This is a genomic window from Oceanimonas smirnovii ATCC BAA-899 (genome assembly GCF_000381965.1).
Lineage (GTDB): Bacteria > Pseudomonadota > Gammaproteobacteria > Enterobacterales > Aeromonadaceae > Oceanimonas > Oceanimonas smirnovii.
Genome location: NZ_KB908454.1, coordinates 517010 through 573356, shown reverse-complemented (window position 1 = coordinate 573356; position 56347 = coordinate 517010). Strand labels below are relative to the sequence as shown.

61 protein-coding genes (2 of these 61 cut by a window edge) are annotated in these 56347 nt (G+C 56.4%); 13 read left to right on the top strand and 48 right to left on the bottom strand.

Annotation, left to right across the window (positions count from 1 at the left end; translation table 11 throughout):
* The 4 genes from G364_RS0102700 to G364_RS0102685 form a co-directional block, all read left to right on the top strand.
* A protein-coding gene (locus tag G364_RS0102700) for a DUF3301 domain-containing protein (protein ID WP_019933613.1) crosses the window boundary here: on the top strand, positions 1-213 show its 3' portion. Its footprint begins 78 nt before the window's first position; 213 of the gene's 291 nt are visible here — the last part of the coding sequence; the start codon falls outside the window, past its left edge; the stop codon is at positions 211-213.
* A gap of 79 nt (positions 214-292) precedes the next feature.
* Entirely contained in the window at positions 293-520 is a 228-nt protein-coding gene (locus G364_RS0102695) for a DUF2789 domain-containing protein (RefSeq protein ID WP_019933612.1), read from the top strand.
* A 14-nt stretch (positions 521-534) separates the two neighbouring features.
* Positions 535-798, top strand: coding sequence for a hypothetical protein (locus tag G364_RS0102690; protein ID WP_019933611.1), 264 nt, complete (start codon positions 535-537; stop codon positions 796-798).
* Complete coding sequence (locus tag G364_RS0102685) at positions 798-1571, top strand: Zn-ribbon-containing protein (protein WP_019933610.1); 774 nt, start codon at positions 798-800, stop codon at positions 1569-1571. Before G364_RS0102690 ends, G364_RS0102685 begins: the two co-directional genes overlap by 1 nt.
* Here the strand turns inward: G364_RS0102685 and syd are convergent.
* Positions 1561-2103 carry a SecY-interacting protein gene (syd, locus tag G364_RS0102680; protein ID WP_019933609.1) on the bottom strand — a complete coding sequence of 181 codons (543 nt, stop codon included), beginning with the start codon at positions 2101-2103 and terminating at the stop codon, positions 1561-1563. The two genes, G364_RS0102685 and syd, sit on opposite strands and share 11 nt — an antisense overlap.
* A gap of 70 nt (positions 2104-2173) precedes the next feature.
* Between syd and queF the strand changes: the two genes are divergently transcribed.
* The 6 genes from queF to G364_RS0102650 all read left to right on the top strand — a co-directional run bounded on the left by queF (position 2174) and on the right by G364_RS0102650 (position 10113).
* Entirely contained in the window at positions 2174-3025 is an 852-nt protein-coding gene (gene queF / locus G364_RS0102675) for an NADPH-dependent 7-cyano-7-deazaguanine reductase QueF (RefSeq protein ID WP_026344638.1), read from the top strand.
* A gap of 82 nt (positions 3026-3107) precedes the next feature.
* The gene (locus tag G364_RS0102670; RefSeq protein ID WP_019933607.1) at positions 3108-5372 is read left to right on the top strand and encodes a tetratricopeptide repeat protein; all 2265 of its coding nucleotides are present in this window, start codon (positions 3108-3110) and stop codon (positions 5370-5372) included.
* 4 nt (positions 5373-5376) lie between these two features.
* Complete coding sequence (locus tag G364_RS0102665) at positions 5377-6864, top strand: GGDEF domain-containing protein (protein WP_019933606.1); 1488 nt, start codon at positions 5377-5379, stop codon at positions 6862-6864.
* A 29-nt stretch (positions 6865-6893) separates the two neighbouring features.
* Positions 6894-8249, top strand: coding sequence for a nucleotide 5'-monophosphate nucleosidase PpnN (ppnN, locus tag G364_RS0102660; RefSeq protein WP_019933605.1), 1356 nt, complete (start codon positions 6894-6896; stop codon positions 8247-8249).
* 1 nt (position 8250) lies between these two features.
* A complete protein-coding gene (gene xni / locus G364_RS0102655) occupies positions 8251-9030 on the top strand; it encodes a flap endonuclease Xni (RefSeq protein WP_019933604.1) in 780 nt (259 codons plus the stop codon).
* Between the two features lie 75 nt (positions 9031-9105).
* A complete protein-coding gene (locus G364_RS0102650; RefSeq protein WP_019933603.1) occupies positions 9106-10113 on the top strand; it encodes an isocitrate dehydrogenase in 1008 nt (335 codons plus the stop codon).
* A gap of 187 nt (positions 10114-10300) precedes the next feature.
* On the opposite strand, the gene rlmM is transcribed toward G364_RS0102650, so the two are convergent.
* The 4 genes from rlmM to G364_RS0102630 are packed head-to-tail and all read right to left on the bottom strand — an operon-like array spanning position 10301 to position 13275.
* Positions 10301-11392, bottom strand: coding sequence for a 23S rRNA (cytidine(2498)-2'-O)-methyltransferase RlmM (gene rlmM, locus G364_RS0102645; protein WP_019933602.1), 1092 nt, complete (start codon positions 11390-11392; stop codon positions 10301-10303).
* A complete protein-coding gene (locus G364_RS0102640) occupies positions 11389-11766 on the bottom strand; it encodes a DUF423 domain-containing protein (RefSeq protein WP_019933601.1) in 378 nt (125 codons plus the stop codon). Before G364_RS0102640 ends, rlmM begins: the two co-directional genes overlap by 4 nt.
* The gene (locus G364_RS0102635) at positions 11756-12367 is read right to left on the bottom strand and encodes an alpha/beta fold hydrolase (RefSeq protein WP_019933600.1); all 612 of its coding nucleotides are present in this window, start codon (positions 12365-12367) and stop codon (positions 11756-11758) included. The genes G364_RS0102640 and G364_RS0102635 overlap by 11 nt, the downstream gene beginning before the upstream one ends.
* Positions 12364-13275: a transcriptional regulator GcvA gene (locus G364_RS0102630; protein WP_026344635.1), complete on the bottom strand. Its 912-nt coding sequence runs from the start codon at positions 13273-13275 to the stop codon at positions 12364-12366. Before G364_RS0102630 ends, G364_RS0102635 begins: the two co-directional genes overlap by 4 nt.
* A gap of 134 nt (positions 13276-13409) precedes the next feature.
* Here G364_RS0102630 and G364_RS0102625 point away from each other — a divergent pair, with 134 nt between their 5' ends.
* Positions 13410-14015, top strand: a complete 606-nt coding sequence (locus G364_RS0102625; protein ID WP_019933598.1) for a DUF2726 domain-containing protein — start codon at positions 13410-13412, stop codon at positions 14013-14015.
* Between the two features lie 178 nt (positions 14016-14193).
* Here G364_RS0102625 and G364_RS0102620 read toward each other — a convergent pair whose 3' ends face one another.
* The 3 genes from G364_RS0102620 to G364_RS0102610 all read right to left on the bottom strand — a co-directional run bounded on the left by G364_RS0102620 (position 14194) and on the right by G364_RS0102610 (position 18508).
* Positions 14194-14925, bottom strand: a complete 732-nt coding sequence (locus G364_RS0102620) for a 3'-5' exonuclease (RefSeq protein ID WP_026344634.1) — start codon at positions 14923-14925, stop codon at positions 14194-14196.
* A 7-nt stretch (positions 14926-14932) separates the two neighbouring features.
* On the bottom strand, positions 14933-16801 hold the full coding sequence (locus G364_RS0102615; protein ID WP_019933596.1) for a DUF294 nucleotidyltransferase-like domain-containing protein: 1869 nt from the start codon (positions 16799-16801) through the stop codon (positions 14933-14935).
* 72 nt (positions 16802-16873) lie between these two features.
* Positions 16874-18508 (bottom strand): BCCT family transporter, encoded by a 1635-nt coding sequence (locus tag G364_RS0102610; protein WP_019933595.1) that lies wholly within the window; start codon positions 18506-18508, stop codon positions 16874-16876.
* A 187-nt stretch (positions 18509-18695) separates the two neighbouring features.
* Between G364_RS0102610 and G364_RS0102605 the strand changes: the two genes are divergently transcribed.
* Positions 18696-20411 carry a proline--tRNA ligase gene (locus G364_RS0102605; protein ID WP_019933594.1) on the top strand — a complete coding sequence of 572 codons (1716 nt, stop codon included), beginning with the start codon at positions 18696-18698 and terminating at the stop codon, positions 20409-20411.
* Between the two features lie 256 nt (positions 20412-20667).
* Here the strand turns inward: G364_RS0102605 and tyrA are convergent, their stop codons facing one another.
* Both tyrA and G364_RS0102595 read right to left on the bottom strand, forming a co-directional pair.
* The gene (tyrA, locus tag G364_RS0102600) at positions 20668-21798 is read right to left on the bottom strand and encodes a bifunctional chorismate mutase/prephenate dehydrogenase (protein WP_026344633.1); all 1131 of its coding nucleotides are present in this window, start codon (positions 21796-21798) and stop codon (positions 20668-20670) included.
* A 78-nt stretch (positions 21799-21876) separates the two neighbouring features.
* A complete protein-coding gene (locus G364_RS0102595) occupies positions 21877-22947 on the bottom strand; it encodes a 3-deoxy-7-phosphoheptulonate synthase (RefSeq protein WP_019933592.1) in 1071 nt (356 codons plus the stop codon).
* 190 nt (positions 22948-23137) lie between these two features.
* Here G364_RS0102595 and G364_RS0102590 point away from each other — a divergent pair, with 190 nt between their 5' ends.
* Entirely contained in the window at positions 23138-23422 is a 285-nt protein-coding gene (locus G364_RS0102590; protein ID WP_019933591.1) for a hypothetical protein, read from the top strand.
* 102 nt (positions 23423-23524) lie between these two features.
* On the opposite strand, the gene G364_RS0102585 is transcribed toward G364_RS0102590, so the two are convergent.
* The 38 genes from G364_RS0102585 to fliF form a co-directional block, all read right to left on the bottom strand.
* Positions 23525-24316: an MlaA family lipoprotein gene (locus tag G364_RS0102585; RefSeq protein WP_026344632.1), complete on the bottom strand. Its 792-nt coding sequence runs from the start codon at positions 24314-24316 to the stop codon at positions 23525-23527.
* A 91-nt stretch (positions 24317-24407) separates the two neighbouring features.
* Positions 24408-25622 carry a c-type cytochrome biogenesis protein CcmI gene (gene ccmI, locus G364_RS0102580; protein WP_019933589.1) on the bottom strand — a complete coding sequence of 405 codons (1215 nt, stop codon included), beginning with the start codon at positions 25620-25622 and terminating at the stop codon, positions 24408-24410.
* Position 25623: 1 nt separating this feature from the next.
* On the bottom strand, positions 25624-26094 hold the full coding sequence (locus G364_RS0102575; protein ID WP_395535553.1) for a cytochrome c-type biogenesis protein: 471 nt from the start codon (positions 26092-26094) through the stop codon (positions 25624-25626).
* Positions 26094-26627, bottom strand: coding sequence for a DsbE family thiol:disulfide interchange protein (locus tag G364_RS0102570; protein WP_019933587.1), 534 nt, complete (start codon positions 26625-26627; stop codon positions 26094-26096). The genes G364_RS0102575 and G364_RS0102570 overlap by 1 nt, the downstream gene beginning before the upstream one ends.
* A complete protein-coding gene (locus G364_RS0102565) occupies positions 26627-28582 on the bottom strand; it encodes a heme lyase CcmF/NrfE family subunit (protein ID WP_019933586.1) in 1956 nt (651 codons plus the stop codon). The genes G364_RS0102570 and G364_RS0102565 overlap by 1 nt, the downstream gene beginning before the upstream one ends.
* On the bottom strand, positions 28579-29073 hold the full coding sequence (ccmE, locus tag G364_RS0102560) for a cytochrome c maturation protein CcmE (RefSeq protein ID WP_026344630.1): 495 nt from the start codon (positions 29071-29073) through the stop codon (positions 28579-28581). The genes G364_RS0102565 and ccmE overlap by 4 nt, the downstream gene beginning before the upstream one ends.
* Positions 29070-29276 carry a heme exporter protein CcmD gene (gene ccmD, locus G364_RS0102555; RefSeq protein ID WP_019933584.1) on the bottom strand — a complete coding sequence of 69 codons (207 nt, stop codon included), beginning with the start codon at positions 29274-29276 and terminating at the stop codon, positions 29070-29072. Before ccmD ends, ccmE begins: the two co-directional genes overlap by 4 nt.
* Positions 29266-30012 (bottom strand): heme ABC transporter permease, encoded by a 747-nt coding sequence (locus G364_RS0102550; RefSeq protein ID WP_026344629.1) that lies wholly within the window; start codon positions 30010-30012, stop codon positions 29266-29268. Before G364_RS0102550 ends, ccmD begins: the two co-directional genes overlap by 11 nt.
* 108 nt (positions 30013-30120) lie before the next feature.
* Positions 30121-30789: a heme exporter protein CcmB gene (gene ccmB / locus G364_RS0102545; protein ID WP_019933582.1), complete on the bottom strand. Its 669-nt coding sequence runs from the start codon at positions 30787-30789 to the stop codon at positions 30121-30123.
* On the bottom strand, positions 30786-31418 hold the full coding sequence (gene ccmA / locus G364_RS0102540; protein WP_019933581.1) for a cytochrome c biogenesis heme-transporting ATPase CcmA: 633 nt from the start codon (positions 31416-31418) through the stop codon (positions 30786-30788). The genes ccmB and ccmA overlap by 4 nt, the downstream gene beginning before the upstream one ends.
* A gap of 100 nt (positions 31419-31518) precedes the next feature.
* Entirely contained in the window at positions 31519-31923 is a 405-nt protein-coding gene (locus tag G364_RS0102535; RefSeq protein ID WP_019933580.1) for a DUF2802 domain-containing protein, read from the bottom strand.
* Complete coding sequence (locus G364_RS0102530; RefSeq protein WP_019933579.1) at positions 31923-32411, bottom strand: chemotaxis protein CheW; 489 nt, start codon at positions 32409-32411, stop codon at positions 31923-31925. Before G364_RS0102530 ends, G364_RS0102535 begins: the two co-directional genes overlap by 1 nt.
* Positions 32412-32430: 19 nt before the next feature.
* On the bottom strand, positions 32431-33192 hold the full coding sequence (locus G364_RS0102525) for a chemotaxis protein CheW (RefSeq protein WP_019933578.1): 762 nt from the start codon (positions 33190-33192) through the stop codon (positions 32431-32433).
* Entirely contained in the window at positions 33189-33971 is a 783-nt protein-coding gene (locus tag G364_RS0102520) for a ParA family protein (protein WP_019933577.1), read from the bottom strand. The genes G364_RS0102525 and G364_RS0102520 overlap by 4 nt, the downstream gene beginning before the upstream one ends.
* Positions 33968-34810 carry an OmpA family protein gene (locus G364_RS0102515; RefSeq protein ID WP_019933576.1) on the bottom strand — a complete coding sequence of 281 codons (843 nt, stop codon included), beginning with the start codon at positions 34808-34810 and terminating at the stop codon, positions 33968-33970. Before G364_RS0102515 ends, G364_RS0102520 begins: the two co-directional genes overlap by 4 nt.
* Entirely contained in the window at positions 34810-35553 is a 744-nt protein-coding gene (locus G364_RS0102510; protein WP_019933575.1) for a flagellar motor protein, read from the bottom strand. The genes G364_RS0102515 and G364_RS0102510 overlap by 1 nt, the downstream gene beginning before the upstream one ends.
* A gap of 1 nt (position 35554) precedes the next feature.
* Positions 35555-36676, bottom strand: coding sequence for a protein-glutamate methylesterase/protein-glutamine glutaminase (locus G364_RS0102505; protein WP_019933574.1), 1122 nt, complete (start codon positions 36674-36676; stop codon positions 35555-35557).
* Positions 36677-36704: 28 nt separating this feature from the next.
* Positions 36705-38714 carry a chemotaxis protein CheA gene (locus G364_RS0102500; protein WP_019933573.1) on the bottom strand — a complete coding sequence of 670 codons (2010 nt, stop codon included), beginning with the start codon at positions 38712-38714 and terminating at the stop codon, positions 36705-36707.
* A gap of 9 nt (positions 38715-38723) precedes the next feature.
* Complete coding sequence (locus tag G364_RS0102495; protein WP_026344628.1) at positions 38724-39482, bottom strand: protein phosphatase CheZ; 759 nt, start codon at positions 39480-39482, stop codon at positions 38724-38726.
* Positions 39483-39492: 10 nt separating this feature from the next.
* Positions 39493-39864 carry a chemotaxis response regulator CheY gene (gene cheY / locus G364_RS0102490; protein WP_425411216.1) on the bottom strand — a complete coding sequence of 124 codons (372 nt, stop codon included), beginning with the start codon at positions 39862-39864 and terminating at the stop codon, positions 39493-39495.
* A gap of 145 nt (positions 39865-40009) precedes the next feature.
* Entirely contained in the window at positions 40010-40723 is a 714-nt protein-coding gene (locus G364_RS0102485; RefSeq protein ID WP_019933571.1) for an RNA polymerase sigma factor FliA, read from the bottom strand.
* Complete coding sequence (locus G364_RS0102480) at positions 40716-41603, bottom strand: MinD/ParA family ATP-binding protein (RefSeq protein WP_019933570.1); 888 nt, start codon at positions 41601-41603, stop codon at positions 40716-40718. Before G364_RS0102480 ends, G364_RS0102485 begins: the two co-directional genes overlap by 8 nt.
* Complete coding sequence (gene flhF, locus G364_RS0102475) at positions 41596-42948, bottom strand: flagellar biosynthesis GTPase FlhF (protein WP_019933569.1); 1353 nt, start codon at positions 42946-42948, stop codon at positions 41596-41598. The genes G364_RS0102480 and flhF overlap by 8 nt, the downstream gene beginning before the upstream one ends.
* Positions 42949-42962: 14 nt before the next feature.
* Positions 42963-45062 carry a flagellar biosynthesis protein FlhA gene (gene flhA, locus G364_RS0102470; RefSeq protein ID WP_026344627.1) on the bottom strand — a complete coding sequence of 700 codons (2100 nt, stop codon included), beginning with the start codon at positions 45060-45062 and terminating at the stop codon, positions 42963-42965.
* Positions 45063-45173: 111 nt separating this feature from the next.
* Positions 45174-46307 carry a flagellar biosynthesis protein FlhB gene (flhB, locus tag G364_RS0102465; RefSeq protein ID WP_019933567.1) on the bottom strand — a complete coding sequence of 378 codons (1134 nt, stop codon included), beginning with the start codon at positions 46305-46307 and terminating at the stop codon, positions 45174-45176.
* 1 nt (position 46308) lies between these two features.
* Positions 46309-47097, bottom strand: a complete 789-nt coding sequence (fliR, locus tag G364_RS0102460) for a flagellar biosynthetic protein FliR (protein ID WP_019933566.1) — start codon at positions 47095-47097, stop codon at positions 46309-46311.
* A gap of 167 nt (positions 47098-47264) precedes the next feature.
* A complete protein-coding gene (gene fliQ, locus G364_RS0102455; protein WP_019933565.1) occupies positions 47265-47534 on the bottom strand; it encodes a flagellar biosynthesis protein FliQ in 270 nt (89 codons plus the stop codon).
* Positions 47534-48211, bottom strand: a complete 678-nt coding sequence (fliP, locus tag G364_RS0102450; RefSeq protein WP_245541363.1) for a flagellar type III secretion system pore protein FliP — start codon at positions 48209-48211, stop codon at positions 47534-47536. The genes fliQ and fliP overlap by 1 nt, the downstream gene beginning before the upstream one ends.
* A gap of 134 nt (positions 48212-48345) precedes the next feature.
* Complete coding sequence (gene fliO, locus G364_RS0102445) at positions 48346-48687, bottom strand: flagellar biosynthetic protein FliO (RefSeq protein WP_019933563.1); 342 nt, start codon at positions 48685-48687, stop codon at positions 48346-48348.
* Positions 48684-49100: a flagellar motor switch protein FliN gene (fliN, locus tag G364_RS0102440; RefSeq protein ID WP_019933562.1), complete on the bottom strand. Its 417-nt coding sequence runs from the start codon at positions 49098-49100 to the stop codon at positions 48684-48686. The genes fliO and fliN overlap by 4 nt, the downstream gene beginning before the upstream one ends.
* A complete protein-coding gene (fliM, locus tag G364_RS0102435) occupies positions 49100-50155 on the bottom strand; it encodes a flagellar motor switch protein FliM (RefSeq protein ID WP_019933561.1) in 1056 nt (351 codons plus the stop codon). The genes fliN and fliM overlap by 1 nt, the downstream gene beginning before the upstream one ends.
* A gap of 7 nt (positions 50156-50162) precedes the next feature.
* Positions 50163-50642: a flagellar basal body-associated FliL family protein gene (locus tag G364_RS0102430; protein WP_019933560.1), complete on the bottom strand. Its 480-nt coding sequence runs from the start codon at positions 50640-50642 to the stop codon at positions 50163-50165.
* A 9-nt stretch (positions 50643-50651) separates the two neighbouring features.
* Positions 50652-52526 (bottom strand): flagellar hook-length control protein FliK, encoded by a 1875-nt coding sequence (locus G364_RS0102425; protein ID WP_019933559.1) that lies wholly within the window; start codon positions 52524-52526, stop codon positions 50652-50654.
* An 81-nt stretch (positions 52527-52607) separates the two neighbouring features.
* The gene (gene fliJ, locus G364_RS0102420; RefSeq protein WP_019933558.1) at positions 52608-53045 is read right to left on the bottom strand and encodes a flagellar export protein FliJ; all 438 of its coding nucleotides are present in this window, start codon (positions 53043-53045) and stop codon (positions 52608-52610) included.
* Positions 53045-54322 carry a flagellar protein export ATPase FliI gene (gene fliI / locus G364_RS0102415; RefSeq protein WP_051089251.1) on the bottom strand — a complete coding sequence of 426 codons (1278 nt, stop codon included), beginning with the start codon at positions 54320-54322 and terminating at the stop codon, positions 53045-53047. Before fliI ends, fliJ begins: the two co-directional genes overlap by 1 nt.
* A 40-nt stretch (positions 54323-54362) precedes the next feature.
* Positions 54363-55169 (bottom strand): flagellar assembly protein FliH, encoded by an 807-nt coding sequence (fliH, locus tag G364_RS0102410; RefSeq protein WP_019933556.1) that lies wholly within the window; start codon positions 55167-55169, stop codon positions 54363-54365.
* A complete protein-coding gene (gene fliG / locus G364_RS0102405) occupies positions 55166-56212 on the bottom strand; it encodes a flagellar motor switch protein FliG (protein ID WP_019933555.1) in 1047 nt (348 codons plus the stop codon). Before fliG ends, fliH begins: the two co-directional genes overlap by 4 nt.
* Positions 56205-56347 carry the final stretch of a flagellar basal-body MS-ring/collar protein FliF gene (gene fliF, locus G364_RS0102400; protein ID WP_019933554.1) on the bottom strand. The gene runs 1564 nt beyond the window's last position, so only the last 143 of its 1707 coding nucleotides appear in the window; its start codon lies off the right edge, out of view; its stop codon occupies positions 56205-56207. The genes fliG and fliF overlap by 8 nt, the downstream gene beginning before the upstream one ends.

The window sequence follows — 56347 nt, the reverse complement described above, 5'->3', positions numbered from 1 at the left end:
GCCAACCGCTGGCTGGTGCATTACTGCAAGCGCCAGCAGTTTCAGCTGCTGAGCGTGTATCGCTATCGGTTTTGTATGCGCAAGGGCCGGTTGCTGGCTCATTTTCGTTTTGAATTCAGCCACGATGGTGTGCAGCATAATGAAGGTGATGTGTGGCTTGCCGGCGTGCAGGTGGTTGACGTCTCGGTGCCGGTGCTAAGAGAGAATTTGTAGATACCCGGTTTTAATCGGGCAAGTGTGTCCGCATGTACAATGGCTTGCCCCAATAAATTGGGGCCTACAGGAGGTAGATATGGAACATATGATTCATCCGTTCAGTGAGTTGTTTGAACAGCTGGGGCTGGATGCCTCTCATCAGGGCATTGAGCATTTTTTGCAGCAACATAAGTTACCGGACGAGATTGAGCTGGTGAATGCGCCTTTCTGGAGTCCGGCTCAGGCGGCATTTTTAAAAGAAGGCCTGCAGCAAGACTCCGACTGGGCTGAAGTGATTGATCAGCTGAATGTAAGTCTGAGGTAATAAGCGGAGTTGTCATGTCGCAAGACATCATAGAAGTTATTCACCGCCTGGCCACTGAAGGCAAGGCGGTTACCACTGCCACAGTGCGGGCCCGCTTGTCGGGCCCGGTTAATATGGCGGAACTCATTAGCCTAGTAAACCGCTATCGCACGGCACCGGAGTCGTTGCCGGAAACCGCACCGGAGCCCATTACCAGTGAGCCCGACAGGCTGACAGCCCTGGAAGAAAAAGTGCGCCAGCTTGAAGCCCGGCTGGCCAGGCTTGAGGGTAATACCTGATGTGGGTATGTGAGCTGCAGTTTGACTGCTACCAGGACACCCAACTGGCCGACGCCGAGCAGGCCATTCGCCAGCTGCTGGACGCCCTGCGTTACAACGGCCAGATCATTGGCCGGGAATTTCCCACTGTTATTCATCAGGGCTGGCTGACCAGCCGGGTAGTATGCCCGGAGCAAAACAGCCTGCACCCGGATAATTACAGCCGCCAGGTGGAGCTTGCCATTGAGCAGCTGCACCGGGCCGGTCTTACCAGCCCCAAGGTCACGTCACGGGGGCCGGATTTAAACTCGGACACCACCGATGAGATCCACTCCCCCGAGTGGCAAGTGCTGTATACCAGTTATTTACATACCTGCTCACCGCTGCGCTGTGGTGAGCATTTTGCGCCCATTCCGCTTTATCGTATTCCGCCGGTGGCCAATGGCGATTTCAAGCAGGTGCTGAAATGGCAGGAAGACTGGGAAGCCTGTGATCAGCTGCAGATGAACGGCTCCATTCTGGAGCACGGTGCGGTGGAAGAAATTTCATCCCCCGCCAGCCTGCTCAGCCGCCGTGGCCGGGATCTGGCCAAGCGCATTGAGTTTTTAACCAGGGTGCCCACGTTTTATTATTTGTATCGCGTGGGCGGCGACAGCCTGGCCAGCGAGCAAACCCGCCCTTGCCCCGGCTGCGGCGGTGACTGGCACCTTGACACCCCGCTGCACGATATTTTTGATTTCTTCTGCGAGCCCTGCCGGCTGGTATCGAATTTATCGTGGGATTTTAAATCATAGGACCCACCGGCTCAGCCCGTTGCAAGAAAGTGGCGAGATTCGGGGCCAGGGTGCCGATGGTGCCCTTGCCAAGGCGTTCCAGCAACACAGCTCCGGTGGTGTTGTCGAGGGTAACCAGCCGGTGTTCGTCGCGGCAGGTGGCAATAAACCAGGTGGCGGGCAGCGTTAATTTTTGCTGCATAAGCTGATGGCCAATCTGGTTTTGCTGCAGGCGCTCAAAATCAGCTTCATTCCAGGGCTGCAGCAGGGTGATAAACAGCCCCTTGTAACACAAGGGTAAATGTCCGGCGTAATAATGGCCGAACAAGGCGGATAATGACGGATGCACGGTAAGGTTAAGTGCATGGCCAACATTATTAAAATGACCGGGTTCGGGCCGGACATAAGGGTGCCAGGCTACCTTACCCTGATGCGCGGGCAACTGCTCGGCCGGAGAGGGTTCGCTGGCATCATGCTCAGCCAGCGGCTGACCATAACAACGCTGATAATGTTCAAACAGGGCGGCCAGCGCCGGCACTACTTGATTCTGCATGGCAAACCCTCACAATGCGGTGAACAATGTATACAAATTTAAAGCCCCATATTACCAACCGGAAATTGAAATGACACCTGAGCAAAAATATCAACAGAGTGAATCTTTGGCGGATCTGGCCCTGGGCAAGCAGAGCAGCTATGTAAGCGAGTATGACCCTGCTCAGCTGCAGGCGGTGCCGCGCAGCCTGAACCGGGATGACTTGCAGCTGCAGGCTGGTGCTCTGCCTTTTTCCGGTGAAGATTTATGGAATTTGTATGAGCTGTCGTGGCTGAATGCCAGAGGCAAGCCGGTAGTCGCCATGGGAGAGGTACGGGTGCCGGCCACCAGTACCAACCTGATTGAGTCCAAGTCGTTCAAGCTGTATCTGAACAGCTTTAATCAGAGCCGCTTTGAAAGCATGACGGCAGTGGAAGAGACGCTGGCCCGTGATCTGTCGGCCTGTGCTGATGGCAAGGTCACGGTCAAACTCTACGAGCTTCATGTCGCTCCGGCCCAGTTTGGCCGCCTGCCCGGCCATTGTATTGATCAGCTCGATATTGATATACAACACTATCAACCGGTACCCGAGCTGCTGGCTAATGCCACCGAAGCAGAGCAAACCTGTGAGATGCTGCACTCTCACTTACTTAAGTCCAACTGCCTGGTCACCGGCCAGCCGGACTGGGGCAGCGTGATGATCCGCTATCAGGGCCCGCGCATTCGCGAAGATGCCCTGCTGCGCTATCTGGTGGGTTTTCGCCAGCATAATGAATTTCACGAGCAGTGTGTGGAACGTATTTTTATGGACATTATGACGCACTGCAAACCCTCCGAGCTGACGGTATATGCGCGTTATACCCGCCGGGGTGGTCTGGATATTAACCCCTATCGCAGTAATGTGGCCGGCAAGGCAGCCAATGTGCGCCTGCTGCGCCAGTAAGCATTGAGTCCGGCAATGCTGGACGCGGGCCGGCGGGCTTCGTAAACTGCGCCACTGGCCCGGTTTTTTCGGTACGATTATTGTGATTCTGTCTGTCGCCGTTCTGGTGTCACATCTGGCGGGTGCACCGCCACTGTCTTCTTACCAGCCCGAGCCCGCTGAACTGCAGCGGGCCCGGCGACTGATGCTGAGCCGCCCCGGCGAATGTGTGGCACTCACCCATTTCTTTTTGCAGCGAAAAGAAGCCAGGCCCGCATCCATGTTCAACTCACGCCAGGAGCTGGACAAGCTGGAGCAGGCCAAGCGCTACCGTACCCGCGGCCAAACCTTTACTGCCTGGCAGCTGCAGGCCTTGTGTCAGGCCAATGATGGTCAACTGCTGACCGCCGATGCCAGCATCAACAAGGCCATTGCGCTGGCCCGGCAGCAGCGTCAGCCCGATGCGCTGGTAACGGCGCTGCTGATCAAAACCAAGCTGGCGCTGGCCACGGATCATACTGCGCAGGCTCAGTCACTGCTGGATGAAGCGAAAAGTGTCAGCCTGCCGGCCGGTGACGGCCTTATTGGCGATCTGCAATTACTGCAGGCCACTGTACTGATGCACCGGCACCGCTACGATGAAGCCCGCCAGCTGTATGAGCAGGTGCGACTGCAGGCCCTGCAGCAGGACGATATGCTGCGCCAGTCCTGGGCCAACTTTTTGCTCGGTGATTATTATCTGCAGCTGCAACAGGATGAGCTGGCCCTGTCTCACTTTCTGGAAACACTGGATGTGCTGGGCGATCGTCGCCAGTTTTACGTTAAGGCGCTGGCCGCCAAAAAAACGGCCGCCATTTATGCTGCTCTTGGCCAGAATGACAAGGCGCTGCAGTTTGCCAACCAGTCTACCACCGAGTTTGAACAGCTGGGCAACAGCCCGCTGCTGATAAGCTCACTCATTAATCTGGGCCGCGTAACCCGGGCCGGAGATGATGCCAACCTGGCACTGGTGTATTTTTTTAATGCACTGGATTTGGTGAAAATTCAGGGTGACGCCAAGCTGATGGCGCAGCTTTATCTGGAACTGGGCCAGTCTTATTCCGACCTGGGCAATAATAAGGAAGCACGGCATTACCTTAATCTGGCCCGCAGTGGTTTTGAGCATACCGACGATTTGCCCCGCCAGACAGATACACTGATACAACTGGGCAAAATGTATCTGGCACAACATGAATATGGCGTTGCCTTGCTGCACCTGGAACGGGCCAAAGCGACAGCCGAACAGCTGGATGATGTGCTGCGGCTGATGGAAAGCCACCGCTGGCTGTCCAGGTTGTTTGAGCAAAGCGGCAATATGGCTGCCGCCCTTACCCATCAAAAAGCCCTGCATGCCTATTTTAAACGGGCCACCACGGTTAACCGGCTGCTGACCCAGAGCCTGGTGCAGGATAACGAACAACAGCTGCAACAAGAACGTGAGCTGAGTGAGCTGGGCCGCAGGAGTGAAAAACTGCAGCAGGACAGAGAGCGCTTTGCGCTGCTGGCCGCCGGGCTGAGTTTGCTGTCACCACTGCTGCTTTATGGTTTGCTGAGAAACCATATTCGCAGCCGCCGGCTATGGCAGCAAAACCAGGATTTGCAACAGTTACTGCTGGTTGAGCCCGCGACCGGCCTGCCTAACTGGCGACAACTGATGCAGCGCCTGCCTCAGGAAATGGCACGCCAGCAGCAACGTTCGGAGCAGTGGTATCTGAGTGAAGAGCAGGCTCGCCCCTTTGATGACAAAATTTACTACATGCTGCTGCAGGTGCCCTTTATGAGCAATCTGCGGGAACGGGTGGGACTGGCTACCGCCAGTCAGATCCAGCTGCAGCTGGGAGAATATCTGCGAGGCCGGCTGCACCCCAGAGCCCGGCTGTATGACTTGCGTGACGGCCAGTTTATTTATGCCATTCCGCAAAAAGAAGTCGCCGAGCTGGCTCCTATTCTGACGGCCCTGGAACGCATGTTTGCCGAGTTTCCCTGTGAGTTTGAACTGGACAGACAGATTTATACCGGCATTATCGGCCATCCGTTTTTACCCAAGGCCCCCAATGCACTGGACGACTTACGCCTGGGTGATGTGCTTTATCTGGCCCTGGCCGCCGCCCGTGAACTGGCTCACAGCACCGGTGAGCCGGCCTGGGTGGAGCTGGTAGCGGTAGACTGTCAGCAGGCGGCTTTTTTCACCGGAGACATACGCAGCTGCTGCATTCAGGGTATTATGAAAGGGCTGGTAAAAGTGAACAGCTCACATAAAAAGCAACAAATTAACTGGCAAGCACTGCAACCCGCGTTACCATCAGAAGATTCAAGGGGCGCTGTATAGGCTTATGATGAGAAATAATGACCACAGCATATTGCAGGATCTGACCTCTGCCATTACCGCGCTGGAAACCCTGTGCAACAGTCTGCAGCAAGAAGCCCCGGATGCTGAAGCACTGGCCGCCCAGGATTCCGGTCTCGGCTTGCTGCTGCAGTGGCAAAAGCTGTTTGGCAATCATGCCGATATCAATAAGCCTGCGGCCGAGCCTTCAGACGATCTGGCAGATATGCTGCGCCAGCAGCTGGCCCGGCTGAAACGGCATGCTCAACAACAGCGCCAACAACAGCAAACAACCCGGGAGCAGTTGTTGCAGGCGGCATGTTATCTGCAGGACAGCCCGTTTATCAGTGAACAACTGACCGGCATTATTCATCAGCTGGAAAATAAAGGCAGTCCGCTATATTACCTTCAGCCTTTGCTGGAGTGTTATCAGCAGGCCCTGACCCTTTCCCGGGAGCAGCAAAGTACGCAGCATGAGCTGTGCCAGCGTCTGCTGCAACTGATTGATGAGCTGGATTACCACGGTGAGATAGGCAACGAGATTCACGCCATTCAGCAGCAGCTGCTGACACAGCATGATCACAAAGCCCTGCCAGCCCAGTGCCTGCGCCTGATTGAACTGATTATTGAGGGCAACCGTAACGAACGCCGGCACTCCGCCCGGTTTTTGGCACTGCTGAATGACGATCTGCAAAATATACATAATCAGTGCAGTGACTCGGTGACCGAAGGCAAGGCACTGATTCAGGATCGTCAGTCTCAGGACGCAGCGCTTGCTCATGAACTCAATGCCATCAATATTGATTTAACCAGTGATCCCGAAGTACAACTGGCGCTGTCTGTTGCCAGCCGTATACAAAGCCTGAAAAATATCGTTAACCAGCACCAGCGGCTGCAGCAACGGGAGTCTGCTTTGCTGAACCGGCTGACAACGCTTGAAGATCAGGTGAGTGCACTGCAGGAACAAGCCAGCGATTATCAACGAAAGTTACTCAGCCAGAATGAAAAGCTGATGATCGACAGTTTAACCCAGATCTATAACCGGGCCGCGCTTGATGAACGACTGAAAATTGAGTTTGAGCGCTGGAAAACAGCAAAAAACCCGCTGGCGGTTGTTTTACTGGACATAGATTACTTTAAACATGTTAACGACAAATACGGCCACCTGGCCGGAGACAAAGCCTTGCGGCTGATCGCCCGGACACTGAGGGAGAGCACCAAGGAAAGTGACTTTGTTGCCCGTTTTGGCGGCGAGGAATTTGTCATTTTAATGCTGAATGTGGATCCTGCATTACTGCACCGGCCACTCCAGCAACTGCTCAAGAAGATTGAGTCTATACCATTTCGTTTTAAAAAAGAGCGCGTGACCATTACCGCATCTATTGGTGCCACCCTGCTGAAATCCGGTGATACCATTACCTCTGCCCTGGAACGCGCTGACCAGGCTCTTTATCGGGCGAAAAATGCAGGCCGCAATCAACTGGTTATTGCGTAAGCCGTTTACACCAATTCAGGGATAAATTAATGATTACTCACATTAATCCGGTCGGCAGCATGAATATGCTGTCGCAAATGGAAGTTGATCGCCTTAAGCAGTCTGCCTCCGGCAGCCTTTATCACTTGTTCAGAAACTGTGCGCTGGCAGTACTGAATTCCGGCAGTAAAACCGACAGCTCCAAGGAAATTCTGGAGCGTTATAAAGACTTTGATATTAACGTCATTCGTCGTGAGCGCGGCATTAAGCTGGAGCTGTTTAATCCGCCCGAACACGCCTTTGTAGATGGTGAAATTATCCGCAGCATTCAGGATCATCTGTTTTCAGTATTACGCGATATCATTTATGTAAACAGTCATTTGCAGGCTTCTTCACTGTTTAATTTAACGGCTTCTACTCATATTACCGACCTGGTGTTTTCCATTCTACGCCATGCCAGAGCCATTAATCCGGGGGCGGATCCCAACATAGTGGTGTGCTGGGGCGGACACTCCATCAGCCCGGTGGAATATCAGTATACTCGCGAGGTAGGTAACGAGCTGGGCCTGCGTGAGCTGAACATTTGCACCGGCTGTGGCCCGGGTGCCATGGAAGGACCGATGAAGGGGGCAGCTGTCGGCCATGCCAAGCAGCGTGTATCCGGCAGCCGTTATATTGGTCTGACCGAGCCATCCATTATTGCCGCCGAGCCGCCCAACCCCATTGTGAATGAGCTGGTTATTTTGCCGGATATTGAAAAACGTCTTGAAGCCTTTGTTCGTCTGGGCCATGGCATTGTTATATTCCCCGGTGGCGTGGGCACGGCAGAAGAAATTTTATACATTCTGGGCATTATGATGCATCCGGAAAACCGTAATCAGCCGCTGCCTATTATTTTGACCGGGCCTAAAGAAAGTGCTGATTATTTCCGCAGCGTAGATGAATTTATCGGCAACACGCTGGGGCCGGATGCTCAGGCGCTGTATCAGATTATTATTGATGATCCGGCAGAAGTTGCCCGGCGCATGAAAACCACCATGCCGCTGGTGCGTGATTATCGCAAGTCGGTGGGTGATGCTTATTCTTTCAACTGGTCATTAAAAATTGAGCCTGAGTTTCAGCTGCCATTTGAACCCGATCACGAAAGCATGGCCAATCTTAATCTGAACTGGGATCAGGCCCCCCAACAACTGGCGGCCAATTTGCGCCGGGCCTTTTCCGGCATTGTAGCGGGCAACGTAAAAGAAAGCGGCTTGCATGCTATTGAGAAGAAGGGTCCTTTCCTAATTAACGGTGACCCCAAACTGATGAAGATGATGGACAAACTGTTGCGTCAGTTTGTTGAGCAGCAGCGTATGAAACTGCCGGGCTCCACCTATGTGCCCTGCTATCGCATCAACCGCTGATATGCTGCTGATCCTGGATGCCATGAACCTGGTGCGCCGCCTGTTTGCGGTGCAACAGCAACAAAATGCCGATACTGACGCACAGCTGATAGCCACCCGTGCTGCGCTGGCGCAGGCTGCCGGCAAGCTGCTGACGCGGTTTCGGCCCAGTCATGTGGTAGCGGTGTTCGATGGTGCACCGGTAGGCTTTCGTCATCGTCTTTATCCCGATTACAAGGCCAACCGCCAACCCATGCCCGATGCGCTGGCCGGCTATCTGGGTGAATTGCAGCAGGCGCTGTGGCAACAGGGCATTGATGCCCTGCTGTCGGACAGTGAAGAGGCAGACGATCTGGTGGCCACACTGGCCTGCCAGCTGGCCCGCCATGGCAAGAACAGCGTGATTGTGTCTACCGACAAGGGCTTTTGTCAGCTGCTGGGGCCACATATTCAGCAGTGGGATCACTTTGGCCAGCGCTGGCTTGATGAACAGCATGTGCAGCAGAAGTTTGGCATAGCGCCGGCCCAGCTGGTGGACTACTGGGCGCTGACCGGGGTCTCGGGCAGCAATGTAAAAGGGGTGCCAGGTATTGGCCCCAAACGCGCCTGTGGATTATTGCAACAATTTGACAACCTCGACACTCTGCTGACTGCACCGGCAACCAGCAAAGAACAAAATATCGTGCAGCAACACAGAGATGAGGCCCTGCTGGCCAGGCAACTGGTGAGACTGGTGGATGATATTGAGCTTGGCGTTAATTTGCAGCAGCTTCGATATCACAATCCGACCAAAGGGCCATAGGCAAAATGGGAACAAAATGTTATAAAGTCGCTGCAAAACAGAGTATAAACCAACCACTGATAACGGAAGCTGCCCATGAACAAACGCAGTATTACCGTGATCCCGGGCGATGGCATTGGTCCCAGCATTATCGATGCCGCCCTGCGCATTATGGATCACGCAGGTTGTAATTTTCACTACGATTATGCCGATGCAGGCCTGATGGCCCTGGAAAAACACGGCGAACTCCTTCCTCAGGTTACCCTGGACCAGATAACCCAGAATAAAATTGCCCTGAAAGGTCCGCTCACGACCCCTGTAGGTGGCGGCTTTACCTCCATTAACGTGTCTTTGCGCAAACTGTTTAACCTCTACGCCAACGTGCGCCCTGTGGTGTCGTTTGAAGGCACGCAAAGCCGCTATAACAATATCGACATTATTACTATTCGGGAAAATACCGAAGGCATGTATTCCGGTGCCGGGCAGAAGCGCTCCGACGACAACAGCAGCGCCGAAGCCATGAGCATTATTACCCGGGAAGGTGCCGAGCGCATTGTGACCTTTGGCTATGAGCTGGCCCGCAAGGAAGGCCGCAAAAAAGTGACAGTGGTGCACAAGGCCAATATTCTGAAGTCAACTTCCGGACTGTTTCTGGAAGTGGCCCGTGAAATCGCTCCCCGCTACCCTGATATTGAAACTCAGGAAATGATAGTGGATGCCGCCTGTATGAACCTGGTGATGTATCCCGAGCGTTTTGACGTCATCATTACCACCAACCTGTTTGGTGATATTTTGTCGGACTTGTGTGCCGGCCTGGTAGGTGGCCTTGGCATGGCGCCGGGTGCCAATATCGGCAAAGACGTGGCCATTTTTGAAGCGGTGCACGGCTCTGCCCCGGATATTGCCGGCCAGAATATTGCCAACCCCTGCTCGGTGATTCTGGCATCCATTCAGATGCTGGAACACCTTGGCATGGCCGACAAGGCCGCACAAATCCGCAACGCCGTGCGCAAGACCATTGCCGAAGGCAAAACCGTGACCCGGGATCTGGGCGGCAACGCCAGCACCACCGAGTTTACCGACGCGATAATTGCCAACCTCTGAAAACAGCGGTCAGCTATAAGCTGTAAGCTGTAAGTAAAAAACGGCGCTGTTCTCACAGCGCCGTTTTTCTGTCTGGTTTTGTGCCGCCTCAGCCGGCAGGGCCAGCGAAAGCAGACCTGGTTTACCGGTACCTCCAGACAACATCACTTACAGCTGACCGCATAAAGCTGACGGCTCCCCGAAGGGGTCAGTCCTTGGGCTGAAGCTTGGCGACTTTACGTGGCTGACACACATGCACCGTAATTTCTTCCCGGTCGTGATAGAGCTGCTTGGCCTGCACCTGAAACCCTCCCAGCTGGTCGAGCTTTTCCTGCAATTGCTGCAGGTTATGTACGGCTTCAGCGTAGCGCTTTTTCATCGGCAGCTTGAGGTTAAAAATGGCCTCCTGGCAGTCTTCTGCCAGCAGCCAGTCGGCCATGAGCGCCACCACCCGGGCGGGTTTGTCTACCATGTCGCACACCAGCCAATAAGTATTTTTGCGGCTGGGCCGCCATTTAAAACCATCTTCCCGATAGTGTTTTACCTGGCCGGTTTCCATCAGGCTGTCTGCCATGGGGCCGTTATCAATAGCGGTGACCATCATGCCCCGGGCGACCAGCTGATAAGTCCAGCCGCCGGGAGCGGCCCCCAAATCGACACCACGCATGCCCGACGTCAGCCGGGTATCCCACTCTTCACGGGGAATAAACACATGAAAAGCCTCTTCCAGCTTGAGGCTGGAGCGACTGGGCGCATCGGCAGGAAACCGCAGCCGGGGAATGCCCATATGAAAGGGTGACTGGTTATAGGAATAGGAATAACCCAGCATGACCTTATTGTTGGCGGTAAAGAACAGATGCAGTGTGGGCCGGTTGCGGGCTTCGGCGCGGGTTAATACCCCCTTGCCGCGCAAAGCCTGACGCGCCGGCACGGTAAATTTGCGGCAAAACTTTGACAGCTCCTTGCCATCATTGGTGTCGGCAGTTTCTACCCGAATATCACCGCACAGAGGCATGCCCTCGGCGGCATCAATAATAGGGCTGATGCGATCGTCCAGCGGCAGATCATTCAGCTCGGCCCATACCACCAGCATCTGACGGGCAAAAATCAGCTCACGAAATGGCAGCTTACGACCCAGCAGATCGCCGTCTTCCGGCTGAAAGCACTCATACACCACATAACCGCTGTTATCTTTGGTGCGGGCAAAGCCCGGGCAACCCATTTGCCCTGCCCTGTCCTGAATTTCGGCCGCCGCTTCTTTTTCAAATCCGGGACGGCAATAGATCAACAACTGTTTCATTTAAACCTCAACCAGGTGCGGCCGGCCAGCAACAGGCATAACCAACCCACCATAAAACTCAACCCCCCGAGCGGGGTAATAAAACCAATCCCTTTGGTGCCAAACAACACCAGGGCATAAATACTGCCGCTGAACATCACCATGCCCAGTACAAAACAAACGACCGCGGCGTTGATCAGCACACTGGCCCGCTGCCGGAGCATAATGGCCAGCAACAGCAGTGCCAGGGCGTGCAGAAACTGATATTGCACACCGGTGTTAAACGCCGATACCAGCGCCGGGGCTGCCACCAGGCCATGGGCACCATAGGCCCCCAGCGCAGTGGCACTGAGGCCGGCCAAAGCCGCAGCATAAAAGGCAAGATTAATGATCATGAATAAAGCTCCTGATGCGTTCAATCACCTGAGCCAGATTGCCCTCAAGGGTTGCACCCGAAGACTTGCGCGGCTTGAAGCCATGATCGCCATCGGTAATCCAGCCGGTTTGTACCGTATCAGCCAGATCGTAACCGGCCACGGCTTCCCGGTTGCCAAAAGTGTCGCGCTCCCCTTGCAACAACAGGGTGGGCGTGGCAATGGAGGCCAGGTGCTGCCCGCGAAAACGTTCGGGTTTGCCCGGCGGATGAAACGGAAAGCCCAGCAATATCAGTCCGGCAGGGGCCAACTCATCGGCCACCAGTGAGGCCATGCGCCCGCCCATGGACTTGCCTGCCAGAAACAACCGCGGATGAGTAAACTCCGCCGCCAGCTCGCGCCAGCAGTTCAGTAATACCGGCTCACGATCCGGCGGCCGGCGGCGGCCATCACTTCGGGTTTTTTGCATATAAGGGAACTCAAAGCGCACCACCTGAATATGCTCGTCTGCCAGTCCCCGGGCCAGTGTGTGCATGACATCGTGCTCCATACCGGCACCGGCACCATGGGCCAGCAGTACTCTTGCTGCAGCATGGTCGGGGCCATCTTTTAATACGTTCAACTGTTTACCCCTTTTTGTTTTTCTTCTTTACTGACCAGCGCCAGCATCCAGTCACGAAAGGCAGCAATTTTGCCAAGGTTTGCCTGAGCCTCATGACTGACCAGGTAATACGCATTTTTTGACATTAACACCTGCTCAAAGGGGCAGACCAGCCGGCCGGCATCGATTTCCGGCTGAGTGAGCACACTGTGGCCAAGGGCCACCCCCTGGCCATGAATGGCCGCCTGGATCACCATGGAGGAATGACTGAAAATCGGCCCCTGATTGACGTTGGCGGCCTGAATATCCAGCTGCTTGAACCAGGCCTTCCAGTCACGCCGCGAAGTATCATGCAGCAGAGTATGCCGGGTTAAATCTTCCGGGGTTTTCAGCGGCCGGGTGCCCATCAGCAGCATGGGCGAGCATACCGGGATCAGGTATTCCGCATGCAGCTTGTCGGCGCGCAGACCTGGCCAGTGCCCCTTACCATAATAAATAGCCACATCCACGTCGTCGGTGAGCGAGCCTTCGTCCAGATCCACCGCCTTGATGCGCACGTCTATGTCCGGATGTGCCTCACTGAAGCGCACCAGCCTGGGCACCAGCCACTGAATGGCAAAACTGGGCTGCAGGCTGACGGTAAGGGCTCCTTTGGCACTGCGCGCCAGCAGGCGTTCGGTGGCATCGGAAATACCGGTAAAAATATCCTTTATTTCCAGAAAGTAACTCTGCCCCTCTTCAGTGAGCAGCAGCGAGCGGTTACGCCGCCGAAACAGCTTGATACCCAGAAATTCTTCCAGCGCCTTGATTTGATGGCTGATGGCGGCCTGAGTCACAAACAGCTCTTCAGCTGCCCGGGTGAAGCTCAGGTTACGGGCAGCGGCTTCAAAGGCTTTCAGCGCGTTAAGCGGAGGTAATCGCCGGGACATGCTCATCTCTGACAGCGTTTAAGTGGCTGTGAATTATAGGGGTCTGCGGCTGCGCATACCAGCATGGCTCTGGTTCATTTTTAATGACGGGCTGAGTACACTGGCATTCTTGATCTATGGCGGACTGAAGATTGATGGATTGGTTACCTGTGTCACTGCTCGACTGGCTGATGCTGACCTTTGTGGGTTTGCTGGTGTTGCTGATGCTCTATAGTCTGCTGCGCCGGCTGTGGCGGGGCAAGCCGAAAGTACTGTTTGAGCCCGCCGTGATGTTCAGCCCGGAAGCCGCCACTGCCTTTGCATTGCTGGAACAGGCGGTAAATCACCGGCTGCGGGTGTTTGCAGCGGTGCAGATGAGCGAGGTTCTGGCAGTCTCTGCGGCACTTGGTAAAGCACAACGGGAGCAGGCCGCTCAGATGATGCTGGGCGAGACACTTGATTTTGTGTTGTGCTCTCCCGGGGAGCTGATGCCCCGGGTGGTCGTCGCACTGACCGACGACAGCCTGAGCCGCACCGACGGCCGCCACCGGCACCGGCTGCTGGAGCAGATTGAGACCGCCGGCCTGCCGGTAGTGCACTTGTCGCCCAGAGACTGGCCCGAGCCCGGCATGTTGTGGGAAGAAATAGCCGCCCTGCTGCAGCCCGATACCATTCAGCCGTTTGCCGTTAACGGCCGCCGTGAGCCTACCCTCAGCCTGCCCGACGATGAACCCGACGACGAGCCGGAAATAAAATGGTAAGCCAGCTTAACGCATGCCAAAACGCTTTTTGGTCAGCCGACAACTTTGTCATTCCGGGCTTGACCCTGAATCCATCCTGCAAAGGATATCGCCCTCTACAAGCACTGCTCACAACTCACAGCCGGCACCCACTTACAGCTGAAAGCTTATGGCTTACGGCTCTCCCGAAGGGAGCAGGTTAAAGCCATAACTCACTTAACGGCGTCTCCGGCGTATAGTGATGGGCAATTTGTGCCAGCAACAGTTCGGCGGTGGCCAGGGCATCGGTTAAAGCATGGTGGGGCGAATAATGGGGCAGATTATAGCGCTCACGGCTGTTGGCCAGACGAATGGATACCGGCTTGCGCCCCCGCAACCGGCTCCACAGGCTGAGCTGACGAGGGTGAAAGCGGGTTTCCAGCTCCATGGTATCGATCACCGGAAAGCGAATATCCTCATATAGCCTCGCTTTCAAGGCGGCGGCAAAGAAAATCTGCTCTATGCGCCGGTAGTGCACCACCACAATACGTCCGGCCAGGGCGTTGAGCAGTGCATCCAGCACCTGTAACAAGTCCGGCGCTTCCTCTATTTCCGAATGGGTAATACCGTGAATGGCCACGGTATTACCCGCCATTGGCCGGTGCGGGTTGACAATCCAGTGAGCAGATGCGCGACAGTAAATGCGCTGCAGATCGAAAGGCACCAGCCCTATGCTGACAATGGCGTCTTTTCTGGCATCCAGCCCGGTGGTTTCAAAGTCCAGCGCCACAAAAGGCACGTCTGCCAGCGGCGTGTCCGGACCCGGCAGGCCAGCCCGGTAAAAGCGCTGCAGCCGGTAGTCACGGGCGCTGCGGGCACGCTCTTCAAACAACGCCGGCCAGTCGGGTGCACTGGCGGTGTCGACCAATGATGACGGTCTGAGATACATCATAGGCTCCTTACGAGGCTCGTCCGGGCTGATAACGGAACTTCAGAAACTTCTGTGCCTGACTCAGGATCTGAAACGCCTCTTTAAGGTTGCGCCGTTCAAAGTCGGACAGGTTTTCCGGCTCTATATTGTTATCAGGCTCTCTGCCCGCTTCTACGTCCATGGCCTGATGACGAATGCGCACCATGGCAATAAACTCCATGGCGTCCCGCAGATCCGGCCCTCTGCCTCTGGGCAGTATATCGGCCTCAATCACATCGTTCAGCCGCTCAAAGGAATTCTGTGCCTTGGAACCTACCGCCAGGGCATGCACACGAATTAAATCTGCCAGCGGTGCCGTGCCGCGGCGCTTAAGGTTAATGGAGTTGTTATGTTTGCCGTCCTGCTCCATGACAAACTCTTTAAAGAACCCGAGCGGTGGCGTGCGCAGCAGCGCATTGCGGGCCATGCTGGCCAGAAAACGCGGACTGCGGCGGGCGCGGCGCACAATTAAGCGATTAAGCTGTTCGGCCCATTCCAGGTGGCCGTATACGCCGTCAAGATCAAAGAAGATATTACTGTTCAGCAAAGAGCGGGCGCTGGGGTTGTCTATCCAGTCAATAAAGCACTGCTCCCACTCTGTGCGGGTTTTGCGCCATTCCGGGTTGGTGGCCATAATATTGCCGGTGCAGTAGCTGTAGCCACAGGCGGCCAGGCCATCACACACAAAGTTGGCCAGCTCAGCAAAATAGTCATTGTGCCGTTCGGCATCATAACTGTTATCGAGAATAATGGCGTTATCCTGGTCGGTCACCACCAGTTGTTCGTCCCGGGCCATGGAGCCCAGCGCCAGAAAGCAGTACGGCACCGGCGGCGGCCCCAGTTTTTCTTCGGCCAGCTCCAGCAGCCGCTGCTTGAAGCTGCGGCCAATCACCGCCATGGCGGAGCCAATCATGTGAGAGTTGGCGTCTTCGTTAACCATGCGCACAAAGCAGGCTCTGGCATCGTCGGCAATGGTGGCCAGCTCGCCGGCATCCTGGGCGCGAAAAATATGCCGCACCACAAACAGGCTGTTGCGGGATTCATGACGCATAACATCCGACAGCGCCACCACACCGATGGGCTTGCCTCTGTGCAGTACCGGCAAATGGTGCAGGTTATAGCGCAGCATGGTCAGCATGGCTTCAAACACATATTGATCACTTTCTGCCGCCACCAGATCCACCGACATGATCTCGGCTACCGGCGTACTGGAAGGCAGCTCTTCGGCCAGCACCCGGGTACGCAGATCCCGGTCGGTAATAATGCCGGCCACTTCTACCTCTTCCCCTTCTTCGTTCAGCACCAGAATGGAGGAAACGGCCTCTTCGGTCATTTTACGGGCGGCATCAAATACGCTGGCAGCGCGGCCGATAGATACCGGCTCGCGGGAAATCAGTTCACGAATGCTGGACGTCATCAGTTCGTTGGCTTCCTGATGACGGGACACCGCATGGCGCAGCCGGGCACTGTCTCCCACTTCCACAAAATCGGCAAAGACTTCAAAGCGTTCATACAAATCATGAAACACGACTTCGGGCAGGCAATAGACCAGGGTGTCTTCCAGCGTAGTGGCAGGCAAGCGGTTTTTATTATTCATCAGCAGCCCCATCTGACCAAACAGGCTGCCTTCACTCAGGCGGTTATACAGCTCACCGTTACGGCGGTGTATTTCTACCGCCCCGCTGCGAATAAGATAGAGATGGTGCACCGCATCGCCATATTTAAAAATAACGGTACCGGCCCGAAAGTAGCTGACCTCCACCTGAGTGGCTATGTGCTCCAGCTCTTGGTCGGGCAGCGCCTTGAAGGGGTAGCACTGGCGTATAAAAGCGAGTACCTCCAGCTGCTCTGCTTCCATGGTTCACTCCTGCAAAACGTGAAAAAGGCAGCACCCGGCTGCCTTTAAATTGATTAACGGTGCCGCAGGCGCTTAGCCTCTTGGCTCCGACATCAGCCCTTTGATCAGCGCTACACAGGAAATAAGCAGCACTATGGTAAAGGGAAAGCCGGTAGATACCGCCATGGCCTGCAAACCGGCCAGACCGCCGCCCAGCATCAGGGCAATGGCCACCAGACCCTCAAAGGTACACCAGAACACCCGCTGCGGCTTGGGCGCGTTGACCTTGCCGCCGGCGGCAATGGTGTCGATGACCAGCGAGCCGGAGTCGGACGAGGTAACAAAGAACACCACTACCAGCACAATACCGATAAAGGAAGTAATGGCGGTGAGCGGCAGCTGCTCCAGCATCACAAACAGCTGCAGCGGCAGTGCGGCTTCACTGACAGCCTTGATGCCGTCACTCACCACCAGATCGATGGCGGTACCGCCAAAGGCGCTGAACCACAGCATACAGGCAGAAGTTGGCACCACCAGTACGGCAATCAGGAACTCACGCACCGAACGGCCACGGGATACCCGGGCAATAAACATGCCTACAAAGGGTGACCAGGAAATCCACCAGGCCCAGTAGAAGGCAGTCCAGCCCTGGGAGTAATTGGCATCTTCCCGGCCAAAGGGCATGGACAGCGCCGGGAAATACTCAAAGTACGCAACAATATTGTTGAACAGACCGGTAAAGATAAGCAGGGTCGGCCCCACTATCAGCACAAAGCCCAGCAGCAGTGCCGCCAGCCCCATGTTGATTTCAGACAGGCGTTTTACCCCCGCATCCAGCCCGGCCAGCACCGACACCAGTGCCACCAGAGTAATGAGGATCACCAGCACTACCTGAGTGGTGACCGTATCGGGAATATCAAACAGAAAGTTAAGGCCGGCCGAGGCCTGAGAGGCACCGTAACCCAGCGACGTAGCCAGACCAAACAGAGTGGCGACCACCGCCAGAATATCAATAATATGACCAGGCCAGCCCCATACCCGCTCACCCAGCAGCGGATAGAGCACAGAGCGCATGGTCAGCGGCAGCCCCTTGTTAAAGGAGAAAATGGCCAGACCCAGTGCCAGCACCGCATAAATGGCCCAGGGGTGCAGTGCCCAGTGATACAGGGTGGCGGCCATGCCAAGACGGCTGGCCTCGGCGGCATTTCCGGCAGCTCCGCCCAGCGGAGCCCAGTCAGTACGCACGCCGTTTTCTACCGTGGTGCCGGCAAACGAGGTACCGAAGTGAGTCAGCGGCTCGGACACACCAAAAAACATCAGACCTATGCCCATGCCGGCGGCAAACAGCATGGAGAACCAGCCGATATAGGTGAAATCCGGGCTGGCTTCGGTGCCGCCGATGCGGACTTTGCCCAGGGGGGAAATAATCAGCCCCAGACACACCAGCACAAAAATGTTACCGGCGGAAAGAAAGAACCAGTCAAGGGTGGACGTGAGCCAGCCGCGCAGATCGCTGAACATGGGCCCTACCTGGTTCTGAAACGCCAGGGTGAGAAACACAAAGGCCACAATAGCCAGACCGGAGATCATGAATACACGGTTATGAATGTCGAGCCCGAACGGACCAATTTGCAGGGCGATATTGTCTTGCCCTATCTGATAATCGGTATCAATGGGCGTCACTTTGCCCTCGGGGGCGATAACATCATGGTTATCTTTTTCTGCCATGAAGATGCTTCCTTTTTTAAGGGATTGGCTTGCTTGAACCACTCTAGGGTAGCACAGCAGCGACACAGAATGGCCAGGCGGGGGCTCAGCTGAACAACATTTAGCCAGAGCAAGGCACTTCTTCCCGCTCCGCCCCCCTGCTACAATTCAGGCTTTCACGGATTTTAAGCTTACAAGGTTCCCGTTCATGCGTACCAGTCAATACCTGCTTTCCACTCTTAAAGAAACTCCGAGCGATGCCGAAGTGATCAGCCACCAGCTGATGCTGCGGGCGGGCATGATCCGCAAGCTGGCCTCGGGCCTGTATACCTGGCTGCCCAGCGGTTTGCGGGTGCTGAACAAGGTGGCGGCCATAGTGCGGGAAGAAATGAACCGCGCCGGTGCCATTGAAATGCTGATGCCGGTAGTGCAGCCCGCCGATTTGTGGCAGGAAACCGGCCGCTGGGACAAGTTCGGCCCCGAGCTGCTGCGCATTAAAGACCGCCACGATCGTCCCTTTGTGCTGGGCCCCACCCATGAAGAAGTGATCACCGCCATGGTGCGCAACGAGGTCGCCTCTTACAAGCAGCTGCCTCTGAATCTGTATCAGATCCAGACCAAATTCCGTGACGAGGTACGCCCGCGTTTTGGCGTGATGCGCTCCCGCGAATTTGTAATGAAAGATGCTTATTCTTTCCACACCACTCAGGACAGCCTGCAGCAGACCTACGACGACATGTATGCCGCCTACAGCCGTATTTTTGAACGCATGGGTCTGGACTTCCGCGCTGTGCTGGCCGACACCGGTGCCATTGGCGGCAGCGCTTCGCACGAGTTTCATGTGCTGGCTCAAAGCGGTGAAGACGATATCGCTTTCTCCACCGAGTCCGATTACGCCGCCAACATTGAAATGGCCGAAGCACTGGCCCCGAAAGCAGCCGCCGATGCTCCTACCCAGGAGATGGTGCTGACCGACACGCCCGATACCAAGACCATTGCGGATCTGGTAGAAAAATTCGGCCTGAACATTGAGCAGACCGTGAAAACCCTGCTGGTAAAAGCCGCCGATGAGGTAGATGCACCGCTGGTAGCGCTGCTGGTACGCGGTGACCACGAGCTGAATGAAGTAAAAGCCGAGAAGCTGCCGCAAGTGGCCAGCCCCCTGACCTTTGCCACCGAAGAAGAAGTGCGCGCCGCCGTAGGTGCCGGCCCGGGCTCGCTGGGTCCGCTGAACATGCCGCTGCCGGTGATTGTGGACAGAGCCGTGGCGGTAATGAGCGACTTTAGTGCCGGTGCCAATATCGACGACAAGCACTATTTCGGCATTAACTGGGGCCGTGACCTGCCCCTGCCCGAGGTGGCCGACCTGCGCAATGTGCGTGAAGGCGACCCCAGCCCCTGTGGCAAGGGTGTGCTGCAGATTAAACGCGGCATTGAAGTGGGTCATATCTTCCAGCTGGGTAATAACTACTCCGAGAAGATGAACGCCACCGTACTGAACGAAGGCGGCAAGGCCACCGTGCTGGAAATGGGCTGCTACGGCATTGGTGTGTCCCGCATTGTGGCCGCGGCCATTGAGCAGAACCATGACGACCGCGGCATTATCTGGCCCGAGGCGCTGGCCCCGTTCCAGGTAGCCATTATTCCCATGAACATGCACAAGTCTCATCGGGTGCAGGAAGTGGCCGACAAACTCTACGCCGAGCTGGCCGCCGCCGGCATTGAAGTGCTGTTTGATGATCGCAAGGAGCGCCCGGGTGTGATGTTTGCCGATATGGAGCTGCTGGGTGTGCCCCACAGTATTATTATTGGTGAGCGCGGCCTGGACAACGGCGTGGTGGAATACAAACACCGCCGTGGCGGCGACAAGCAGGAAGTGGCCATCGATGATGTGATTGCCAAAATCCAGGCGTTGATTGGCTAACTCCCTTCGGGAGAGCTGTAAGCGATCAGCTTTAAGCTATAAGAAAAACAACCGGTGCTTACAGATAGCACCGGTTTAAAAATCATTCCGGCCTTTGAGCCGGAATCCATTCTGCAGGCGATGGAGTCTTTATTCGAACAGCCGTGCTTTATGCAATGGACTCCGGATCCGTCATGCTGAACTTGATTCAGTACCGGAGTGACCCCGCTGCTCTACTTACAGCTGACAGCTTACGGCTTACAGCCCCCGAAGGGGATTAGTCCGAATGATGGCGGCTGTCGTTGGCTTGGGCCAGCAACATGCGGCTTTCTTTAAGGAAAGTGTCGGCATAGTCGCCGAAATAATCACTGACAGCGCTGAACTGCTTTACAAAGGCGTCGCGCTGTCCATTCTCCAGCTCTTCCAGTAACTCGCCAAAGCGCCCGTGATAACGTCGTATCATCGCAAGATTGCGGGGTGACGACAGAATAATGTCGGCATACAGCGCCGGATCCTGCGCAAACAAACGGCCTACCATGGCCAGCTCCAGCCGGTAGATGGGCGAGCTTAACCGCAGCAGACGAGACAAATCTGCTCCTTCAGCACACAAATGAGCACCATAGGCAAAGCTGGTAAAGTGACGCAGCGCCTGTACCAGGCTCATGGCCTCGTCGTGCTCGGCCGCCGGCACCTCCTGCAGGCGGGCCCCCCAGATACGCATTTGCGCCAGCAGCCATTCATAGTCTGCTTCGCCGCGGCCATGGCAGTGAATAATCACCTGCTTGGCCAGGCTGGGAATATCCGGTCCGAACATGGGGTGCAGCCCCAGCACAGGACCTGAATGCGCGTTCAGCATGGCGGCCACCGGCTCGCTCTTGACGCTGGTCAGATCTACCAGCAGGCAGTGCTCGGGCAGCTTGGGCAGGCGCTCTATTACCGCCACGGTTTGATCGATGGGCACGGCAATCATTACCAGACCCGCATCGGCCAGCAGCGTATCGGCCTTGTGCCAGTCGTCCTTTTCAAGGATCTCGGTGTGGTAACCAGACAGGCTCAGCAGGTGGGCAAACAGACCACCCAGCTGGCCGCCACCGCCAATCACCACCGCCTTGCCCAAATCCGGATTCACACATTTGAAGCCGGTGTCTTTTTCACTGGCATAAGATTCGCGCATAAAGCGGCGCAGCACGTCTTCTATCAGGTCGGGCGGCACACCCTGTGCTTCGGCTTCGGCCCGGCGGCTGGCGAGCATGGCGGCTTCACGGTCGGGCACATAAATAGGCAGGCCATGCCGGCTTTTTACTTCCCCTACCCCCGCTACCAGCTTAAGCCGCTGCGCAAACAGCTTGACCAGCTGCTGATCCACTTCGTCGATTTGATCCCGCAGGACCTTGAGTTCATCTACCATTTTATCCATCCCGGAATTAACACGCCGGACCTGAGTCCGGCGTTGCATTATGCCTGTTTATTGCGTGAGCTGACAATGTCAGGCAACGCGTGCCTTGAGTGAGGCAGACAGCTGCTGATGGCAACGTGCCAGCAATTCGGCGGTGGTGTCCCAGCCGATGCAGGCATCGGTAATGGACACACCGTACTGCATCTCACTCACCGGCTGCTCGCTGGGCTGGTTGCCCTCAAACAGGTGTGATTCCAGCATAATACCGAGAATAGACTCATTGCCTTCCTGGATCTGGCGCACCACATTGTCGGTCACCAGCGGCTGCAGGCTGTAATCCTTGTTGGAGTTGCCGTGACTGCAGTCCACTACCAGCCGCGGCGTCAGGCCGGCACTGATCATGGCTTTTTCGGCCAGGGCAATATTGACCGAGTCGTAGTTGGGCTGCTTGCCGCCACGCAGGATAACATGGCCGTCGGGGTTGCCCTGAGTCACCAGCAGCGCTACCTGACCTTCCTGATTAATGCCCATAAAAGCGTGGGATTCGGCAGCCGCCTTCATGGCGTTGATGGCAGTGCCCAGGTTACCGTCAGTGCCGTTTTTAAAGCCCACCGGCATGGACAGGCCCGAGGCCATTTCTCTGTGAGTCTGGGATTCGGTGGTGCGGGCACCAATGGCAGACCAGGAGAACAGCTCTGCAAGATATTGCGGACTGATCGGGTCCAGTGCTTCTGTCGCCAGAGGCAGCTCCAGCTCCGCCAGCCAGCACAGCAGCTCCCGGGCTTTGTGCAGGCCCAGCTCAATATCAAAGGTGCCATCAAGGTGAGGATCGTTAATAAAGCCTTTCCAGCCTACTGTGGTGCGCGGCTTTTCAAAATAGACGCGCATTACAATATAAAGGCTGTCGCGATATTCATCATGCAGTTTTTTGAGGCGGGTTGCGTACTCTTTGGCTGCGTCTACATCGTGAATGGAGCAAGGACCACAAATAACCAGCAAGCGGTGATCCTTGCGGTGCACAATATCAGAAATGGTTTGCCGGGCCTGGCCGATGTAATCGAGCGCTTTTTGAGAAATGGGCAGCTTGGCTTTCAGCTCGGCCGGAGTGATCATCACCTGCTCGGATTGAATATGGATATTGTTTAATGTGTCTTTCTGCATGATGACATCCTCACTGTAAACTTTTTTATACAACCAAAGAGAAAGAAAAGGTTAGTCTCGTTTGACATATAGAAACTTCTTTTCTACGCAACCGGCTTCAACCTTATCAAGGCTGGCCGGGGTTGCAAAGCCCGGGAGAGCATCAAATGCGGTTTATTTTGTTTATAATTGAAAAAAATGAGGAGCCTGTATGCAATTAAGCAATCGCGAGCAGCAGGAGCTGGTACTGGCCCTGCGGCGCATTCTGGATCACTATGGTGTAGACTACCGGCAAAGCCCCGAGTCTTATGATTATGATACGGTTTATGACCATCAGTGCCGGCTTATTCTGGATGAAGTGGCAGCAAGCTGGGAGCAGCATTACGGTTACCGCCCCAGCCCCATGACGCTGCAAAAAGCCCTGTTTGCCGCCGAGCACAGCCGCCAGTTTTCCCCGCCCTGGTACAGACGGATTATCAACGCGATAAAGTGGTAGGCCCCAATTTATTGGGGCAACCCGTGCATGATGCGACGAAGCAGCCCCGTTTGCCGGGTATAAACCCCGGCCTCATCCACCAACGCGACTTCCAGCTTTATTTTACCCGTCAATCTCATCCATAAAGGCGTCAAGGTTTTCGTCGTCAGGCATTTCACGCTGTTTGCCGACTTTGGCATCCTGAAACTGCAGATAGAAATCCTTGGTCAGACCGTAGGGATCAAGCGAGTTATCAATAATGGCCTCGCGCTCTATCAGCTCACTGCGCTGATAAAGCCCGTCCAGCGCCCATTTGCCGGTGCGCATGGCAAGAGACATAACGTCATAAGGAAAGTACAGCGTATCCACCACATCGCCGGTCAGCTGACGCAGAGTGGCCGGACCATAGAGCGGGATCATCATATAAGGGCCATTACCAACTCCCATTTGTCCCAGAACCTGACTGAAATCTTTGGCTTTGGGTTCAAATGAGAGCTTCTGGGCCACATCAAAGTAACCCAGCACGCCCACAGTACTGTTAACGCCAAAACGCACCAGGTTAGTGCCGGCACCGGATAAGTCGCCGGTAACCAGATGGTTGACGAAGCTGGCAGGCTCTTCGAGGTTCAGCACTACATTCTGAATGCCCGTACGCACCGAACGGGGTACATAGTCGGCATAAGCGTGGGCAGCAGGACGTACAATATAGGGCTCGGCTACATCATAGTTAATGACCCAGCTGGCCCGGTTTACCGGCTCAAAGGGATCACGAGGATCATCCGCGGTAGATTTGGCATAGTCTGCCGGCACAGCCGGTGAGAAAGGATCATTCACCCGCTCCTGCTGCACCCCCTGGTGCGCCGCACAGCCGGTAAGCACAGTGCCGGCCATGAGAATAAGTGCTCTGTACCACATGGTTAGGTCGCTCATTTTTGTTGTTATAAAAGAGTAAGTCTACTCATGACTGACCAACACGGCCAGTCATCACCACCGGCTGAAAGCCATATTATAACGGCGTGTCGATAATCACGCTCAGCTGCTTGTCTTCACTGGTGCTGAGCACACCACTGCGCCCTTCCCAGGCGTTGGTGACATCGGTAACGTTACCGCTGGGAGCAATACGCGCCTTAATAATAATCTCATCGCGGCTGCTCATGTTATTGTCAGGTACCATGGCATCGGCATTGGACAGGGTGACGCTGAGCGGAAACGCCGGCTGCTCTATCCGTCGGGCCACCAGCGGCATTTCGCCACCATTGGCATCCACGGCAAACACAAACAAAACAGCGCCGGGGTGATAAGGCACACTGGTGCCGGTATTAATTTCTATCTGATAGCGGGGGCCGGTAACCGGCGCCTGCTGATTGCTGCTCATTTGCTGCTCGGCAAACGCAATGGACCGCTGGATCATGGCATAACGCGGATGCTCGGGAGACATAATCTCGAGCATTTGCTGCCAGCGGGCTCTGGCCTGTTCAAAATCATTCTGCTGTACCGCCATAAAGGCAAACACTGACCAGGCTTCCAGGTTACCGGGCTGGCTGACCAGAACATTGCGTATCATTTGCTCGGCACGCAGGTTTTCTCCGGTCATGGCCAGTGCCTCGGCATAGGGCACGTATACGGCTTCAGGCTCATCGGTAAGTTTAATGGCTTTTTCCAGTGCCTCCCGGGCAGTTTCACCATCACGCATTTCCAGCGATAACCGGCCCAGCAACAGCCAGCCACGGTAGTCGTCGCCATCCTGATGCAGGCGGGTACGCAGCGCCAGAATAAGCTCGCGCACGTCCTGCTCGGTCACGCTTTCATCCGGCTCTATCAGTACCTTGCGCGACAGCTCCTGCAGATTGCCGGATACCCGCTGCCACTCGGCCACTTCCTCATGTGCTCCCACCTGCCAGTAAACCCCGACACTGACCGCTATCATCAGCACCAGCGCCGAGATAATGGTGAGCGGGCTGCGGCCGTCCCGGGCCTTGGTTTCATTGGTGACCACATCATCCAGCAGACTTTTCTGCAGCTCCTGCTGCAGGGCCTCGTCATCTTCCAGCAGGCCCAGTTCACTGTCTTGCTCCAGCTCTTTTATCCGCTGGCGGTAAAGCTGAGTATTGAGCTCGTTACGACTGTGGCTGGACTCAGCCCGCCCACGGGTAAGAGGAAAAATAATGATCAGTGCCAACAGCAGAGTCAGGCCGGCACAAAGGATCCAGAATAAGGTCATGTCAGCTCTCTTTGTTCTTGTTCAGCAGGCGCTTGAGGCGCTGTTTTTCTTCTTCGCTCAGGGTTTCGTCAGCAGCCAGCGCCGGCTTTTTACGAGTACGCACCAGCACCACCACCAGGCCAATTAACAGCACCAGCACAGGGCCGGCCCAGAGAATAAGGGTGGACGCCATAAAAGGAGGCTTATAGAGAATAAAGTTACCGTAGCGGGCTACCATGTAGTCCACTACTTCTTCTTTGCTGCTGCCTTCCTGCAGCATCTGATAGGTTTTTTCCCGCAGATCCTTGGCCAGCTCGGCGTTGGAGTCAGCTATGTCCTGATTCTGACATTTAGGACAACGCAGCTCTTTTAACAACTCACGAAAGGTCTCTTCTTTTTTCGGGTCGTCAAAGTTGTATACATCGATGGCGGCATGAGCTGCCGGCAGCCAGAGCATGGCCGCCAGCATAAGTATTCGCATCAACATGGACATTACTCCATTTGCTCAAAGATAGGCTTGAGGGTCTGCTTCCATACCTGATCGTTCACATCCCCCACATGGCGGTAGCGAATAACGCCGTTGCTGTCGATAAGGAAGGTTTCAGGCGCGCCGTATACGCCCAGATCCAGACCCAGCATGCCGCGGGGATCATACAGATCGATGGCATAGGGGTTACCCAGATTACTGAGCCAGCGCAGCGCCTTTTCACGCTCATCCTTATAGTTCATGCCAATAATATGCACGCCCTCACTGGCCTTGAGCTGGTTGAGATATTCGTGCTCGGCATAACAGGTAGGACACCAGGTGGCCCACACATTGAGCAGCATGGGCTGGCCGGTAAAAATGGACTTGTCATGCTGTTTGTCGGGGTTATGCAAGTCCTGCAGAGTAAACTCAGGAATAGGCTGATCAATCAGCACCGATTCCAGTTTGGTGGGGTCGGAAAACAACCCCTTGTACAGAAATACACTGGCACCCAGAAATATCAGCAGCGGAATGGACAGAATAAGAATACGACGGTTCATCAGGCCTCCGCGGCTTGTTGTTTACGGCCAAAACGGTAGCGCTTGTCGATAATGGCAATCACACCGCCAATGGACATCAACAGTGCTCCAAACCAGATCCAGCGTATAAAGGGCTTGTAGTAAAGCCGCACCGCCCAGGCACCGTCATCCAGCTCTTCACCCAGCGCCGCGTACAGATCGCGGGTAATGCCGGCATCAATGGCCGCTTCGGTCATGGACATGCGTTGCACCACATACATGCGTTTTTCGGCTTTCAGCTCGGTCAGCGGTTTGCCGTTTTTGGACACACTGATCACCCCTTTGAAGCCTTCGTAGTTAGGGCCGTCAGCATCACGAATACCGTCAAAGGTAAAGGTGTAATCGGCAAAGGTGACGGTATCACCGGGCACCATGCGTACATCCCGCTCTATGCTGTAAAGCTGGGTGCAGCTGATGCCAACAATGGTCACCGCCAGACCAATGTGACCCAGGATCATGGCCCAGTGGCTGTTGCCCAGCTTGCGCACACCGGTAAAGAACGAATGCCGGTGCGTGGCCCGCACCCAGGTTTCCTGCAGGCTGGTAATGGTAATAAAGGCACCCAGGCCAATCCCCACGGCAGCCCAGGGTTCAAAGCTGGCGGAAAACAGCAGCGGCAGCGCCACCCCGGTGACAATACTGAGCACCAGCGCCAGCAGCAGCTTGCCGTTCACTTCCTTCATTTGCTGGCGACGCCAGCGAAACAAGGGCCCCGCCCCCAGCAGCAGCGCAAAGGGAATGATCAACCAGGCATAGAGGCTGTCAAAGAAGGGAGCACCAATGGAGATGCTGCCCATACCCAGCTCTTTATGTACCAGCGGCAGCAGAGTACCGATAAGCACCACCACCAGGCCGGCCATCAGAATAATGTTATTGCCCAGCAGCAGGCTTTCCCGGCTGGCCAGCTCGTGCTTGCCATGGCTGCGCACTTCTGCGCCCTTGATGGCATACAGCAGCAGGGAGGATCCCACCACCAGCAGCAGGAAGATCAAAATAAACAGACCCCGGGTGGGATCGGAGGCAAAGGCATGCACCGACACCAGAACACCGGAGCGCACCAGGAAGGTGCCGAGCAGACTCAGGGAAAACGCCATGATCGCCAGCAGCACCGTCCAGGCCTTGAAGCTGGCGCGCTTTTCAGTCACGGCAAGGGAATGAATCAGCGCCGTACCGGCCAGCCAGGGCATAAAGGAGGCGTTTTCTACCGGGTCCCAGAACCACCAGCCGCCCCAGCCCAGCTCGTAATAGGCCCACCAGGAGCCGAGCGCAATGCCAAGCGTCAGGAAAATCCAGGCGGCCATGGTCCAGGGCCGGGACCAGCGGGCCCAGGCTGCATCCAGTTTGCCGGTCATTAAAGAGGCAATGGCAAAGGCAAAAGCCACCGAGAAACCCACATAGCCCATATAAAGCATGGGCGGATGGAAAATCAGCCCGGGATCCTGCAGCAGCGGATTCAAATCGCGGCCATCTACCGGAAAGAACGGCAGGGTGCGCTCAAAAGGGTTGGAGGTGAACAGCACAAACAGCAGAAAGCCGATGGCGATCATGCCCATCACGCTCAGTACCCGGGCCACCGCATCCAGTGGCAGCGCCCGGCTGAAACGGGCTACCGCAGCAGTCCAGCCTGCCAGGATCAGCACCCACAGCAGCAGTGAGCCTTCATGGGCACCCCATACCGCGGAAATGCGGTAAGCCAGCGGCAGCAGACTGTTGGAGTTGGAGGCCACATAGAGCACGGTAAAGTCGTGCTCCACAAAGGCCCAGGTCAGGCACAGAAAGGAAATAAACAGAAAGCCAAACTGGGCATAGGCCAGCGGCCGGGCCAGCAGCATCATGGCAGTATTGCCGCGGGATGCCCCCAGCAGGGGATAAATACTCAGCACCAGGGCACTGGCCAGGGCCAGCACCAGGGTGAATTGTCCAAGCTCGGGGATCATAGGTTACTGCCCTTCAGCTGTGCCTCCGTGTATTCGGGTTTAAAGTGCTCCATTCCCTTGAGCGCTTCCGCCACCTCCGGTGGCATGTATTCTTCGTCGTGCTTGGCCAGTACTTCAAAGGCATCTATGGTGCGGGCATCTGCCAGATTGCCCTGCGCCACTATGCCCTGCCCTTCCCGGAACAGATCCGGCAGAATGCCGTCAAAGCGTACCGTTACCTGCTCGCCACCGGCATCCACCAGATCAAAGCTGACGTTCAGGCTTTGCTGATCCCGCTTCACCGTACCCGGCACCACCAGACCACCAATACGCAAACGCTGGCCTACTTCCGGTTTGATCTGATCTTTACCCTTGCCCTGCACCAGCTCGGTGGGGGTATAGAAAAGATCAATATTTTGCTGCAGAGCATAGAGTACCAGACCTACCATAACCGATAACCCGGCAACGACCGCCAGCAGCAGTGTCATTCGTTTTTTACGTCTAGGGTTCATAGCGTATTCTCCAACTTGCGGGCAGCCTCACGGCGGGCGGCCCGGGCCTGTTTTTGGCTGACTTCGCGCAGCAGGCGTTTTTTCGTGTTAATGGTGGCCACTACCAGCCCCAGCAGGGCCAGCAAAGTGACGGCAAAAGAAAGCCAGACATAAAAGCCATAACCGCCCATGGCCAGAAAGGCAGACCAGCTATCAAATTTCATTGTGTTTCTCCGCCATGTTCAGCACCCAGGGACGATGAGATTCACGCCGTATCAGCTCGTTGCGCAGGCGCATCAGCGTCACCGCCCCCAAAAAGCAGATAAAGGCAAAAATCATGATAAGCAGCGGCCAGAGCATGTCATTGGAAATGGAGGGCTTGGCAAACTTGGTGATGGTGGCCCCCTGATGCAGGGTGTTCCACCATTCCACCGAGTAGTGAATGATGGGCAGGTTGATGACTCCTACCAGGGCCAGAATGCCGGCGGCACGACCGGCCAGTACCTTGTCGGAAATGGCGTTATAGAGCGCAATGACACCCAGATAAAGAAACAGCAGAATCAGCTCGGAGGTCAGGCGGGCATCCCATACCCACCAGGTGCCCCACATGGGCTTGCCCCAGGCGGCACCGGTAAACAGCGCAATAAAGGTGAACACAGCCCCTACCGGCGCAATGGCCGATACCGCCATATTGGCGACCTTGATTTGCCATACCAGACCAATAAAGGCGGCAATGGCCATGGAGGAGTAGGCACCCATCGACATGATGGCGGCCGGAACATGAATATAGATGATGCGAAAAGCATCACCCTGCTGATAATCGGCGGGCGCAAACGCCAGGCCCCAGACCAGACCAATGGCAAAGGAAACCACGCTGAATACGGCGAACCAGGGCAACCATAGTCCGGCAATACGATAAGCCGTTTCCGACTTGGCATAGGGGTGTAACCATTTCCACATCTTGCTCACAGACCTTTTTTGTACTAATGCGTTATTTTGGCGCGCTTAAGATACCCCAAATTCCCTCTGTTTAGAAACCCTTCACCGCCAAACCCGACTGAATTGAAACTAATTAACACTGACCCGCAGCGCTGCCGCAATGGCAAACGGTGCCAGAGTAACGCTGCCAGCCAGCATGGCACCCAGAATGGCCAGCTGGCCACTGTAAGGCAGTCCCAGACCGGCCGTTTCTATTGCCGATGTGGCAAAAATCAGCACCGGAATATACAAAGGAAGGGTCAGCAGACTCAGCAGTACGCCACCCTTGCCAATGCCCACGGTTAATGCCACGCCAATAGCACCCAGCAGGCTGAGAATGGGCGTGCCCAGCAGCAGAGTCCAGAACATGCCGAAAAAGCCGTTCATATCCATGCTCAGCAGCACGGCTATCAGCGGCGACAGCAGCAACAGCGGTAACCCGGTCAGCAACCAGTGCGCCAGCACCTTGGCCAGCACCACTACTCCTAAAGGACAGGGCATCAGCATCATTTGTTCCAGGGTGCCGTCGATATAGTCATCCCGAAACAGCCGCTCCAGCGCCAGCAGGGATGACAGCAACGCCGCCACCCACACTATGCCCGGCGCAATACGCGCCAGCAGCGCAGGCTCAGGCCCCACGCCTAAAGGGAAAAGCGTGATAACAATCACAAAAAACCACAGCGGATTAAGAATATCAGCGCGCCGGCGCAGCGCACTGACCAGCTCCCGGCGCACCACGCCGGTAAAGGAATGCATCATTGAGCGTCCTCGCGGGATGGCGAAAGATGAAGAATACGAGCGCGGCCGGCGCAAAGGTTAAGATCCTGATGGGTAGTGATCAGCACCATGCCGCCGGCATCGGTGTGCTCCAGAAACAGCCTTTCCAGCACTTTTACCCCGTGTTTGTCGATAGCGGTAAAGGGCTCGTCAAGGATCCAGAGCCGGGGCCCGCCCAGCCACAGCCGGGCCAGTGCCACCCGCCGCTTTTGTCCGGCAGACAGCTGGCCGGCATATTGCTCTTCCAGCCCCGCCAGCCCCACCTGTGCCAGCACCTCCCACAGGTTAGCGGTGCTGCCCTTGTGGTGCATGCGGCGAAAAAAAGCCAGGTTTTCGTAGGCGGACAGCTCGTGTTTGATACCGGCCTGATGGCCCAGATAGAAGAGATTCTGATGAAAGCTGTCGCGACATTGCTCTATGTTTTCTCCCTGCCAGCTGACGGCTCCCTCATAAGGCCGGGATAAGCCTGCCAGCAGCCGCAACAGACTGGTTTTACCGGCACCGTTGGGGCCGGCAATCTGCACCAGCTCACCAGGTGCCACCGCAAGGGAAAGATCACTGAACAGAGTTCGTTCTTCCCGAACACAGGTCAGAGCGTGGGCTTCAAGCATAAGTTAATATTCTGTGGTTAATAAGATGGTTTGCCAAATGTGAAATGGTTTGCCGCGCATAAAGCACGGCCTGCAGGGATAAGCGACTATCATCGCCAGCCTACTTTTGCCGGTGCAAAGACAGCAGCAGTTCAGCTTCGGCTCTGGGCATTTCGCATTCGGCCATGATTTCTTCAATACCGGCTCCCAGCTGCACCATTCGCGCGGCGCGGCTGTAGAGCTTGCTTTGGGGATCTTTTAATGCCAGCTCCTGCTGCTGCTCGCGCAGCGCCGCTATATAGCGCCCCAGCTCGTTCAGCTTTTTGCCCATGCCAATATTGGCGGTCTGCAGCTCTTCCAGCTGTTTGCGGTAGCTGTCCCGGCTGCGGGCCAGCTCACGCATCAGGGTACTCATGGCATCCAGCTTGCGCTGGCTGCGCCGCCACATCATCCAGGCCAGGCCAATGGCGGCCAGTGCCATCACCAGCCCCAGTACCGCCAGAATAAGCGCCAGTTCACTGATCATTAAAGCTGACTCAGCTCTTCCCACTCGTCATCGGACAGCAATTTGTCGAGATCCACCAGAATAAGCAGCTCGCTCTCGCGGTTACATACGCCCTGAATAAAGCGCGCACTCTCGCTGGTACCCACATTGGGCGCCGTTTCAATTTCCGACGACTTGAGATAGACCACCTCAGCCACACTGTCGACCAGAATACCAATGACCTGCTTTTCCGCTTCAATGATCACAATGCGGGTATTGTCGGTTACTTCCGCACTGGGCAGGCCAAAACGTAGCCGGGTATCAAGCACAGTAACCACGTTGCCGCGCAGGTTGATAATACCCAGCACATAATCTGGCGCGCCCGGTACCGGAGCAATGTCGCTGTAGCGCAATACTTCCTGTACCTGCATAACGTTAATGCCATAGGTTTCGTTATCAAGCCGAAAGGTCACCCACTGCAACACTTCGCCTTCAGCCAGATTTTCCGCCACATTACGATGATTGCTCATACACTCACCCTTATCTCTCTCAGACCCGTTGTCCGTCTATATTTTTGCCCTGCTCCAGTAATGCAATCAAGGCATCAACATGAAGCAAGGCACACATTTTTTCTTTTACCATACCTGCCAGCCAGGGCCGCGTGCCGGGCGTAGTGCGCCACTTTACCTGCTCACGGCTGAGCAGAGCCGTTCCCTTGAGCTGATGGCAGGACAGTCCCCAGTTACTTTCGCCCAGGGTCACCACATATTGATATTGCTCATCCTGAGTGTGGCCTGGCATGGCCCAGCGCGCCGTATCCACCACACTGAGCTGACGCTCCCGCTCCGTCATAATGCCGGCAAACCAGGCCGGCTTGCCAAACAGACTGGTAAGCCTGTCAAGCTGATAAATGCCACCCAGATGAGTAAGCGGCACAGCAAAGGTCATGCCTGCCACCTCAAAGAACAAGGCCTGAAACTGTGCTTCCGTGTCCATATTGCGCCAGGGAGCCGGCTCCGGCTGTACCTCGGGCGCGACCACCGGCATCTCTGCAGGCGATGGCACATCAATAACCGGTTCTGCCTGGCGCGACTGCGGATCGGCGCTGGCGGCTTCTTCTTCTTTCAGCTCGGCAACCGTCGCCAGCAGTGATTCCAGTGCACGGCGGCGCTCTTCTTCTTTTGGATCAACATAAACCACCGGTCTGGCAGCAGCGTTTGCTGCTTCTGCAGAAACCTGCGGACGTACTGCCGGCTCATCCAGCAGCGCATCAAAATAATCATCCAGAGCTGAAAACTGGCGTTGGTTCATAACGGCTGGTCTCCTCCGTCGAGACGCCACAAAAAGCGCAGCAGGGTCTGATAGGCATAGACACCCCGGCTGCCCTTGGCAAAGTAAGACGGTGGCTCATGGCGCAGGCTGGCATCGCGAAACTTGGTGTCTACCGGTATCACTGCCGGCCAGACTCTGTCACCGTATTGCGCTTTCAGACTGTCAAGGCTCTGCACCGACGCCCGGGTGCGCTGATCATACATGGTTGGCACCACTGTGTAATTAAATCCGTCTTTGCGGGCCTTGTGCATCAGTTTAAAGGTGCTGACCATGCGCTCAAGCCCCTTAAGCGCCAGAAATTCGGTTTGCACCGGTACCAGAATACGGTCACAGGCGGCCAAGGCATTGACCATCATCACGCCCAGCACCGGCGGACAGTCGATAATGGCCACATCAAAGTCATTTTTTACTTCAGCCAGCAGCCGTTTGAGCACCAGTCCCATGCCTTCCCGGCTGCTGGAGGTTCGCTCCAGGGTGGCCAGCGAAATGGAAGCCGGCAGCAGTGTGATGCCATCAAAACGGGTATTCAGTGCCACCCGATCAAATTCAGCCCGGCCGGCACCGGCCTGAAACAAATCAAACAGAGTGCCCGGCAGTTCATCGGAGTTGTAATCCAGATAGGCGGTAAGCGAGCCATGAGGATCCGTGTCGATCAGCAGCACCCGCTTGTTATGCTGTGCCAGCAGGCCTGCCAGCGCCACCACTGAAGTGGTTTTGCCAACACCGCCTTTTTGGTTTGCTACGGTCCAGACTATCACGGCGTTATCCTGTCGTTGGTAATGCGAATGCCGCCTCCCGGCAGCTCATAAACCTGAATACCTTCTTTTTGATCCGGCTCCGGCGGCCGTGCCGGTGGCGGCGAAGGTGGCTGCCAGCGTTCGGCAGCAATAGCAATTTCTACCCGTCGCTGGGGTGCCCTGCCCGCCTCTCGGCGCTGTGCAGTCTCTGCCGGCCGGTATTGGCCATAGGCCTCCAGACGCAGCCGCTGAGGTGCAATGCCCTTTTGCTGCAGCTGCTCCAGCACGGCTCTGGCCCGCTCTGCGGACAATTGCCAGTTGGAGTCATAAAGCTCGTTACTGACAGCAATGCTGTCGGTAAAACCACGCACATGAATAAAATGAGTATCTTGACCCAGCACCGGCATCAGGGCGGAAAATACCGCGTCACTGTTGCCCCTGAGCAGCGCACTGCCCTGGGCAAACAGCAGGCTGCCATCCAGGGTCAGCACCAGTTCATGCGTCCCCTGCTCTATGCCGGCCAGCTGCCGCTCGGTCAGCGGAGCAAGCGTGTTACCCAGCTCCAGTTTCAGCTGATGCAGACTGTTGGCGCTGCTGCTGGCCACCGGCAGTTCACTCACCGGCAGGGCCGGCTGGCCCTCACGCTCCATGGCACCGGTTTGCTCGGGTCGGGAGCCCAGTTGCCCCAGCGCCTGCTGTACCCCCTCCATGACTGGCTGGCGGAGCTCGGTGCGGGATGCATGCACGGCATAGAGCACCACAAACAGGGCAAAGGCCAGGGTCATGTAATCGGCATAGGAAACCAGCCAGCGCTCCGTGTGCTGATCCCGCGGCTTTGATACCAGAGAGCGGCGCTTCATCAATGCCGGCCTCCCTGAAACTGATTGAGCTGCCGGCTTACCGACAGACTGCCCTCGCCCCGGGCAATGGCCAGCAGGCCAATGGCGGTGAGTTCACGGTAGCGCAGCTCCAGCCGGTAAAGCGCCCGCAACCGGTTGGCCAGAGGCAACAGCAGCAGGTTGGCCAGCCCCACGCCATAAAGCGTGGCCACAAAGGCCACGGCGATACCGCTGCCCAGTCTGGCGGGATCGTCCAGATGAGACATGGCCTGAATCAATCCCAGCACGGCCCCGATAATGCCAATGGTGGGGCTGTAACCGCCCATGGCTTCAAATACGCCGGCTTCCAGCTCTTTTTGCTCTTCAATGCGGGCCAGCTCGTTATCCAGCAGCTGCTCCATCATGGCCGGCTCGGTACCGTCTACCAGCCATTGCAGCCCCTGACGGGTAAAGCCATCGATGGTATCGGAATGCAGCCGGCCTTCCAGCGCCAGAAACCCGGACTGACGGGCCTCATGAGACCAGCGCAGCAGGCGCGCGCATTGATCGTGAAAAGGCCACCGCGGAGGGACCAGCACAGTGCGCAGGGCATGTAAGGCGGCGCAAAACTGAAACCAGGGAGTTTGCAGCCAGACGGCACCCAGGCTGCCGCCCAGCACAATCAGTAATGCCGGACCATCAAGCAGCACAGACAGGCTGCCGCCGTGCCACCACTGAGCCAGCACGATGCAGACCAGCGCAAGCAGCAGACCGGCCAGTGCCATATCAGCCCACCATTTCGTTAACGATGGCCTCGCCAATCAGCGGCAGCGGCAATGACTCAGTCGCAATGCCCGCTTTGGCTACCGCCTGAGGCATGCCATAGACCACACAGGTTTCTTCATCCTGTGCCCAGATGCTGGCCCCCTGCTCTTTCAGCAGACGCGAGCCGTCACGGCCATCGGCACCCATACCGGTCAGCACCACGGCAAGCACCTTGCCACCGTAAATATTAGCGGCGGAAGCAAAGGTAATATCAACACAGGGCTTGTAGTTAACCTTGTCGTTGCCGTCGAGAATACGCAACCGGGCAGCACCGGGCCGGCCTTCAAGCATCATTTGCCGGCCACCGGGTGCCAGATAGGCATGGCCCGGACGCAGCATGTCACCGTCTTCGGCCTCTTTCACCCGAATCTGGCACAGGCCGTCAAGCCGGGCAGCAAAGGCAGTGGTAAAGGTACCTGGCATATGCTGCACCAGCACAACAGGATGGGGAAAATTGGCGGGCAGCTTGGTCAGCACCGCCTGCAGGGCTACCGGGCCGCCGGTGGAGGTGCCGATGGCCAGCAGCTGATAACTTTTTCCACTGCGCCGGGGCAGACTGCGCCGCTCGGGGGGAGCGGACGCAGCAGGAGCGGCAACCGGTTCACGACTGAAACGGGATGAGGCGGGCGTGCGCGGGGCAACGGAAGATGAAACCGGTGTGGTGCGGCTGACGGCCGCCCTGGGACGACGGCGGGCAATGGCACGCACACGCTGCTGCAGCTGGGAAATAGCTTCTTCCTTGCTGCGGGCTATGTCTTCAAAGCGTTTTGGCAGAAAATCCATGGCACCGGCATCAAGGGCTTCCAGGGTGGCCCGGGCACCATCGTGAGTGAGCGATGAAAACATCAGCACCGGCGTGGGCGTGGTTTTCATGATTTCACGCACGGCGGTAATGCCGTCCATCACCGGCATTTCAATGTCCATGGTGATCACATCCGGCCGCAGGCTTTTTGCCTTGTCGATGGCCTCTTTACCATTGGCGGCAGTGTCTATCACCTCAAGCAGCGGATCCTGTTGCAGGATCTCGCTCAGCCGGCGACGAAAGAAACTGGAGTCATCAACTACCAGAACCCGAATAGTCATTATTGTTATCGTGCTCCCTGTTGGTGCGTCAGGCGTAACGCCGCGCATAGGCCTTGATCAGGCCTGCAATATCAAGAATAAGGGCAATGCCGCCGTCACTGGTAATAGTGGCTCCCGCCATGCCCGGCGTGCCATGCAACAGCTGATCGAGCGGTTTGATAACCACTTCTTCCTGGCCGATAAGGCCGTCAACCACAAAGCCGACCTGCTGATTGCCTATCATTACAATCACCACATGACCATGGGCCTTGCGATCCCGCTTGCCGCCACGCAGCAACCAGTCCTGCAGATAGAACAGCGGTATGGCCCGGTTACGCACCACTACGGTGAGCTGACCGTCCACCATGCTGGTTTTGGTGAGATCCAGATGGAAAATTTCGTTCACGTTAGTCAGCGGCAGAGCAAAGGTCTGCTCTCCCACTACCACCATCAGAGTAGGCAAAATGGCCAGGGTGAGCGGCACCTTAATCTGCAGCCTGGTGCCTCTGCCTTTTTCCGAATCGATAAAAATGGAGCCGTTTACCGAGCTGATGCCGGTTTTTACCACATCCATGCCCACGCCCCTGCCGGAGACGTCGGTGATTTCTACCTTGGTAGAAAAGCCCGGGGCAAAGATCAGGTTATAGGCTTCGTTGTCGCTCATGCGGGCGGCACCGTCGGCGTCGAGAATGCCTCGCTTGATGGCCAGGTTCTTGAGTTTTTCCGGATCCATGCCGGCACCGTCGTCTTCGATGCCCAGCAAAATATGATCCCCTTCCTGGGACGCGGTAAGACGGATCACGCCCTTGCGGGGCTTGCCGGCGGCTTCTCGCTCTTCCGGCAGCTCAATGCCGTGATCACAGGAGTTGCGCACCAGGTGCACCAGCGGATCGGCCAGGGCTTCTACCAGGTTTTTGTCGAGATCCGTGTCTTCTCCCACCATCTCAAGCTCAATTTCCTTTTTCATGTTGCGGGCAATATCACGCACCACGCGAGGAAAACGGCCAAATACCTTTTTGATGGGCTGCATGCGGGTTTTCATCACAGCGCCCTGCAGATCACCCGTGACCGCATCCAGGTTGGTCACCGCTTTGGTGATCTCTTCATTTTCGTGACCGGACTGCAGGCTGAGCAGGCGGTTACGCACCAGCACCAGCTCGCCCACCATGTTCATGATGCTGTCGAGGGTTTTGGTGTCGACCCGAACCGTGGTGTCGGCCGGCGGCGGAGCGGCCTTGGCAGGTGCGGCTGGTTTGGCATCAGGAGCGGCTTTGGCTGGCTGGCTGCTGGCCGGCACGGATTTTTCCGGTACTGACGTGGCAGTAGGCCCCTTGCCGGCACCGTGGAGTTGATCCAGCAGGGCTTCAAATTCGCCATCGTCAATCAGCTCGTCGTCACCACCGGCAGTATTTTTGTCGGCTGCGGTGTCGGCTGCCGGCGTTTCTGCGGGCACACCACCGTGCTTGCCGGCACCATGCAGCTGATCCAGCAGGGCTTCAAATTCGTCGTCGGTAATATCGTCGCTGTCGCTGCCCGAGGCCGCTTGTTCCTGCTCAGGTTCAGCTGCCAGCTCACCCAGCATTTGCTGATATTCCTGCTCGTTCAGAGACTCGATGCTGTTGCCGGCAGGAGCCGCTGCCTCGGCTGACGGTGCAGTTTCATTTTCCTGCTCGGGCTGACAGTAAAAACTGAGCTCTTCCAGCAAGGTCGGATCGGCAGGTGTGGGCTCCTGACGGCTCTGAATTTCAGCAAACATGGCGTTTACGGTATCCAGCGCCCGCAAGATCACGTCCATCAGCTCTGAAGTAACACGACGCTGACCGGTGCGCAGAATATCAAAGACGTTTTCCGCCTTGTGGCAGGTCTCTACCAGTGCCGTAAGCGACAAAAAGCCGGCACCGCCTTTTACGGTGTGAAAGCCGCGAAAAATAGCATTTAACAGGTCCTTGTCGTCGGGCTGACGCTCCAGGGTGACCAGTTGCTCCGACAGCTGTTCCAGAATTTCCGATGCTTCCACCAGAAAATCCTGCAGAATATCTTCGTCTACCTCAAAGCCCATGCTTGCTCCTTAAAATCCCAGACTGGACAGCAGATCGTCCACTTCATCCTGATCCGAGACCACGTCATCACGTTGTTCCTTGTTGATGATGGGCCCTTCCGCTTCAATGGCCTTCTGTGCCTTTTCAGCGTTAGACTCTTGCTGCTCCAGGCGGGGCGCTTCGTCTGTAAGGCGGCCAAACACCGACAAAATTTCAACCAGCTTGGCTTCCACTTCCTGCACCAGCTTGATCACCCGGCGAATCACCTGGCCGGTAAGATCCTGGTAGTCCTGAGCCATCAGAATTTCGGTCAGCAGCTGACGCAGCTGCTCGGCATCCTGCTCGGAATTTTGCAGAAAGTTGTCGAGCTGATAACACAGCTCCTTGAACTGTCCCAGCTCAAGCTGGCGCTGCATCAGCCCCTGCCAGCCCGGTTTTACCTGCTGTATACGATCGCTGAGCCGGTCTGCGATGGGCAGACTGGCTTCCACTGCGTCCATAGTGCGGTTGGCGGCCTTGTCGGTCATGTCAATGACATGATTAAGCCGCTCGCGGGCGTCGGGAATGTCGGTTTCGGCCAGCACCGGCAGGCGGGGATCGTTACGAAACTCTTGCAGCGAATCATGCAACTGACGGGTAAGCTGACCTACCTGCTCCAGCAGTGCGTCGGCATGAGGCATGCAAACGTCAGTCATAAAACGATCGGCACCGGCCTGGTCACCCTGCTCCAGCAGTGCCACCAGCTGACGGGCCTGTTCCAGGTTGATCAACCCTTGTGCTTGTGTCATGGAAAGACCTTTATCCGATGCGCTCGAATACCTTTTCGAGTTTTTCTTTGAGAGTGCCGGCGGTAAAGGGTTTTACCACATAGCCGTTTACGCCCGCCTGAGCCGCTGTAATGATCTGCTCGCGCTTGGCCTCTGCGGTAACCATTAATACCGGCAGATGCTTGAGCTTGTCATCAGCCCGAATGGCTTTGAGCAGGTCAATGCCCTGCATGCCCGGCATATTCCAGTCGGTGACCACAAAGTCGAAGTCGCCGTTTTTCAGCATCGGCAATGCAGTGAGACCGTCGTCGGCTTCGTGCGTGTTGTTGAAGCCCAGATCTCTGAGCAGATTTTTGATGATCCTGCGCATTGTGGAAAAGTCATCCACAATCAGGATTTTCATGTTCTTGTCCAACCCATTCCTCCTGTTCTGCTGCCTCGGCAGCCACTGAACATGGTGTAAAATACCTACTCAAATACAAGTCGGCCATCGCTCCCGTTTCTGAACGGGAATATGACATTTTTTCACATTGACTGCTTGTTCTGTATCAAGCCTGCCATTCTTTAAGACGAGATTTAAGGCGCAGCATGGCCTGACTGTGGATCTGGCTCACACGAGACTCCGACACCGACAGTATGCCGCCGATCTCTTTCAGATTCAGCTCTTCGTCGTAATAAAGTGACAACACCAGCGCCTCACGCTCGGGCAGTCTGCGAATGCCTTCTGCCAGCGCTCGCTGAAAGCGTTCCTTGGCCATGCCGTCAAAGGGGCTGCCGGTATGACTGTGCAACTCGGCCTGTTGCTCGACGCCTTGCTCAAACTCATCCATTTCAAGCAATTTGCCATGATTGACGTCTGCCAGCATGGCGTGATACTGAGTCAGTGAGACACCCAGTTCATCGGCAATTTCCCGATCCTGAGCCGGTCGCCCTTCCCGTCGCTGAATAGTATGCATGGCCTCGGCAATGTGCCGGCCGTTGCGATGCACCGAACGGGGAACCCAGTCGCCCCGGCGGATTTCATCCAGCATGGCACCGCGAATGCGAATACCGGCAAAGGTCTCAAAACTGGCTCCTTTGGAGGCATCGAAGTTTTTCGACGCCTCCAGCAGTCCGACCATGCCGGACTGAATAAGATCATCAAGCAACACACTATCGGGCAGACGGGCCAGCAGATGCTGAGCAATACGCCGCACCAGGCCGGCATGACGCTCTACCAGACTTTGACTTTGATGCTGTGCGTATGCCTGTGCTCTACTCACTCCGTACTCCTTGCTGGTTCATGGCGGGATTGCGCAGCAGGCGCTCCACAAAGAACTGCAGGTGCCCTTCGGCCCGGTGCGGAGTGGGCCAGTTCAGCGCTTTGGCGGCCAGCGCCCGTATGGCGATGGCAGAAGGCGACTTGGGATACTGGTTTACCACCAGCGCCTGACGGCGCACCGCCAGACGCAAGTTACCGTCAAAGGGAATGCAGGCAACCAGCTCAAGGGAGGCATCCAGAAACTTGTCGGTGACCCGGGTCAGTTTGGCAAACAGCTCCATACCTTCACGCTGGGTACGCACCATGTTGGCCACAATTTTAAAACGAAATACGCCATGCTCCCGGGACAGCAGCTTAATCAAGGCATAGGCATCGGTAATAGAGGTAGGCTCATCACATACCACCACCAGCACTTCCTGGGACGCCCGGGAAAAACTCAGCACCATGTCGGAGATGCCGGCGGCGGTATCTACCAGCAACACATCAATGGGCGTCTGCATTTCACTGAACGCACGAATAAGACTGACATGCTCCAGCGGCGACAGCTCGGTCATGGACTGATTGCCCGATGTGGCCGGAATAATGCGAATGCCCTGCGGGCCTTCGACCATTACCTCATCCAGGGTACATTCGCCTCTCAATACATGAGACAGATTGCGCCGGACCCGAATGCCCAGCAGCACATCCACGTTGGCCAGCCCCAGATCGGCATCGAGTACCAATACCCGCTTGCCCTGCGCTGCCATGGCCGAGGCCATGTTCAGGGTAATATTGGTTTTGCCCACGCCCCCTTTGCCGCCAGTGACGGCAATTACCTGCACTCTGTTCATTTTTTGCATAAGCCGCAGTCCGCTTGCCTGGTCATGAAACCAATTAGTCATAGAAACGCGCATCCTCATCGTCGGCGGCTTCCCAATAATAGGGATCTTCACGCTGCTCTACCGCGCCCATTGCCTGCTTGACCAGCTCACCGGCCTTGGCCAGGCGCAGATCTTCCGGTACTCGCTGGCCATCGGTGACATAGCTGATGGGCAAACTGTTCTGAATACTGATATCAAGCACATCCCCCAGCGACAGGCTTTCATCCAGCTTGGTAAGGATGCAGCCGGCCAGTGGAATGCGCCGAAAGTGCTCTACTGCCTCCTGCAGCACTCTGCGCTGGGCGGTAGCCGGCAATACCAGATAATTACGAATGCGGATCTGGCGATCACCGACCAGGGTATCGAGCTGCTCGTTCAGGCGCATATCACGCTGGCCCATGCCGGCGGTGTCAATTAATACCAGACGGCGATGACGTAACTGATAAAGTGCCTGCGCCAGCTCTTCATAGGTGCGTGCCTGCTTGACCGCCACGCCCATAATGCGGCCGTAGGTCTGCAGCTGCTCATGGGCACCGATGCGATAATGATCCGTGGTGATCAGCGCCAGCTGATCAGCACCATGGCGGGCAGCAAAGCGGGCCGCCAGTTTGGCAATGGTGGTGGTTTTACCCACTCCGGTGGGGCCGAGCAGCGCTACAGCGCCGCCCTGGCGCATAATTTCATCTTCCCCGGTCAGCACCAGCTCGGTCAGGGCGTTTTCAATCTGGGCCCAGGCTTCATGAGGGGCTGCACGCTCATGTACCCGCATGGCCAGCATATCGGCAAAACCATCACTGAAACCAAGCTGGTTCAGTTGTTTAATCACCATGGCGCGCACCGGCTCCCGGCGCTCTACTTCCTGCCACATCAGACCGGATACCTGATGTTCCAGCAGCCGGCGAATACTGGCAATTTCCTGACGCATGGCGTTCAGCTCTTTGTCTTTGGTGCTGTCTTTCTGGCGGCTGCGGCTTTTTTCACCACCGGCAAACAGCGGTGCAGGCGATGGCATCACCGGCTCCCGGCGCGCTTCCGGCTGCCCCCAGTCCACTTGCTCGGCCAGGGTTTTAGGAGACGGTGCTGTGTTGCCACGATTTAACAGCGCCTGCAAGGAGTCAGCCTGCTGCTGCTGGCTGAGTGGCGGAATAAATTGACGGGCCTGCGACGAAATTCTGACATTGTCGTCCGTTAACGGACGCTGCCCCTTATCGACCGGTGTATTGTCGTCATCGTCTACGGCGGCCACAATTTCTATGCCCCCGGACACTTTTTTATTAGACATGATCACCGCATCGGCCCCCAGCTCTTCTTTTACTTCGGCCAGGGCGGCACGCATATCTTTGGCAAAAAACCGTTTAATCTTCATTTATGGCTCTCCCGCTACTGCTGCCCAACTGAAGCCACGATGCGGATTTGGCGATCATCCGGCACTTCCTGATAAGACAGCACCCGCAGACTGGGAATGGTATGTTTTACAAAGCGCGCCAGCGTGGTACGCAGCATGCCTGACGTCAGTAATATGGCCGGCTGGCCTTCCAGCTCCTGGTTGGCAGCAGCCTGCGACAGCGACTGCTGCATGCGCTCTGCCAGCCCCGGCTCTATGCCACTGCCCTGAGCACCACCCGCCTGCAAAGAGTTCTGCAAGATCTGTTCCAGCTCAGGTGCCAGCGTAATAACCGGCAGCTCCCGCTCGGTGCCGGCAATTTCCTGCACCAGAAAGCGGCGCAGAGAAATACGGCAGGCGGCGGTCAGTACTTCCGGATCCTGACTCTTGGGCGCGTATTCGGTGAGGGTCTGCAAAATGGTACGCATGTCCCGAATGGACACCCCTTCGTTCAGCAGGCTCTGCAGTACCTTGGTGACCAGCGCCAGACTGAGCGTATTGGGTACCAGCCCTTCCACCAGCTTGGGCTGAGTGCGGCCCACCTGATCAATCAGGTTCTGTACTTCTTCATGACCCAGCAGCTGAGAGGCATTGTTGGTCAGCAGCTGGCTGAGGTGAGTGGCCACCACGGTGGCGGCATCCACCACTGTGTAACCCAGGCTCTGGGCGTTTTCTATCTGATCCCGGCCAATCCAGGTGGCTTCCAGCCCAAAGGCGGGATCCCGGGTGTCTATGCCCTGCACCGGGCCGAACACCTGACCGGGGTTGATGGCCAGCTCCCGCTCTGGGTAGATATCGGCCACCCCGGAGCTGACCCCCATCAGGGTTATCTGATATTCATTGGGGCTTAACTCCAGATTGTCACGTATGTGCACGGCAGGAATAAGAAAGCCCAGCTCCTGAGACAGCTTTTTGCGCACGCCCTTGATGCGGCTGAGCAGCTCGCCGCCCTGAGACACATCCACCAGACTGATCAGCCGGTAACCCACTTCCAGCCCTATGGTGTCTACCTGGTTTACATCGTCCCAGCTGAGTTCGCGGTTTTCGTTTGCTGCTATCGCCGGTGCCTGAGCATTGCTTTCCTGTTGCTGCTCGGCCTGCTCCTTGCGACGTTTGTGCATCCACCAGGCACCGCCAGCCGCCAGGCCACCCAGCAGCAAAAAGGCAAAATGGGGCATGCCCGGCACCAGTCCCATGGCAATAAGAATGCCGGCAGCAATGGACAGGGAGCGCGGATTGTCAAAAAGCTGACCCAGCATGGCCTGCCCCATGTCTTCCCGGGTATTTTGCCGCGTCACAATTATGGCGGCGGCAATGGACAGCAACAAGGACGGAATCTGCGCCACCAGACCGTCACCTATGGTCAGCAGAGTGTAGACACGCCCTGCTTCACCAAAGCTCAGCTCGTGCTGAGCCATGCCGATAATAAAGCCGCCGATAATATTGATGAACAGGATCATAATGCCGGCAATGGCATCGCCTTTTACAAACTTGGAAGCACCGTCCATGGAGCCGTAGAAGTCGGCTTCCTGTGTGACCTCTTCCCGCCGGGTGCGGGCTTCATCCTGATTGATAATGCCGGCATTAAGGTCGGCGTCGATGGCCATCTGTTTACCGGGCATGGCATCCAGGGTAAAGCGGGCGCTCACTTCCGAAATACGGCCGGCACCCTTGGTCACCACCACAAAGTTGATGATCATCAAAATCAGAAAGACGATAAGGCCCACGGCATAGTTGCCGCCAATAACCACAGAGCCAAAGGCCTCAATCACGTTACCGGCAGCGTTGCCTCCCTGATGCCCTTCCAGCAGTACTACCCGGGTAGAGGCCACGTTCAGCGCCAGCCGCAGCAGAGTGGCTACCAGCAAAACGGTGGGAAAGGCGGCAAAGTCGAGGGGGCGCTGGGTATATACCGCCACCAGCAAAACCACCAGCGCCAGAGCAATATTGAACGAAAACAGCACATCCAGCATTAATGCCGGAATGGGCAGCACCACCATGGCCAGTGCCGCCAGCACCAGCAAAGGCGTACCCATGCCCGAATGTAACCAACGGGTCCACTGTTTAGCCTGAGAAAGCCTTGCCCTTAACTCCATGACACTCGCTGCGGTTTATTGATAGTGGCGGTGAGAATGCAAGAAGTGCGCCATAAATTTACAGGGACTGGGGCCGATTCTAATCCCTAATCCCTAATCCCTTTAAGTCAATCACACCCGGTATTCATCGGGAATCGGCAAGTCGTCTTTCAGCGGCACTGGTTTATTGCCCTGCCCTTTGCGCCAGGCGTTCAGCTGGAACACATAGGCCAGGATCTGGGCCACCGCCACAAAGAGACCGTCGGGAATTTCCCGATCCAGCTTGGTGGAGAAGTACACGGCCCGGGCCAGCGCCGGAGAAGAGATAACCGGCACCTTATACTCCCGGGCAATTTCCCGGATTTTAAGGGCCACTTCATCCAGCCCCTTGGCCACCACCACCGGAGCCGAGCCGGGTTTATCCTTGTCGTAGCGCAGGGCCACCGAGAAATGGGTGGGGTTGACCACCACCACATCGGCGGTGGGGACTTCCGCCATCATGCGGCGGTTGGCCATTTCCTGCTGCAGACGGCGAATACGGCTTTTTACCTCGGGCTTGCCCTCGGTATTTTTGTATTCATCTTTTATTTCCTGCAGGGTCATTTTCAGCTGGCGGGTGTGGTTCCACACCTGAAACGGCACATCAATGGCAACAATGGGCAGCAGCGCCAGACACAAACCCAGCCCCATCCACAGCAAAAGCTCCAGTGCGTCTTTCATGGCCAGGTTCAGGGTTTCACTGCTTAAACGCAGAATATTGTCGAATTGCCCCCACAGCAGCCAGATGGCAATGGTGGCAATGAACACCACCTTGGCGATGGATTTTAACAACTCCACCAGTGCCTGCACGCCAAACATGCGTTTGATACCACTCATGGGACTGAGCCGGTTCCACTTTGGCATCATGGCCTGGGTACTGAAGTTAAAGCCCCCCAGCAGGCTGTTACCCACCAGGGCGGCCACCAGCACTACCGCAAACATGCCCAGCAACGGCCACATGATGCCGCCAATGGCCGAGGCCAGCGCCGGCATCATGGTTTCGGGATCGAAAATGGCGGCCCGCTCCAGCTCAAAGCTGGCGGCAAATACCGCCGACATGGCGGCACCCAGTGCGTCTCCCAGCATGAACAGTGCGGCCGAGGCACTAAGCAGCACCGCGGCCGTGCCCAGCTCCTTGGAACGGGGGATCTGGCCTTTTTCACGGGCTTGCCGAAGCCGTTGCTCCGTGGGCTGTTCTGTTCTTTCCTGACCGTCCGACTCTGCCATGTCAGCCTCCTTCGCAGGTCAGTCTCAGGGTGTCGCACATCACTAGTTGCAGGCGTAACCACTGATTCTCGAAATGATCCATAAAGCCGCCCAGGGTCAGCCACATAATAAACAGGCCGCACACCATGCTGATGGCAAAACCCACGCTGAAAATATTCAGCTGGGGTGCCGCCCGGGTCATGACCCCAAAGCTGAAGTTAATCAGCAGCATGGCCACAATGGCCGACAGAGCCATGGCCACCGCTGCCTGAAACAGCAGGGTAAGCAGGCTCGCCAGGTTTTGCCAGTCACCCACGCTAAAGCCACTTGCCGATACCGGCACAGAAGTAAAACTGAGTACAATGGCTTCTATCATCACCAGATGACCGTCCAGCGCCAGAAACAGCAAGGTGCCCAGCATCAAATAAAGCTGGCCTACCACGGGCGCAGACTGGCCATTGAGTGGATCCACCATGGAGGCAAAGCCCAGACTGGTTTGCATGGCGATGATCTGACCGGCGGTCACAAAGGTCTGCAGCAAAAACTGCGATAACAAACCAATCACGGCACCAATCAGTACCTGCTGTATGCTCACCAGAAACCCTTCCACCGAAAACAGCTCCACCGCCGGCATGGCCGGCAGCACAGGGGCCACGGCAATGGTGATGGCCACCGCCAGCAGCAGGCGCACATACACAGGCGTGAGGTTGGCACCAAACATCACCATGGTCATCATCAACCCGGCAATGCGAAACAGCGGCCAGAGGTAGGACGACAGCCATTGCATCAGCTCGGCAGTGGTGTAGTTCAAACAGCCTCCTTAAAACACAGCTGGAAGCTGGAAGCCTGAAGCTGGAAGCAGCCCGAGTGGTTTATAAGCATAGAGGCAGCTCGAAACTGTGAGTGGAATACAGCACTTACAAACAAGGCTGTTTTTCGTTTTTCTTCAAGCTTCCAGCTTATAGCTTCAAGCTTTGTTCAACCGATGACCTGCGGTATCAGCTCTGTGAGTTCATGAAAGTAGTCAATCAGCATGCCAAAGCCCCAGTGCGCTCCTACCGCCAGCGCACCCAGAGTGACCAGCAGGCGGGGCAGAAAGCTTAAGGTTTGTTCATTAATGGAGGTGGCCGCCTGAAAAATGGAAACCATTAACCCTATCGCCAGACTGGGAAAGATCACCGCCGACACCAGCACGGTCACCAGCCAGAGGGCGCTGCGAAACAGGTCAACGAAGGTTTCCGGACTCATCAGTTTGCTCCCAGTCCGAAACTGGTAGCCAGGGTGCCCATAATCAGGTTCCAGCCGTCCACCAGCACAAACAGCATCAGCTTAAAGGGCAGCGATATCAGCATGGGCGACAGCATCATCATCCCCATGGCCATCAGAATACTGGCCACCACCAGATCAATCACCAGAAAGGGCAAAAACAGCATAAAGCCGATTTGAAAGGCGGTTTTCAGCTCGCTGGTGACAAAGGCCGGAATCAGTACTCTGAGTGGCACTTCTGCTTCGTTGTTTACCTGCACATTGGCGATATTAAGAAAGGTGTCGAGATCCTTTACCCGGGTCTGCGTCAGCATAAAGTCACGAATGGGCTGCTCGGCGCGGGTAAGCGCTTCCTTTGAGCCGATCTCTTCCGCCAGGTAGGGCTGCAGCGCCTCGGCGTTTACCCGGTCGAGTACCGGCGACATAATAAAAAAGGACAGAAACAGACTGATGCCAATCAGCACCTGATTGGACGGGCTTTGCTGCAGGCCCAGGGCCTGCCGCAGAATGGACAGCACCACAATAATACGGGTGAAGGAGGTCATCATAATAACGATGGCAGGCAAAAACGACAGTGCCGTCATTAATGCCAGCACCTGCAGAGTTAAGCTGTATTCCTGACTGCCGTCGGCATTGGTGGTGACCGTCACCGCTGACATGCCCTGCTGAGCCAGTGCCGGCGTGGCCAGCAGCAGTAACAATGGCAAAAAATAGCGAATGCGGCTCACAGGCGTTCCTTATTCATTTATTTGCTCCGACGATTCCCAACAACCCTATTCCCTGCTCCCTATTCCTACGGGGTATTCCCTACTCCCTGTTTTTCAGGTACTTCCAGTGGCTGCTCCAGCTTGCCCAGGTGGCTGATATTCTGCGGCGTAATACCCAGCAGCACCTGCTCCTTGCCTACCTGCACTACCACCAGTTTTTCCTTGTGGCCCAGGGCCAGGCTGGACACCACTTTCAGCTGGCGGTTACCGCCCAGCACCGGCAGCTTGAGCCGGCGCAGCAGCTGCCCCAGCGCCAGCAAAAGACCGATGACCAGGGCCGATGACAGCGCCCAGGAACTCCAGTCAATTTCAGGGCCGCCCTGGGCATAAGCCGGTGCCGCCATCAATAACAACAGCAGAATTCTCATTTCAGCTTTTTAATCCGCTCGGTCTGGCTGATCACATCGGTAAGACGAATACCGAATTTATCGTTCACCACCACTACTTCGCCGTGCGCAATCAGGGTGCCGTTCACCATCACATCGAGCGGCTCACCGGCCAGCCGGTCCAGCTCTACCACAGATCCCTGGTTAAGCTGCAGCAGGTTACGAATGCTGATCTGGCTGCGGCCCACTTCCATGGAAATGGTGACCGGAATATCCAGAATGGTGTCGAGCTTGCGCCGTTCCTCCTGAGTGATGGGATCTTTGCCATCGTTGCTGAAGTCATCCAGCTCGGCCCTTTTAACCTCACTTTGCTCCTGCTCCGCCATGGCGTCGCCCCAGATATCATCCAGCTCGCTTTGATCGAGTTGGTCACCTTGATCGTTCTGCTCGCTCATTATGCGTCCTCAATGGTTCTTTCCAGTTCTTCCAGCTCGGCTTCGCCATCAATGCGCACGCCGCGGCGGGTGACTTCTTGCAATTCAGTTTTAACGGTTTCGGGCCGTTTAATTTTTTCGGTAATACGAATGGCCATTTTTTCCTGAGAGCGGCCCAGCTGGGCTCTGAAGGTGGGCAGCTCTTCCACTGACACCAGCAAGTGCTCGGGCATTTCAATGGGAATAATATCGCCCGCCTGCCAGTCCATGATATTGCGCAGGGTGACTTCCTTCTCCAGCAGACGGGTGGACATTTCCACTTCCACATCGAGAATTTCATCCCGCAGGGCCTTGCCCCAGCGCAGGTCATTTTCGCCCTTGTCGCTCTGCACGCCGGCATCCAGCAACTCACGAATGGGCTCCAGCATGCCGTAGGGCAGGGTAACGTGAAAGTCACCGCCGCCGCCGTCAAGGTCGATATGAAAGGAGCTGACCACCACCACTTCGGTGGGGCTGACAATGTTGGCCATGGTGGGGTTCACCTCTGAGTCGAGGTATTCAAACTCCACGTCCATCACCGGTGCCCAGGCCTCTTTGTAGTCTTCAAATACCAGCTTGAGCAGCAGCTGAATGACCCGGCGCTCGGTGGGAGTAAATTCCCGGCCTTCAATTTTGGCATGACGACCGTCACCACCAAAAAAGTTATCCACCAGAATAAACACCAATCTGGCTTCCATGGTGACCAGACCTATGCCCTTGAGCGGGCGAAAGCGCACCATGTTCAGGCTGGTGGGCAGAAACAAGGAATGTACATATTCGCCGTATTTAATTACCTGCACGCCATTAATGGAGACCTCAGCGGTGCGGCGCATCATATTAAACAGGCTGATGCGCATATGGCGGGCAAAACGCTCATTCACCATTTCCAGGGTCGGCATTCGGCCCCGGACAATGCGATCCTGTGAAGAGAAGTCAAAGGAGGCGACGCCTCCTTCTTCTTTCACTTCTTCTTCTTTGACATCGTCGGCTCCGTGTAACAGAGCATCGATTTCATCCTGGGATAACAGATCGCTCACAGCTCACCTATTGCATCACTATGCTGGTAAATAACACTTTTTCAAATAACCGCTTTTCCAGTACTTCGGCAGTGGCGTAATTCAGCTCATTAAGAGCTTCTTCACGCAGTGCCTTTTTATTGGCGGCCGTCAGATAATTGTCGGCGGTTTGACGGCTGAATACATCCAGCAGAGTGCTTTCCAGCAGTGGCAGATGCTGTCGGGCCAGCTCGGCATTGGCTTCTCCACGCACCATTAATTGCGCCTCAATTTGCACCAGCCGGTCTCGTCGCCCGCCGGGTACGCTGAAGGTAAAGGGCTGTGACAGGCTGACATACATGGCCTGATCACTATTATTATCCTGCTCTGCTACCGGCGCTTCTTCTGCACCCGATATCAGCAACCAGGCGGTCGCTCCGCCTGCTCCCGCCAGCACGAGCAAAAGCAAAATCCAGACCAGCTTGCGTTTATACCATGCCACCTTGGGAATGGTGAGGTTCTCTGCCATTAAGTGTCCTTATGCAAAAAAGTCGATACCACCTTCATGCAATGTTCTGCCCGCTGAATATTGAGTGAAGCCTGCTTCATCATCGTTCGGGCCCTGCTCAAACGAGGATGAATTATGCCCATTTTCCCGGCCGGTTGCACCCTGCCCCTGGTTACCATTTTGCGCTGTATTCTGTTGCTGACCGGCAAAGCTGCCCACCTGCCCCTGTCCCAGCTGAATACCTTGTTGCTGAAGCATATCACGCAGGCGCGGCATGGCCTGCTCCAGCATATCCCGGGCCTGCGCATGCTGAGCCTGGATCTGCATGCTCACTTCGCCCTGCTCGAATTTAAGCTGAATGCGGATGCCGCCAAGTTCGGACGGGTTAAGACGAATATCTGCCTCCTGCAGCTCCTGATTCACCATTACCTGCACCTGCTGGCTCAGCTGGCGGGCATTTTGCTCCGGCGCGGCCTGATGCAGATTGAGCGCCCGCTCCAGCTGAGGCTGAGCCGCGCGCTCGGGGGCCGCGGCTTCACGGGTGGCGGTAATGGCAGCGGTTTGCTGCAGTGGCTGGATCTCGTTTTTTTCGGCCTGGTGAGTGCCTGACTGCACCGCCCCTGCCAGCGCGTCAGCCAGTTTCTCGCCACGGCTGGCATCTTCATCGCGGCTTTCACCATCAGTTCCGGCATCGGCTGATGCTTTTTCGGTGATTGGTGAACTCAGACTCTCAGTGTTTTGTTCTGCCACTGTGGTGTCGGCCTTGCTCTCGGTGCTGCCCTGCTGCGACCAGCGCCGGCCATGCTCAATTTGTGCCAGCCAGTTGGGTGTGCCCGCCGGCTCCTTCGGTGCCTGAGTAGTTTCCTGCCGGGGCGCGGTTTGATTAGCGCTGTCCGGCTCCTGTTCGTGCTGCGGCGGCGCATTTAGCTCCGGCTCGGCTGCTGATACTGACTGCGATTGTGTGACAGCCGGCTGCTGTTGCGCGGCTTGTGGCGGAACGGCCTGTACTTGTGACGCAGGCTGCTGTGCCGGCTGAGATTGAGCGGTTGAAGCCTGAGACGCTGGCAGCCGCTGAGCCGTCTGGGCTTCAGGCTCTGCCGGCTCCCCAGCGGGTGCTGAACCCTGAGGCACAGCCGTCGCTATTGGTTGTGTTTTGAGTTGTGTTTGTGCTTTGGGTTCTGCTTTTGCTTGTTCGGCGGCATCCGTTTGGATGGCAGCGGCTTGAGAGTTCAGTTTGTGCACTTCAATGGCGGCCTCTTTGGCATCGCTCAATTTTATATCGTCATTTTTTATTTGCATGTTATCAGCTGCCGGTACGCTATCCCGGGCTGGTTTGGTGTCAGCCTGGTTCACCACAGCTGCTTTGACGGGTGCATCTTTAACCGCCGACTCACTCTTTGCAGCCGGCTGGTTATCGCTTTCTGCCGATGCGGCTGGAGCTTCACCTTTTACGTTCTGTATGTTGGTATTTTCCGAGCGCGTACTGCTTGCTTGAGCGTCCGGCTCGCTCTTGCTCTGTAATGACGCTGACGCTTGCTGCTGCACCGCCACCGGTATTGCCGCTGCCGGCACCAAATTGCCGCTCTGCAGCGTATCGGCTCTCAGCTCTTCCTCGGGCTTGTCATGCTTCTGCTCTGCCGTTGCACCCGCCGGCTTGTCTGCTTCCTCATCAGGTTCGGCTTTCACCTTGATATCAGCCTCTTTTGGCGTCGTCTCGCCCTGCTCTGAGCCGGCCACTTCCTGTTTGTCTGCAGATTCATTGCCAGCCTGTGCTTGCTGGCCTGCACCGGTTTCGGCGCTTTCCAGCAGTTCGGCAAAGTTAACCCCTTCACCATCGGCTTTGGGCTGCAACAGGGAGCCGGCAGAACTCACAGTGCTGGCAAAGGCAGGAATAATTGTGGTCATACAGAGTCACCTGATTAAAAGTGTGGCCACCGGGCGCACCCGCTGATACGGGTAATATGCAATATATGAGCCAAAGGGGAATTACATGGGTTTGCGGTGGTAACGGTAGATGGCGAGGTTATCGAGCATTTTTTGCTCCTGGCGGGCGGCTTCCTGCTTTTTGCGCCCGGCTTCGCGCTCCATCAGTTTGGCAATGGCTTGCTTACGGGCACGCACCGCCAGCCAGGCATCGCGGCTTTGGGTTAATTGCTCCCGGGCCTGTTGCAGGCCTTGCTGCTGTTGCTGCTGGGCCACTTCCAGTTTGTCGATAAAGCCGCGAAAGTGGCCAAACTGGTGTGCTTCCAGCCCGCTCTGCCCCCGTTGCTGAAACGTCTGCACATACTGACGCTGATACTGACTCAGTGTTTGCAGCTGTTGCTCCATCTGCTGCAGTTGCAGCTGGGCAATATTCAGCTCGGCAGCGGCCTTGCGCTCTTCGCCGTCCAGCTGCTCCAGCAGCAAATTCAAAGCCCGGCTCATCAGCCTGCCCTCAGCAGCGGCATGGCGACCACTTCAAGCTCTTTGAGACAGGCCTCATAGTCAAATACGTCTGTCATGCTCTGAGTTAAAAAACGCTCCAGCCGGGGCCGTATGGTAATGGCCATATCCAAGCGTGGATCAGCCCCGCTCTTGTAGGCACCCAGGTTAATCAGATCATGATTTTGCTGATAAAGCGCATAAGCCTGCTTGACTACCCGCGCCTGCTGCTGATGCTCTGGTGTGGTCACTGCCGTCATTACCCGGCTGATGGACTTTTCAATATCGATGGCGGGATAGTGGCCACTGTCGGCCAGTTGCCGTGATAACACAATATGACCATCGAGAATGGCCCGGGCAGCATCGGCAATCGGATCCTGCAGATCGTCCCCTTCGGTGAGCACGGTAAAAAAGGCGGTAATGCCTCCCTGCCCTTCGGCACCGTTGCCGGCCCGCTCCACCAGTGCCGGCAGTCTGGCAAACACTGACGGCGGATAGCCCTTGCTGGCCGGCGGCTCTCCTACTGCCAGGGCAATTTCCCGCTGGGCCTGGGCATAGCGGGTAAGGGAGTCCATCAGCAGCAAGACGTTCAGGCCCTGGTCCCGGTAATATTCCGCCAGGGTAAGCGCGGTTTCGCAGCCTTTCAGGCGCATCAAGGGTGAGGCATCTGCCGGCGCTGCCACCACCACAGCCCGGGCCCGGCCTTCTTCTCCCAGAATTTCATCAATAAACTCTTTGACTTCCCGGCCCCGCTCACCAATCAGGCCCACAATCACCACATCGGCTTTTGCTCCCCGGGTCATCATGCCCAGCAACACACTTTTGCCCACACCAGAGCCGGCAAACAGCCCCATACGCTGGCCTTGTCCTACCGTCAGCACTGAGTTAATGGCTCGCACGCCCACATCCATGGGAGTTTTGATCGGTTTACGGGACATGGGGTTAATGGGCCGGGATAAGAAATCAGCAGTGGTGCCGGTATTGATGGGACCCAGGCCGTCCAGCGGTTCACCGATGCCATTAATCACCCTGCCCAGCAGTGCCATGCCCACGGGCACGCCGTTACCGTCGCCTGCCGGTGTGACTCTGGCACCGGGAATCACTCCTTTCAGGGATTCGCTGGGCATAAGATAGAGTTTGTCATCAGCAAAACCCACCACCTCGGCGTCCATTTCACCAAACTGGGTTTGCACCTTGCACTGACTGCCCACGGCAGCGGTGCAGCCCACCGCTTCCAGTGTCAATCCCACCACCCGGGTGAGTTTGCCACTGGCAGCCATGGCCGGAGCCAGACCGGCACACTGATAGGCACCCAGCCGCTCAGCCAGCGTCTGTGTCATGAAAACGGCTCCAGTTGGCCTTAATGAAATTAGCCATCAGCTCATCAATGCGGCTGGCCAGGCTGACATCCAGCTGAGACATGGCGGTTTGCAGCCGCAGCTCACCTCGCGCCAGCCCGGGCTCGGGCACCAGCTCCCAGCCGCGCTTGGCACAGGCTTCCTCACTGTATTGTGCCTGCAGCATGGCCATGTCTTCGGCGTTCAGATAAAAGGTAAGGGTGCCTTCATGATGGGGCAGCGCCTGCAAGGCTTCCTGTATGGTAGCCAGCAGCAGTTTGGGCGAGGCAGTCGCCTCGGCTTTTAACAGGTTGCGGGCAAGCTCCATGGCCATGATCACCAGACTCTGCTCAACGGTGTGGTCAATGGTAGCCAACGGAGCCTGCAGTTGTTCGGTAAGGGTATTCCAGCGCTCCAGCAACACCTGCATTTGTGCCTGACCGTCGGCCAGCCCCTGCTCAAGACCCTGTTGCAGTCCGGCTTCATGACCTTCCTGCATGCCCTGCAGGCGGCCTTCTTCTCGGCCTTCTGCCAGGCCCTGTTCCTTGCCCTCGGCATGGCCTTCCTCAAAGGCGGCCTGACGAATGGCGTCAAGGGCTTCTGCGGTAAGGGGTTCGGGAGTGGCTTCTGTGTCCGGTTCCGGCTCATCGGCCACCGGCTCAGGCTCATTACGCAGCCTGAGTGCCGCCTGCTCCGGGCGCTCAGGCTCGGGCAACTCCAGATCGGGCCATTGCCAGGCCCCCAATCCGGCAGGAACCCGCCCTTTTCGCTGGTAGCCCTGATCACTCACAGATAATCATCTCCACCGCCCTTAGCCAGCATCAGCTCGCCACTGTCGGCCAGACGACGAGCCACCGCCAGAATTTCGCGCTGGGCTTCTTCCACATCACTGACCCGCACCGGTCCCATGGCTTCCAGATCGTCCTGCAGCATTTCGGCCGCCCGGCGTGACATATTATTGAAGAATTTTTCTTTCAGCTGATCATCTGCCCCTTTCAGCGCCCGTTGCAGCAGCTCGGCATTCACTTCCCGCAGCAACACCTGAACGCCTCTGTCATCTACGTCAATCAGGTTTTCAAACACAAACATCAGATCCTGGATCTTCATGCTCATTTCTTCATCCTGATCCCTGATGGAATCCATCAGGGCTCCCTCTACCGAGGTGTCGAGGTAGTTCATGATGTCGGCAGCGGTTTTCAGGCCGCCCATTTTGGCGGCTTTGGCATTGCTCTTGCCGACAAACTGTTTTTCCATAATGTCGTTCAGTTCCTGCAACGCCGCCGGCTGCACTTCTTCCAGCTCGGCGATACGCATAATCAGATCCAGACGCATGGGCTCGGGGAACTGCTGCAAAATGGCCGCGGCCTGATCGGCATCGAGGTAGGACAGCACGATTGTCTGAATTTGCGGATGCTCGTTATGAATAATGCCGGCGACCTGACGGGCATCCATCCATTTGAGTGAGTCGAGCCCCCGGGAGCCGGCACCGGCAGCAATCTGGTTTACCAGCCGGCCTGCCTTGTCTTCACCCAAAGCGGCCACCAGAGCATTGCGCACAAAGTCCTGGCTGCCCACGCCAATTTTGGTGAAGCGCTGAATATCTTCGATAAACAACCGATGTACGGCCCCTACCCTGTCCGGACTGAAATCGCCCATGGCCGCCATTTTCATCCCCAGACGCTGCACCTGCTTGGGGTCGAGGTGACGAAAAATCTGCGCTGCATCATCTTCCCGCAGGCTCAGCATCAGCAATGCCGCCTTCTCGGTGCCTGTCATGCGCGACAGCAGTTGCCGCTGTGCATCGGTAATTACCAGCTCCTGCTCATCACTCATCGCTTTGTACCCAGTCTTTAATTACCTGTGCCGCCAGATCCGGCTCGTTGGATACCAGCGCCCGTACTGCCGACAGCAAGTCTTCATCCTTGTTCAGATCCGGCAGCCGCAGCTGGCCGTCCTTAATGCCGAACA

Coding starts and splice junctions, on each gene's coding strand:
- fliQ (WP_019933565.1), bottom strand. CDS start 47,534: ATGAGTCCGGAAACCTTCGTTGACCTGTTTCGCAGCGCCCTCTGGCTG.
- G364_RS0102625 (WP_019933598.1), top strand. CDS start 13,410: ATGGATTGGTTACCTGTGTCACTGCTCGACTGGCTGATGCTGACCTTT.
- G364_RS0102605 (WP_019933594.1), top strand. CDS start 18,696: ATGCGTACCAGTCAATACCTGCTTTCCACTCTTAAAGAAACTCCGAGC.
- queF (WP_026344638.1), top strand. CDS start 2,174: ATGACACCTGAGCAAAAATATCAACAGAGTGAATCTTTGGCGGATCTG.
- G364_RS0102590 (WP_019933591.1), top strand. CDS start 23,138: ATGCAATTAAGCAATCGCGAGCAGCAGGAGCTGGTACTGGCCCTGCGG.
- G364_RS0102430 (WP_019933560.1), bottom strand. CDS start 50,642: ATGGCAGAGAACCTCACCATTCCCAAGGTGGCATGGTATAAACGCAAG.
- G364_RS0102665 (WP_019933606.1), top strand. CDS start 5,377: ATGATGAGAAATAATGACCACAGCATATTGCAGGATCTGACCTCTGCC.
- G364_RS0102685 (WP_019933610.1), top strand. CDS start 798: ATGTGGGTATGTGAGCTGCAGTTTGACTGCTACCAGGACACCCAACTG.
- G364_RS0102610 (WP_019933595.1), bottom strand. CDS start 18,508: ATGGCAGAAAAAGATAACCATGATGTTATCGCCCCCGAGGGCAAAGTG.
- G364_RS0102615 (WP_019933596.1), bottom strand. CDS start 16,801: ATGGAAGCAGAGCAGCTGGAGGTACTCGCTTTTATACGCCAGTGCTAC.
- ccmD (WP_019933584.1), bottom strand. CDS start 29,276: ATGAAATTTGATAGCTGGTCTGCCTTTCTGGCCATGGGCGGTTATGGC.
- ccmA (WP_019933581.1), bottom strand. CDS start 31,418: ATGCTTGAAGCCCACGCTCTGACCTGTGTTCGGGAAGAACGAACTCTG.
- xni (WP_019933604.1), top strand. CDS start 8,251: ATGCTGCTGATCCTGGATGCCATGAACCTGGTGCGCCGCCTGTTTGCG.
- fliJ (WP_019933558.1), bottom strand. CDS start 53,045: ATGAGCCGGGCTTTGAATTTGCTGCTGGAGCAGCTGGACGGCGAAGAG.
- rlmM (WP_019933602.1), bottom strand. CDS start 11,392: ATGAAACAGTTGTTGATCTATTGCCGTCCCGGATTTGAAAAAGAAGCG.
- G364_RS0102425 (WP_019933559.1), bottom strand. CDS start 52,526: ATGACCACAATTATTCCTGCCTTTGCCAGCACTGTGAGTTCTGCCGGC.
- G364_RS0102630 (WP_026344635.1), bottom strand. CDS start 13,275: ATGTCCCGGCGATTACCTCCGCTTAACGCGCTGAAAGCCTTTGAAGCC.
- fliN (WP_019933562.1), bottom strand. CDS start 49,100: ATGAGCGAGCAGAACGATCAAGGTGACCAACTCGATCAAAGCGAGCTG.
- G364_RS0102480 (WP_019933570.1), bottom strand. CDS start 41,603: ATGACTAATTGGTTTCATGACCAGGCAAGCGGACTGCGGCTTATGCAA.
- G364_RS0102690 (WP_019933611.1), top strand. CDS start 535: ATGTCGCAAGACATCATAGAAGTTATTCACCGCCTGGCCACTGAAGGC.
- G364_RS0102650 (WP_019933603.1), top strand. CDS start 9,106: ATGAACAAACGCAGTATTACCGTGATCCCGGGCGATGGCATTGGTCCC.
- flhB (WP_019933567.1), bottom strand. CDS start 46,307: ATGGCAGAGTCGGACGGTCAGGAAAGAACAGAACAGCCCACGGAGCAA.
- G364_RS0102695 (WP_019933612.1), top strand. CDS start 293: ATGGAACATATGATTCATCCGTTCAGTGAGTTGTTTGAACAGCTGGGG.
- G364_RS0102515 (WP_019933576.1), bottom strand. CDS start 34,810: ATGAAGCGCCGCTCTCTGGTATCAAAGCCGCGGGATCAGCACACGGAG.
- G364_RS0102535 (WP_019933580.1), bottom strand. CDS start 31,923: ATGATCAGTGAACTGGCGCTTATTCTGGCGGTACTGGGGCTGGTGATG.
- tyrA (WP_026344633.1), bottom strand. CDS start 21,798: ATGGTAGATGAACTCAAGGTCCTGCGGGATCAAATCGACGAAGTGGAT.
- G364_RS0102500 (WP_019933573.1), bottom strand. CDS start 38,714: ATGGGCTTTGAGGTAGACGAAGATATTCTGCAGGATTTTCTGGTGGAA.
- syd (WP_019933609.1), bottom strand. CDS start 2,103: ATGCAGAATCAAGTAGTGCCGGCGCTGGCCGCCCTGTTTGAACATTAT.
- G364_RS0102505 (WP_019933574.1), bottom strand. CDS start 36,676: ATGACTATTCGGGTTCTGGTAGTTGATGACTCCAGTTTCTTTCGTCGC.
- ccmE (WP_026344630.1), bottom strand. CDS start 29,073: ATGAACCCTAGACGTAAAAAACGAATGACACTGCTGCTGGCGGTCGTT.
- flhF (WP_019933569.1), bottom strand. CDS start 42,948: ATGAAGATTAAACGGTTTTTTGCCAAAGATATGCGTGCCGCCCTGGCC.
- ccmI (WP_019933589.1), bottom strand. CDS start 25,622: ATGACCTTATTCTGGATCCTTTGTGCCGGCCTGACTCTGCTGTTGGCA.
- flhA (WP_026344627.1), bottom strand. CDS start 45,062: ATGGAGTTAAGGGCAAGGCTTTCTCAGGCTAAACAGTGGACCCGTTGG.
- G364_RS0102595 (WP_019933592.1), bottom strand. CDS start 22,947: ATGCAGAAAGACACATTAAACAATATCCATATTCAATCCGAGCAGGTG.
- G364_RS0102565 (WP_019933586.1), bottom strand. CDS start 28,582: ATGATCCCCGAGCTTGGACAATTCACCCTGGTGCTGGCCCTGGCCAGT.
- G364_RS0102575 (WP_395535553.1), bottom strand. CDS start 26,094: ATGTCCATGTTGATGCGAATACTTATGCTGGCGGCCATGCTCTGGCTG.
- ppnN (WP_019933605.1), top strand. CDS start 6,894: ATGATTACTCACATTAATCCGGTCGGCAGCATGAATATGCTGTCGCAA.
- ccmB (WP_019933582.1), bottom strand. CDS start 30,789: ATGATGCATTCCTTTACCGGCGTGGTGCGCCGGGAGCTGGTCAGTGCG.
- G364_RS0102640 (WP_019933601.1), bottom strand. CDS start 11,766: ATGATCATTAATCTTGCCTTTTATGCTGCGGCTTTGGCCGGCCTCAGT.
- G364_RS0102525 (WP_019933578.1), bottom strand. CDS start 33,192: ATGAACCAACGCCAGTTTTCAGCTCTGGATGATTATTTTGATGCGCTG.
- G364_RS0102620 (WP_026344634.1), bottom strand. CDS start 14,925: ATGATGTATCTCAGACCGTCATCATTGGTCGACACCGCCAGTGCACCC.
- cheY (WP_425411216.1), bottom strand. CDS start 39,864: ATGAAAATCCTGATTGTGGATGACTTTTCCACAATGCGCAGGATCATC.
- G364_RS0102550 (WP_026344629.1), bottom strand. CDS start 30,012: ATGTGGAAATGGTTACACCCCTATGCCAAGTCGGAAACGGCTTATCGT.
- fliI (WP_051089251.1), bottom strand. CDS start 54,322: ATGGCTGCCAGTGGCAAACTCACCCGGGTGGTGGGATTGACACTGGAA.
- fliG (WP_019933555.1), bottom strand. CDS start 56,212: ATGAGTGATGAGCAGGAGCTGGTAATTACCGATGCACAGCGGCAACTG.
- G364_RS0102570 (WP_019933587.1), bottom strand. CDS start 26,627: ATGAACCGTCGTATTCTTATTCTGTCCATTCCGCTGCTGATATTTCTG.
- fliO (WP_019933563.1), bottom strand. CDS start 48,687: ATGAGAATTCTGCTGTTGTTATTGATGGCGGCACCGGCTTATGCCCAG.
- G364_RS0102495 (WP_026344628.1), bottom strand. CDS start 39,482: ATGACACAAGCACAAGGGTTGATCAACCTGGAACAGGCCCGTCAGCTG.
- fliP (WP_245541363.1), bottom strand. CDS start 48,211: ATGTCAGCGGTGACGGTCACCACCAATGCCGACGGCAGTCAGGAATAC.
- G364_RS0102585 (WP_026344632.1), bottom strand. CDS start 24,316: ATGTGGTACAGAGCACTTATTCTCATGGCCGGCACTGTGCTTACCGGC.
- G364_RS0102530 (WP_019933579.1), bottom strand. CDS start 32,411: ATGAGCAATCATCGTAATGTGGCGGAAAATCTGGCTGAAGGCGAAGTG.
- G364_RS0102510 (WP_019933575.1), bottom strand. CDS start 35,553: ATGGCACTGGCCGGTCTGCTGCTTGCGCTGGTCTGCATCGTGCTGGCT.